This window comes from Nocardioides sp. NPDC127514 (assembly GCF_040302125.1).
In the GTDB taxonomy this organism is placed as follows: Bacteria; Actinomycetota; Actinomycetes; order Propionibacteriales; family Nocardioidaceae; genus Nocardioides.
In genome coordinates this window covers 1-55,347 of the sequence record NZ_JBEORF010000008.1, presented here as the reverse complement: position 1 = coordinate 55,347, position 55,347 = coordinate 1, and the positions used below count along the sequence as shown (strand labels likewise).

The 55,347-nt window shown below is 70.2% G+C and carries 58 protein-coding genes and 1 pseudogene (1 of these 59 only partly in view); 42 read left to right on the top strand and 17 right to left on the bottom strand.

What is annotated here, in order from left to right:
* Both ABTX24_RS08135 and ABTX24_RS08130 read left to right on the top strand, forming a co-directional pair.
* A protein-coding gene (locus tag ABTX24_RS08135) for a DUF2252 domain-containing protein (protein ID WP_350838719.1) crosses the window boundary here: on the top strand, positions 1-857 show its 3' portion. The gene continues 562 nt to the left of window position 1, outside the view; only the last 857 of its 1,419 coding nucleotides appear in the window; the start codon falls outside the window, past its left edge; the stop codon is at positions 855-857.
* Between the two features lie 128 nt (positions 858-985).
* The gene (locus ABTX24_RS08130; RefSeq protein WP_350838717.1) at positions 986-1,384 is read left to right on the top strand and encodes a hypothetical protein; all 399 of its coding nucleotides are present in this window, start codon (positions 986-988) and stop codon (positions 1,382-1,384) included.
* 49 nt (positions 1,385-1,433) lie between these two features.
* Here ABTX24_RS08130 and ABTX24_RS08125 read toward each other — a convergent pair whose 3' ends face one another.
* A complete protein-coding gene (locus ABTX24_RS08125) occupies positions 1,434-1,727 on the bottom strand; it encodes an amphi-Trp domain-containing protein (protein WP_201451189.1) in 294 nt (97 codons plus the stop codon).
* Between the two features lie 59 nt (positions 1,728-1,786).
* Positions 1,787-2,512, bottom strand: coding sequence for a PaaX domain-containing protein, C- domain protein (locus ABTX24_RS08120; protein WP_350838715.1), 726 nt, complete (start codon positions 2,510-2,512; stop codon positions 1,787-1,789).
* Between the two features lie 92 nt (positions 2,513-2,604).
* On the opposite strand from ABTX24_RS08120, the gene ABTX24_RS08115 reads away from it, so the two are divergent.
* Both ABTX24_RS08115 and ABTX24_RS08110 read left to right on the top strand, forming a co-directional pair.
* A complete protein-coding gene (locus ABTX24_RS08115; protein WP_350838713.1) occupies positions 2,605-4,248 on the top strand; it encodes an acyl-CoA dehydrogenase family protein in 1,644 nt (547 codons plus the stop codon).
* A complete protein-coding gene (locus tag ABTX24_RS08110) occupies positions 4,245-5,012 on the top strand; it encodes a crotonase/enoyl-CoA hydratase family protein (RefSeq protein ID WP_350838711.1) in 768 nt (255 codons plus the stop codon). Before ABTX24_RS08115 ends, ABTX24_RS08110 begins: the two co-directional genes overlap by 4 nt.
* 15 nt (positions 5,013-5,027) lie before the next feature.
* Here ABTX24_RS08110 and ABTX24_RS08105 read toward each other — a convergent pair whose 3' ends face one another.
* Complete coding sequence (locus tag ABTX24_RS08105) at positions 5,028-5,492, bottom strand: Lrp/AsnC family transcriptional regulator (RefSeq protein ID WP_350838709.1); 465 nt, start codon at positions 5,490-5,492, stop codon at positions 5,028-5,030.
* 84 nt (positions 5,493-5,576) lie between these two features.
* Between ABTX24_RS08105 and ABTX24_RS08100 the strand changes: the two are divergent.
* Positions 5,577-6,389: pseudogene (locus ABTX24_RS08100) on the top strand (DMT family transporter); the annotation flags it as partial.
* A gap of 90 nt (positions 6,390-6,479) precedes the next feature.
* Here the strand turns inward: ABTX24_RS08100 and ABTX24_RS08095 are convergent.
* The 5 genes from ABTX24_RS08095 to ABTX24_RS08075 are packed head-to-tail and all read right to left on the bottom strand — an operon-like array spanning position 6,480 to position 10,864.
* A complete protein-coding gene (locus ABTX24_RS08095; protein WP_350713589.1) occupies positions 6,480-7,274 on the bottom strand; it encodes an ABC transporter ATP-binding protein in 795 nt (264 codons plus the stop codon).
* Positions 7,271-8,305: a FecCD family ABC transporter permease gene (locus ABTX24_RS08090; protein ID WP_350838707.1), complete on the bottom strand. Its 1,035-nt coding sequence runs from the start codon at positions 8,303-8,305 to the stop codon at positions 7,271-7,273. The genes ABTX24_RS08095 and ABTX24_RS08090 overlap by 4 nt, the downstream gene beginning before the upstream one ends.
* A gap of 5 nt (positions 8,306-8,310) precedes the next feature.
* Entirely contained in the window at positions 8,311-9,357 is a 1,047-nt protein-coding gene (locus ABTX24_RS08085) for a FecCD family ABC transporter permease (protein ID WP_350838705.1), read from the bottom strand.
* A gap of 19 nt (positions 9,358-9,376) precedes the next feature.
* Entirely contained in the window at positions 9,377-10,396 is a 1,020-nt protein-coding gene (locus tag ABTX24_RS08080; RefSeq protein ID WP_350838703.1) for an ABC transporter substrate-binding protein, read from the bottom strand.
* Between the two features lie 48 nt (positions 10,397-10,444).
* Complete coding sequence (locus tag ABTX24_RS08075; protein WP_160026473.1) at positions 10,445-10,864, bottom strand: MarR family winged helix-turn-helix transcriptional regulator; 420 nt, start codon at positions 10,862-10,864, stop codon at positions 10,445-10,447.
* An 84-nt stretch (positions 10,865-10,948) separates the two neighbouring features.
* On the opposite strand from ABTX24_RS08075, the gene ABTX24_RS08070 reads away from it, so the two are divergent.
* The 9 genes from ABTX24_RS08070 to ABTX24_RS08030 all read left to right on the top strand — a co-directional run bounded on the left by ABTX24_RS08070 (position 10,949) and on the right by ABTX24_RS08030 (position 21,313).
* On the top strand, positions 10,949-11,734 hold the full coding sequence (locus ABTX24_RS08070; protein ID WP_350838701.1) for a crotonase/enoyl-CoA hydratase family protein: 786 nt from the start codon (positions 10,949-10,951) through the stop codon (positions 11,732-11,734).
* Entirely contained in the window at positions 11,731-13,725 is a 1,995-nt protein-coding gene (locus ABTX24_RS08065; RefSeq protein WP_350838699.1) for an acetoacetate--CoA ligase, read from the top strand. The genes ABTX24_RS08070 and ABTX24_RS08065 overlap by 4 nt, the downstream gene beginning before the upstream one ends.
* Positions 13,722-14,621: a 3-hydroxyacyl-CoA dehydrogenase NAD-binding domain-containing protein gene (locus tag ABTX24_RS08060; protein ID WP_350838697.1), complete on the top strand. Its 900-nt coding sequence runs from the start codon at positions 13,722-13,724 to the stop codon at positions 14,619-14,621. The genes ABTX24_RS08065 and ABTX24_RS08060 overlap by 4 nt, the downstream gene beginning before the upstream one ends.
* A 25-nt stretch (positions 14,622-14,646) precedes the next feature.
* The gene (locus ABTX24_RS08055; RefSeq protein ID WP_350838695.1) at positions 14,647-16,173 is read left to right on the top strand and encodes an acyl-CoA synthetase; all 1,527 of its coding nucleotides are present in this window, start codon (positions 14,647-14,649) and stop codon (positions 16,171-16,173) included.
* Positions 16,170-17,057, top strand: coding sequence for a 4-hydroxyphenyl-beta-ketoacyl-CoA hydrolase (couO, locus tag ABTX24_RS08050; RefSeq protein WP_350838693.1), 888 nt, complete (start codon positions 16,170-16,172; stop codon positions 17,055-17,057). Before ABTX24_RS08055 ends, couO begins: the two co-directional genes overlap by 4 nt.
* A gap of 120 nt (positions 17,058-17,177) precedes the next feature.
* Positions 17,178-17,321 carry a hypothetical protein gene (locus ABTX24_RS08045; RefSeq protein ID WP_160026478.1) on the top strand — a complete coding sequence of 48 codons (144 nt, stop codon included), beginning with the start codon at positions 17,178-17,180 and terminating at the stop codon, positions 17,319-17,321.
* A gap of 1 nt (position 17,322) precedes the next feature.
* Complete coding sequence (locus ABTX24_RS08040) at positions 17,323-18,816, top strand: aldehyde dehydrogenase family protein (RefSeq protein WP_350838691.1); 1,494 nt, start codon at positions 17,323-17,325, stop codon at positions 18,814-18,816.
* On the top strand, positions 18,813-19,919 hold the full coding sequence (locus tag ABTX24_RS08035) for an NAD(P)-dependent alcohol dehydrogenase (protein WP_350838689.1): 1,107 nt from the start codon (positions 18,813-18,815) through the stop codon (positions 19,917-19,919). Before ABTX24_RS08040 ends, ABTX24_RS08035 begins: the two co-directional genes overlap by 4 nt.
* 92 nt (positions 19,920-20,011) lie before the next feature.
* The gene (locus tag ABTX24_RS08030) at positions 20,012-21,313 is read left to right on the top strand and encodes an MFS transporter (protein ID WP_160026481.1); all 1,302 of its coding nucleotides are present in this window, start codon (positions 20,012-20,014) and stop codon (positions 21,311-21,313) included.
* Positions 21,314-21,374: 61 nt separating this feature from the next.
* Here the strand turns inward: ABTX24_RS08030 and ABTX24_RS08025 are convergent, their stop codons facing one another.
* The gene (locus ABTX24_RS08025) at positions 21,375-21,845 is read right to left on the bottom strand and encodes a winged helix-turn-helix transcriptional regulator (protein WP_160026482.1); all 471 of its coding nucleotides are present in this window, start codon (positions 21,843-21,845) and stop codon (positions 21,375-21,377) included.
* Between the two features lie 96 nt (positions 21,846-21,941).
* Between ABTX24_RS08025 and ABTX24_RS08020 the strand changes: the two genes are divergently transcribed.
* The 8 genes from ABTX24_RS08020 (at position 21,942) to ABTX24_RS07985 (ending at position 28,613) form a co-directional block, all read left to right on the top strand.
* Positions 21,942-22,406: an SRPBCC family protein gene (locus ABTX24_RS08020; protein WP_160026483.1), complete on the top strand. Its 465-nt coding sequence runs from the start codon at positions 21,942-21,944 to the stop codon at positions 22,404-22,406.
* Between the two features lie 128 nt (positions 22,407-22,534).
* The gene (locus ABTX24_RS08015; RefSeq protein ID WP_350838687.1) at positions 22,535-23,725 is read left to right on the top strand and encodes a sensor histidine kinase; all 1,191 of its coding nucleotides are present in this window, start codon (positions 22,535-22,537) and stop codon (positions 23,723-23,725) included.
* A complete protein-coding gene (locus ABTX24_RS08010) occupies positions 23,722-24,384 on the top strand; it encodes a response regulator (RefSeq protein ID WP_350838685.1) in 663 nt (220 codons plus the stop codon). Before ABTX24_RS08015 ends, ABTX24_RS08010 begins: the two co-directional genes overlap by 4 nt.
* A 103-nt stretch (positions 24,385-24,487) precedes the next feature.
* Positions 24,488-25,303 (top strand): alpha/beta hydrolase, encoded by an 816-nt coding sequence (locus tag ABTX24_RS08005; RefSeq protein ID WP_160026486.1) that lies wholly within the window; start codon positions 24,488-24,490, stop codon positions 25,301-25,303.
* Positions 25,300-26,040, top strand: a complete 741-nt coding sequence (locus tag ABTX24_RS08000) for an ABC transporter ATP-binding protein (protein ID WP_160026487.1) — start codon at positions 25,300-25,302, stop codon at positions 26,038-26,040. Before ABTX24_RS08005 ends, ABTX24_RS08000 begins: the two co-directional genes overlap by 4 nt.
* A gap of 1 nt (position 26,041) precedes the next feature.
* Complete coding sequence (locus ABTX24_RS07995) at positions 26,042-26,869, top strand: ABC transporter permease (protein ID WP_350838682.1); 828 nt, start codon at positions 26,042-26,044, stop codon at positions 26,867-26,869.
* A gap of 5 nt (positions 26,870-26,874) precedes the next feature.
* The gene (locus ABTX24_RS07990) at positions 26,875-27,936 is read left to right on the top strand and encodes a fatty acid desaturase family protein (protein ID WP_350838680.1); all 1,062 of its coding nucleotides are present in this window, start codon (positions 26,875-26,877) and stop codon (positions 27,934-27,936) included.
* Between the two features lie 110 nt (positions 27,937-28,046).
* Positions 28,047-28,613, top strand: coding sequence for a nuclear transport factor 2 family protein (locus ABTX24_RS07985; RefSeq protein ID WP_350838678.1), 567 nt, complete (start codon positions 28,047-28,049; stop codon positions 28,611-28,613).
* Between the two features lie 7 nt (positions 28,614-28,620).
* On the opposite strand, the gene ABTX24_RS07980 is transcribed toward ABTX24_RS07985, so the two are convergent.
* The 5 genes from ABTX24_RS07980 to ABTX24_RS07960 all read right to left on the bottom strand — a co-directional run bounded on the left by ABTX24_RS07980 (position 28,621) and on the right by ABTX24_RS07960 (position 33,096).
* Positions 28,621-29,274 (bottom strand): response regulator transcription factor, encoded by a 654-nt coding sequence (locus ABTX24_RS07980; RefSeq protein WP_350838676.1) that lies wholly within the window; start codon positions 29,272-29,274, stop codon positions 28,621-28,623.
* Between the two features lie 117 nt (positions 29,275-29,391).
* Entirely contained in the window at positions 29,392-30,660 is a 1,269-nt protein-coding gene (locus ABTX24_RS07975) for an amidase (RefSeq protein WP_350838674.1), read from the bottom strand.
* Positions 30,657-30,929 carry a hypothetical protein gene (locus ABTX24_RS07970; protein ID WP_350838672.1) on the bottom strand — a complete coding sequence of 91 codons (273 nt, stop codon included), beginning with the start codon at positions 30,927-30,929 and terminating at the stop codon, positions 30,657-30,659. Before ABTX24_RS07970 ends, ABTX24_RS07975 begins: the two co-directional genes overlap by 4 nt.
* A 14-nt stretch (positions 30,930-30,943) precedes the next feature.
* Positions 30,944-31,471, bottom strand: coding sequence for a flavin reductase (locus ABTX24_RS07965; protein ID WP_201451193.1), 528 nt, complete (start codon positions 31,469-31,471; stop codon positions 30,944-30,946).
* A gap of 107 nt (positions 31,472-31,578) precedes the next feature.
* On the bottom strand, positions 31,579-33,096 hold the full coding sequence (locus ABTX24_RS07960; RefSeq protein ID WP_350838669.1) for a PAS domain-containing sensor histidine kinase: 1,518 nt from the start codon (positions 33,094-33,096) through the stop codon (positions 31,579-31,581).
* A gap of 184 nt (positions 33,097-33,280) precedes the next feature.
* Here ABTX24_RS07960 and ABTX24_RS07955 point away from each other — a divergent pair, with 184 nt between their 5' ends.
* From ABTX24_RS07955 to ABTX24_RS07925, 7 genes are all read left to right on the top strand, one after another.
* Entirely contained in the window at positions 33,281-34,435 is a 1,155-nt protein-coding gene (locus tag ABTX24_RS07955) for an acyl-CoA dehydrogenase family protein (RefSeq protein ID WP_350838667.1), read from the top strand.
* Positions 34,436-34,478: 43 nt separating this feature from the next.
* Positions 34,479-34,865 carry a hypothetical protein gene (locus ABTX24_RS07950; protein ID WP_350838665.1) on the top strand — a complete coding sequence of 129 codons (387 nt, stop codon included), beginning with the start codon at positions 34,479-34,481 and terminating at the stop codon, positions 34,863-34,865.
* Position 34,866: 1 nt separating this feature from the next.
* Complete coding sequence (locus ABTX24_RS07945; protein WP_160026496.1) at positions 34,867-36,165, top strand: aromatic ring-hydroxylating oxygenase subunit alpha; 1,299 nt, start codon at positions 34,867-34,869, stop codon at positions 36,163-36,165.
* Positions 36,158-36,688 carry an aromatic-ring-hydroxylating dioxygenase subunit beta gene (locus tag ABTX24_RS07940; RefSeq protein ID WP_350838663.1) on the top strand — a complete coding sequence of 177 codons (531 nt, stop codon included), beginning with the start codon at positions 36,158-36,160 and terminating at the stop codon, positions 36,686-36,688. Before ABTX24_RS07945 ends, ABTX24_RS07940 begins: the two co-directional genes overlap by 8 nt.
* Complete coding sequence (locus ABTX24_RS07935; RefSeq protein ID WP_350838662.1) at positions 36,685-37,443, top strand: SDR family NAD(P)-dependent oxidoreductase; 759 nt, start codon at positions 36,685-36,687, stop codon at positions 37,441-37,443. Before ABTX24_RS07940 ends, ABTX24_RS07935 begins: the two co-directional genes overlap by 4 nt.
* A gap of 23 nt (positions 37,444-37,466) precedes the next feature.
* Entirely contained in the window at positions 37,467-38,420 is a 954-nt protein-coding gene (locus ABTX24_RS07930; protein ID WP_350838660.1) for a PDR/VanB family oxidoreductase, read from the top strand.
* 176 nt (positions 38,421-38,596) lie between these two features.
* Complete coding sequence (locus tag ABTX24_RS07925) at positions 38,597-39,958, top strand: MFS transporter (protein WP_350838658.1); 1,362 nt, start codon at positions 38,597-38,599, stop codon at positions 39,956-39,958.
* 7 nt (positions 39,959-39,965) lie between these two features.
* On the opposite strand, the gene ABTX24_RS07920 is transcribed toward ABTX24_RS07925, so the two are convergent.
* From ABTX24_RS07920 to ABTX24_RS07910, 3 genes are all read right to left on the bottom strand, one after another.
* The gene (locus ABTX24_RS07920; RefSeq protein ID WP_350838656.1) at positions 39,966-40,523 is read right to left on the bottom strand and encodes a cytochrome c oxidase subunit II; all 558 of its coding nucleotides are present in this window, start codon (positions 40,521-40,523) and stop codon (positions 39,966-39,968) included.
* 45 nt (positions 40,524-40,568) lie between these two features.
* The gene (locus ABTX24_RS07915; RefSeq protein ID WP_350838654.1) at positions 40,569-40,979 is read right to left on the bottom strand and encodes a hypothetical protein; all 411 of its coding nucleotides are present in this window, start codon (positions 40,977-40,979) and stop codon (positions 40,569-40,571) included.
* Between the two features lie 79 nt (positions 40,980-41,058).
* The gene (locus tag ABTX24_RS07910) at positions 41,059-42,222 is read right to left on the bottom strand and encodes a beta-1,3-glucanase family protein (RefSeq protein WP_350838652.1); all 1,164 of its coding nucleotides are present in this window, start codon (positions 42,220-42,222) and stop codon (positions 41,059-41,061) included.
* A gap of 184 nt (positions 42,223-42,406) precedes the next feature.
* On the opposite strand from ABTX24_RS07910, the gene ABTX24_RS07905 reads away from it, so the two are divergent.
* The 13 genes from ABTX24_RS07905 (at position 42,407) to ABTX24_RS07845 (ending at position 55,221) form a co-directional block, all read left to right on the top strand.
* The gene (locus ABTX24_RS07905; RefSeq protein ID WP_350838651.1) at positions 42,407-43,102 is read left to right on the top strand and encodes an NAD-dependent deacylase; all 696 of its coding nucleotides are present in this window, start codon (positions 42,407-42,409) and stop codon (positions 43,100-43,102) included.
* Positions 43,103-43,133: 31 nt separating this feature from the next.
* Positions 43,134-43,850: a hypothetical protein gene (locus ABTX24_RS07900; RefSeq protein WP_350838650.1), complete on the top strand. Its 717-nt coding sequence runs from the start codon at positions 43,134-43,136 to the stop codon at positions 43,848-43,850.
* A gap of 63 nt (positions 43,851-43,913) precedes the next feature.
* Positions 43,914-45,110 (top strand): Fic family protein, encoded by a 1,197-nt coding sequence (locus ABTX24_RS07895; RefSeq protein ID WP_350838648.1) that lies wholly within the window; start codon positions 43,914-43,916, stop codon positions 45,108-45,110.
* Positions 45,111-45,217: 107 nt separating this feature from the next.
* Positions 45,218-46,585 (top strand): MDR family MFS transporter, encoded by a 1,368-nt coding sequence (locus tag ABTX24_RS07890; protein WP_350838879.1) that lies wholly within the window; start codon positions 45,218-45,220, stop codon positions 46,583-46,585.
* Between the two features lie 45 nt (positions 46,586-46,630).
* A complete protein-coding gene (locus tag ABTX24_RS07885; RefSeq protein ID WP_502890797.1) occupies positions 46,631-47,779 on the top strand; it encodes an acyl-CoA dehydrogenase family protein in 1,149 nt (382 codons plus the stop codon).
* A 171-nt stretch (positions 47,780-47,950) separates the two neighbouring features.
* A complete protein-coding gene (locus ABTX24_RS07880) occupies positions 47,951-49,132 on the top strand; it encodes a M24 family metallopeptidase (protein ID WP_350838646.1) in 1,182 nt (393 codons plus the stop codon).
* A gap of 22 nt (positions 49,133-49,154) precedes the next feature.
* Entirely contained in the window at positions 49,155-50,363 is a 1,209-nt protein-coding gene (locus ABTX24_RS07875; RefSeq protein ID WP_350838644.1) for an aminotransferase-like domain-containing protein, read from the top strand.
* A complete protein-coding gene (locus ABTX24_RS07870) occupies positions 50,360-51,520 on the top strand; it encodes a M20 family metallopeptidase (RefSeq protein ID WP_350838642.1) in 1,161 nt (386 codons plus the stop codon). The genes ABTX24_RS07875 and ABTX24_RS07870 overlap by 4 nt, the downstream gene beginning before the upstream one ends.
* A gap of 8 nt (positions 51,521-51,528) precedes the next feature.
* Positions 51,529-52,767 carry an amidohydrolase gene (locus ABTX24_RS07865; protein ID WP_350838640.1) on the top strand — a complete coding sequence of 413 codons (1,239 nt, stop codon included), beginning with the start codon at positions 51,529-51,531 and terminating at the stop codon, positions 52,765-52,767.
* 41 nt (positions 52,768-52,808) lie between these two features.
* Positions 52,809-53,261: a DUF8738 domain-containing protein gene (locus ABTX24_RS07860; RefSeq protein WP_350838638.1), complete on the top strand. Its 453-nt coding sequence runs from the start codon at positions 52,809-52,811 to the stop codon at positions 53,259-53,261.
* On the top strand, positions 53,258-53,992 hold the full coding sequence (locus ABTX24_RS07855) for a VIT1/CCC1 transporter family protein (protein WP_201451195.1): 735 nt from the start codon (positions 53,258-53,260) through the stop codon (positions 53,990-53,992). The genes ABTX24_RS07860 and ABTX24_RS07855 overlap by 4 nt, the downstream gene beginning before the upstream one ends.
* A gap of 33 nt (positions 53,993-54,025) precedes the next feature.
* A complete protein-coding gene (gene thpR / locus ABTX24_RS07850; protein ID WP_350838636.1) occupies positions 54,026-54,586 on the top strand; it encodes an RNA 2',3'-cyclic phosphodiesterase in 561 nt (186 codons plus the stop codon).
* Positions 54,587-54,687: 101 nt separating this feature from the next.
* Entirely contained in the window at positions 54,688-55,221 is a 534-nt protein-coding gene (locus tag ABTX24_RS07845) for a DoxX family protein (RefSeq protein WP_350838634.1), read from the top strand.
* Positions 55,222-55,347 lie beyond the last annotated feature (126 nt).

Here is a 55,347-nt window from a genome sequence, read left to right as displayed (position 1 = left end):
ACGCCCGCTTGGATGTCGACGAGCTGGAGGCCCTGCTGAGCTCGCAGTTCACGGCCAAGCAGCTCAAGCGCTTCCGCAAGAACATGGCCAAGGCCCGGTCGACGAACAGCTTGAAGGCCTTCTCCAAGCTCGTGGAGATCGTGGATGGGCGTCCGCGCCTGATCCACGATCCTCCGATGATCGCCAGGATCCAGGAGCTGATGCCCGACAAGGAGTTTCACGAGGTCGAAGACACGCTCCATGCCATCCTGCACATCTACCGCCGGACCCTGCAGGGGGACCACCGACACCTGCTCGAGGGGTTTCGCTTCACCGACGCCGCACGCAAAGTCGTCGGGGTGGGCAGCGTGGGCACCCGCTCCTGGATCGTGCTGCTGGTCGGCAACGACGACCAGGATCCGCTCTTCCTCCAGGCCAAGGAGGCCCAGGCATCCGTCTTGGAGCCCTTCCTCGGCAAGAGCGCGTACACCAGCCATGGTCAGCGGGTCGTCGAGGGGCAGCGACTGATGCAGTCCGCGAGCGACGTGATGCTCGGCTGGGTGACGGCGAGCGGCTTCGACGGCATCGAGCGAGACTTCTTCGTCCGGCAGCTGTGGGACGGCAAGGGTTCGGCGATCGTGGAGGCGATGAATCCCGCTGCCATGACCGGGTACGCCCGGATGTGCGGGTGGACGCTGGCGAGGGCTCACGCACGCTCCGGCGACCCGGTCGCCATCGCGAGCTACCTCGGCTCTGGTGACCGGTTCGACCGGGCCATCTCGACGTTCGCCGAGGCCTACGCCGACCAGAACGAGCGGGACTACGCAGCACTGCGTCGTGCGGTCGACGACGGGAGGATCGTCGCCCAGAGTGGCTGAAGGTCGGTGGGCGATGTTCACGTCTTCTGGGTGACGACCGTGGACCCTTCCGTGCGAATGATGGGCCTCACGTCGTTCGGGGGCCGCGCCAGATCCCCATCAGCCGGCAACCCATCGAAGGAGTCTCCATGAAGCTCATCCCCGTCGCTGTCATGACATTGGCGTTGGCCACACCGCTGACCGGCTGCGGTGAGGACCAACCTGCTGTGTGCAGCTCCGTCGACGACCTCGAGGCGTCGGTCGAGGACGTGCGGGACATCGACGTGACCTCCTCGGGTGCGTTGGGCGAGCTGGAGAGCGGACTCGAGGCTGTCGGGTCGGACCTGTCCGAGGTCAAGTCCGACGCGAAGGCCGAGTTCTCCAGCCAGCTCGACACCGTCCAGGCCAGCTACGACGCGCTGTCGGCGAGCGTCGACGCGGCCAAGGCGAGCGTTTCCGCCGCCACGCTGAGCGCCGCCGCGACCGCACTTTCCACGTTCGGTAGCGACGTACGGACTCTCATCACGGACGTCCAGGAAACCTGCTGAGCACCCAGGTCTCGCCGATCGAGCGCGCCGTTTCAGCTGGGTGAGCCTGTCACCACTTCAGCTCGACCTCGAGCTCGCGCTCGTCGTCCCCGATCTCGACCTCCAGCTTGAAGTCGACCTCGTCGGGTACGCGCACCTTGAAGCGCAGCCCTTCTCTTTCGAACTCGATCTCGTTGTTGCGGGCGAGCGCGTCGGCCAGGGCATGCAGGCGAGCCGCGGCGTCCTCACGACGCAGCTTCGCTCGTTCCGTGACTTCCAGCAGGTCCATCTCGATCTCCTTGATGTGGCGTTGAGGCCGCTGATCTCGGCCGAGCGCGATTCGTGCCAGCTCGACAGATGGCACGATCGCAACCTATCCAATCGACGGGGAGACCAGCGTCATGCGGAACGCGTGAATCCCGCTCAACGCGGCAGCGCGGCGAGCTCGCTCAGCTCGCGCTGGTAGGCGCGGTAGGTCTCGCGCAGGTCCGCCGCCGGCCAGTCCGAGGGACGGAGCTCCACGGGGAGGAGCGGGTCGTCGCTGAGGTGGCGCACGATCGCGGCGGCTGTGGCGAGACGGAGCGCGGGCTGGGGCGTGGATGAGAGGAGCTCGAGCAGACGCTCGCCTTCGCGTGCCCAGCCGTCGAGATCCCACAAGGACTCGGCTAGCTCGGCCGGATCCTGCTCCGGTGTCGCGGTGAAGGTCTGGAGGACCGGATCCGAGAAGCGCGGACGCCGAAGGTTGGCCGGCCGGGCCCAGACCCCTTCGCGAAGCTCGGCGAGCCGGTGCGCCTTGAGCGCATCGCGCAGCACGGCGCGCTCGGGGCCGGGGCGGCCGGCAGTGACGACGATGGCCATCTCCCAGGAGCCGTCCCACGGCCTGTCCGCCGTGTGTACCGCCTCGTCCTGATGAGCCTGCCGCTGGACGAGCCGCTCGCCGAGCCGGTAGCCGGCCTCCGTCCTGCGCAGGTCGCCGTCGCTGACGGCGCGGGTGGCCGCGACCCGCACGGTCGCCGGGGCGATGCCGAAGAACTGGCCGGCGCGGGCGAGGTCGGCGGGGGTCAGCGGGTTCGGGTGGGCGCCGAGCATCAGGCTCAGGATGGTGGAGCGGGCCGAGAGCGGAGCCAGTTCATCGCGCACGGAAGCCACGCGGACATCCTCTCATGCAACACATCTCGACACGGCTGTGTCCGAATATGTAACATCGTGATGGATCACCCTCCATCAGCAAGGGGTAACGCATGACCAGCACGCACGAGGCCCACTCCACCCATGTGGTCACCAACCAGGTCCCGCCGTTGGTGGGCCACAACACGGCCGGTGACCCGGTCCTGCGGGAGGGTCTCGAGCGCGAGGGCGCCGCGTGGGCGCTCCCGGAGATCGACGAGCTGGGCCGCCTCGCCGGCACTGCCGAGGCGCAGGACTGGGGCCGCCTCGCCGAGCGGGTGCCCCCCCGTCTGCACACCCATGATCGCTACGGCCACCGCGTCGACGAGGTCGAGTACGTCCCGGCGTACCACCAGCTCATGCAGACCGCGGTCGAGCACGGTCTGCACGCCGCGCCCTGGGCAGATGACCGACCCGGCGCCCACGTCGCGAGGGCCGCCAAGTTCTACACCTGGAACGTCGACGCCGGTCACGGCTGTCCGATCTCGATGACCTACGCGGTGGTCCCGGCGCTGCGAGCCAACCCAGACCTGGCGACGAGGTTCGAGCCGCTGCTGACCAATCGGGAGTACGACTTCGGGCTGCGCGACCCCGAGACCAAGCGCGGTCTGATCGCCGGGATGTCGATGACGGAGAAGCAGGGCGGCTCCGACGTACGCGCCAACACGACGACCGCGACCTTGCAGACCGACGGCACCTATGTCCTGCGCGGGCACAAGTGGTTCACCAGCGCGCCGATGAGCGACCTCTTCCTCACGCTGGCCCAGACGGAGGCCGGCCTCTCCTGCTTCCTCGTGCCGCGCGTCCTGCCGGGCGGCGAGCGCAACGCGATGCGCTTCGTGCGCCTGAAGGACAAGCTCGGCAACAGGTCCAACGCCTCCTCCGAGATCGAGTACGACGCGGCGACCGGCTGGCTCGTCGGCGAGGAGGGCCGCGGGGTGCGCACGATCGTCGAGATGGTCAACATGACCCGCCTCGACTGCGTGATCGGCTCCTCGGCCGGCATGCGCACCGCGCTGACCATGGCTGCGCACCACGCCCGGCACCGCTCCGCGTTCGGCAAGCTGCTGATCGACCAGCCGGCGATGCGCAACGTCCTGGCCGACCTGCAGGTCGAGTCCGAGGCGGCGACGACCGCGATGCTGCGGCTGGCGGGCGCCAACGACCGGGCGGTCCGCGGCGACGAGGGCGAGGCCGCTCTGCGCAGGATCGCGTTGGCGGTCACCAAGTACTACGTCTGCAAGCGGGCGCCATTCATGGTCAACGAGGCCCTGGAGTGCCTGGGTGGGAACGGCTACATCGAGGACTTCGACGTCGCGCGCATCTATCGCGAGATGCCGCTCCTCTCGATCTGGGAGGGGTCGGGCAACGTGGCGGCGCTCGATGCCCTGCGAGCGCTGGCGAAGGAGCCGCACACCTTGGATGCGTTCCTGGCGGAGGCGGAGCTCGCTACCGGCGCCGACGCCCGCTACGACGCCGCGCTGGAACGGCTCAAGAAGGAGTTCACCTCCTTCGACGACCTCGAGATCCGGGCTCGGCGGATCGTCGAGCAGCTGGCCCTCGTCTTCCAGGGCTCGCAGCTCGTCCGGCGCGCACCGGCCCCTGTCGCCGACGCGTTCTGCTCCTCGCGCCTCGGCCGCGACTGGGGCGGCGCGTTCGGGACCCTGTCGCCGCGCGGCGACCTGACCGCGATCCTCGAGCGGGCGCTTCCGGCATGACGGTCGATGTCACCAAGGACGGTCCGGTCACGACGATCGGGATCAACCGTCCCGAGGTACGCAACGCCGTCGACCGAGCGACCGCGGAAGCCCTGGCGGCCGCGTTCGCGGAGTTCGACGCCGATCCCGATGCCGCCGTCGCCGTGCTGCACGGCGAAGGCGGCAACTTCTGCGCCGGCGCCGACCTGAAGGCGGTCGCCGGTGGTGACCCCAACCGGTTCGAGCCCGACGGGGACGGCCCGATGGGTCCTACCCGGATGCGGCTGAGCAAGCCCGTCATCGCCGCGGTCGCCGGCCACGCCGTCGCCGGAGGTCTCGAGCTGGCGATCTGGGCCGACCTGCGGGTCACGGAGGAGGACGCGGTCTTCGGTGTCTTCTGCCGACGATGGGGCGTACCGCTGATCGACGGCGGAACGGTCCGGCTGCCGCGTCTGATCGGTACGAGCAACGCCATGGACCTGATCCTCACCGGCCGCCCTGTCGGGGCGGAGGAGGCCCTGCGGATGGGGTTGGCCAACCGTGTCGTCCCACCCGGCCAGGCCCTCGCGGCCGCGCAGGACCTGGCCCGCCAGCTCGCCGCCTTCCCGCAGACCTGCATGCGCCACGACCGGCTCTCGGTGCTGGAGCAGGAGGGTCTCAGCGAGAAGGACGCCTTGGACGTGGAGTACGCCCATGGTGTCGTCTCGGTGACCGCGGACACCGTCGCGGGCGCGACCCGGTTCGCCGATGGAGCCGGGCGTCACGGCTCCACCGAGGCCGACTGACGGTCTCGGATCGGGTCAGCCGAGGGGGAGCGGGGAACTCTCCTTGGTGTTGCCGAAGGCGAAGGTCGTCTCGATCGAGGCGAGCGCCGGCATGGTGCGGAGGTTGTCGCGCAGGAACCTCTCGTAGGTCTCGAAGGACGGCGTGACGACCTTCAGCAGGTAGTCGTGGTCGCCGGCCAGAACGTACGCCTCGGTGATCTCGGGGATGGCGCGGAGGTGCTCCTCGACGGTCTCGACCGCGTCGGTCGTGTGGGTGGCCATCTTGATGCGTACGAACGCGGTGATGTCCATGCCGACGGTGTGCGGGTCGACGACGGCGCGGTAGCCGCTGATCACTCCGGCGTCCTCCAAGGCGCGTACGCGGCGCAGGCACGGCGAGGGGGAGAGGCCGACACGGTCGGCGAGCTCCTGGTTGGTCAGGCGGCCGTTCTGCTGCAGCTCCCAGAGGATGTGCTTGTCGGTCTCGTCGATCGTGCGCATGTTGGCAGATTCTGCCACCGAGGCGTATGAACGTGGCAGATCAGGCAATCATGTGCGCCTCGATTTTTCCTATCGTGGCGCGCTATGGGGATGCAACCGGGTGGTGGGAATCGGGCGCTGGCGGGATGGTCGGCGCTGGGGATGACGGTGGTGCTGTGGTCGTCGTTCGCGCTGAGCACGCGCGGCATCGGTGGGTCGAGCCTGACCGTCGCCGACGCGGCGTTCCTCCGGTTCGCGACGCCGGTGGTCCTGCTGGCTCCGCTGCTGCCGGGCACGTTCAGGGCTGTCCGCCGCGAGCGGCCGTACGTCCTCGCGCTGCTGCTCGTGGGCGGGCTCCCGCACTTCCTCGTGTTCGCGTTCGGCGCCCAGCTGACCAGTGCCGCGCTCACCGGGATGCTGGTCCCGGGCACCGTGCCGCTCTTCGTCACGCTGCTCGCGCTGGCGCGTGGCCGGGCCTCGATGTCGCCGCAGCGGGTGGTCGCGCTGGGACTCATCACCGCGGGGGTCGCGGTGAGCGGGTTCCTGGTCGGCGGCGGCGCGTCCCTGGGCGGGGTCGGGCTGCTGCTCGTCGGCGGGTTCGCCTGGGCGGTGTTCACGACCGGCCTGCAGCGTACGAGCCTGACGCTCCTGCAGATGGTGCTGACCGTCTGCACCGTCTCGAGCCTGACGGCGCTCGTCCTGACGTCGTTCGGCGCGATGCCGTCGCACCTGCTCGCGGGCACCGCTGAGCTCGACGACGTGCTGCTCCTCACCGTTCTCCAGGGCATCGGGACCGGTCTGATGTCGACGCTCTGCTACGCCTTCTCCGTCAAGGCGCTCGGCAGCGGACGGGCGTCGGTCGGTGGCGCGGTGAGCCCGGTGCTGACCGCCGTCGTCGCCGTACCGATCTTCGGGGAGCGCATCGGTGTCGGCCTCGCCGTCGCACTGGCCCTCATCGTGGCCGGCGTAGCCACCTTCAACCGGGTCTCCTCCGGCCGGGACGGCGGTTCAGTCGCCCGCCGGAACCACCATCGGCGTACCGGCGACCGGATCGGGCACGACGACGCACGGCAGCCCGAACGCCTTGTCGACGACCTCCGCGGTGACCACCTCGGCCGGTGGCCCCTCGGCGAGGATCCGGCCGTCGGCCATGACCACGAGGTGATCGCTGTAGCGGCAGGCCAGGTTGAGGTCGTGCAGCACTGTGACGATGGTGCGCCCGGTCTCCCGGTTGAGCGTACGCAGCAGCCGGAGCAGGTCGACCTGATGACTGATGTCGAGGTAGGTCGTCGGCTCGTCGAGCAGCAATAGATCGGTCTGCTGGGCGAGCGCCATCGCGATCCACACCCGCTGGCGCTGGCCCCCGGAGAGAGCGCGCAGCGGGCGGTCGACGAGCTCGCCGGTGTCCGTCGCCGCGAGGGCCTCGGCGACCGCCTCCTCGTCGCGCGCGCTCCAGTGGCGGAACCAGCCCTGGTGCGGGTGGCGGCCGCGCGAGACCAGATCGCCGACGGTGATCCCGTCCGGGGCGACCGGGCTCTGCGGGAGCAGGCCGAGGATCCGGGCGACCTCGCGGGAGCCGCGGTCGAGGATCGGGGTCCCGTCGAGCAGCACCTCGCCGGCGGACGGACGCAGCAGCCGGGCGAGGCCCCGCATCAGCGTCGACTTGCCGCAGGCGTTGGCGCCGACGATCGCGGTCACCCGCCCGTCGAGGACGTCGAGGTCGAGCCGGTCGACGACCACCCGGTCGTCGTAGCCCAGCGTGAGCTCGCGCGCCGCGAGCCGCGGCCTGATGGTGTCGGTCATCCGCCCATCCCTCTCCGGTTGGTGGTGGCGATGAGCCACAGCAGGTACGGCGCGCCGACGGCGCCGGTGACGACGCCGGTCGGGACCTCGACCGGCAGCAGGTTCATCGCGACGTAGTCAGCGACCAGGCACACGATCGCCCCAACCGCACCGGCGGCGACGATGCCGCCGCGGGCGCTGCCGAGCAGCCGGTCGGCGATCGGCCCGGCCACGAGGGCGACGAACGCGATCGGGCCGGCGACCGCGGTGGCCAAGGAGGTCAGCAGGACGCCGGTCGCGATCAGAGCGAGCCGGGTCGCCTCGATGCGTACGCCCAGACCGCGGGCGGTGTCGTCGCCCAGCTCGACGGCTCGGAGCAGCCGCTGGAGCAGCGGCACCAGCGGAACGAGGACGACGATGGCGACCAGCAGCGCGTTGTTCTCGGCGTCGCCGGCCTGCCCGATCGATCCGGTCAGCCAGTGCAGCGCGGCCCGGGCCTCGGTGAGCGAGGTGCGGGTGAGGAGATAGCCGGTGACGCCGGTGCAGAACGCCGCGGTGCCGATCCCGATCAGCACGAAGCGATAGCCGGTGATGCCGTCGCGCCAGGCCAGGACGTACATCACGGCGGCCGTGACCAGGCCGCCGCCGAAGGCCAGCAGCGGAATGCTCACCCCGCCGAGGGCAGGCACCGCGATGCCGGCGACGGCCGCGACGCTCGCGCCCGCGGAGATGCCGACGAAGTCGGGCGAGGCCAGCGGGTTGCGCAGCAGCTGCTGGAAGATCGTGCCGGCGGCGCCGAGGGCCAGCCCGACGCATACGGCAGCCTTGACCTGTGGACCGGTCAGGTCGCGCACGATGAAGTCGACCGCGGCGTGGTCGCGCAGGTGCAGCAGCGAGGCCAGCACCTGGTCGAGGCTGAGCTGGACCGAGCCGAAGCAGAGCGTGAGCAGGGCCAGGACGGTGGCGACGACGAGCAGGACAACAGGTACGACGCCCGCGCGGACCCGACGGCTGCGCCGCGTACGCCGCAGGGCCGTGACGGTCTGGGGCATGACGCTCATAGGTCCGCCAGCCGGGCATAGCGGACGAGGAGCACGAAGAACGGGGCGCCGATGATGCCGAGGACCACGCCGACCTGGAGCTCTCCGGTGCCGCCCAGGACGCGGCCGAGGACGTCCGCGCCGAGCAGCAGCAGGGCACCCAGCACCATCGAGTAGGGCAGGACCCAGCGATGGTCCGGACCGCAGAGGAACCGCGCCACGTGCGGCACCACCAGACCGACGAAGACGATGGGGCCGCACGCGGCGGTCGCGGCGCCGCAGAGCAGCCCGACCACCAGGAACGACAGGATGCGCGTACGTGTCAGGGAGACGCCCAGCCCGCGCGCGGCGTCGTCGCCCAGGGCCAGCGCGTTGAGCCAGCGTCCGCACAGCAGCGCCAGGACGATGCCGACCAGCAGGAACGGAGCCACGCCCGTCACGATCGGGGCATAGCGGCCGGCCAGCGAGCCGACCTGCCAGAAGCGGTACTGCTGCTGGGCGTCGAGGTCGGTGAGCAGCAGCCCAGTCGTCACCGCGGTCAGCCCGGCCGTGATCGCGGCCCCGGCGAGGGCCATCTTCACCGGCGTCGCGCCGTCGCGTCCGAGCGAGCCCACCGAGTAGACGAGCACGGTCGCCGCGATCGCCCCGGCGAACGCCGCGACGACGTGGAACCCGAGCGAGCCGATGCCGAGCAGGGTGATCGAGCCGACCACGGCGAAGGCCGCCCCGGCGTTGACGCCCATGATCCCCGGGTCGGCGATGGCGTTGCGGGTCAGGCCCTGCAGCAGGGTGCCGGCGAGCCCGAGAGCCGCGCCCGCGAGGAGTCCGAGCACGGTCCGGGGCACCCGCAGGCGTACGGTCACGGTGTCCTCGACCGACGAGGCGCTGGTGAAGTGGCGGAAGGCGTCGAGGACCTGACTCAGTGCGATGTCGCGCGACCCGAGGGTCACGCTGAGGAAGGCGAGGACGGGCACGAGCGCGACGAGCAGCAGCAGGCCGACGGCGAGCCCGGAGGCTCGCCGTCGTACCGGTGCGGGTGTCGCGGTGGCGACAGAACTGGTCACCGGATGGTCTCCGCCGGAGTCAGTCGCCGATGGTGTCGTCGACGTCGGCCAGGTCGGCGGTCAGCTTGGTCAGGGCCTCGGCGTAGTCGCCGTAGGTGTGCAGCCAGAACGCGGGCCACTCGATGACCTGGCCGGCCTGGGCCGCGCGGATCGACGTCCAGGTCGGCTGGCCCTCGGCGGTCTTCTTGGCGTCGACGAAGGTGCGGCTGTCGATCAGCAGGACGTCGGGCTGGTACTTGTCGGCGTTCTCCCAGCTCAGGTTCTCCCAGTAGGGGAAGTCCGGGTCCGGCGAGTCCGGCGTGACCACCTGCAGGCCCCACTCGGTGAAGTCCAGCAGCTCCGGGGCGTACTCCGGGTTGGCGGCGTAGAGCAGGTCGTCGGCGGGGGAGACCGCGAGCGCGGTCAGGTCCTTGTCCTTCATCTCGGTGATGAAGCCGTCGCGGGCTTTCTCGAAGGCCGCCTTGTCCTTGGCGCCCTGGGAGTCCTCGACGTCGGCGCCGAGGCTCTCGGCGAGATCCTCGTAGCCCTCGGCGAGGTTGAGGATCGAGCCACCCTGGGACGGGCCGACCACCGGAGCCAGCTCGGCGAGCTTCTTGCTCTTCGCCTTGGTGCCGTTCTCCAGCCCCGAGTGGGCCTTCTCCGCCGGCCACCAGTCGGCGACGATCAGGTCCGGGCTCAGCGTGGACGCCTTGGCGACGTCGATCGAGCCCCACTCCTCGCCGAGCACCTCGATGTCGGTCAGGTCCACGCCGTCCAGGTTCGGGTCGGTCTCGACCGGCTCGTCGGCGTAGATGCCGACCGGGCGGATGCCGTAGGAGATCAGCGCGGCGGCCGCCGGTGCGTGCGCGATGATCCGGGTCGGTGCCTCGTCGAGCTTCACGACCTCACCCGAGCCGTCGGTGAAGCTCCACGGACCGTCGGGAACCGAGGACGCACCCGAGGCCGGTTTCGCGCCGTCGTCGTCGGCGATGTCGGAGGAGCAGGCGGACAGAGCCAGGACCAGGGCAGCGGCCGTGGCGGTGACGAGGTGGGGTCTCATGAGGTGAGGCTAACCTAATTTCACCTCGGGTGGGATGGAGATCGTCGACTAGGAAAGTGCCCGGCGTGCGGTGTCGAGGAACGTACGGAACGACTCACGGTCCTCGGGTCCGAGCTCGGCCAGCATCTGCTCCTCGAGCTCTTCGACGCGCGGGTCGTACGCGTCGAGGAAGGCGCGGCCCTCGGTGGTGAGGCTGATCAGCATCCGGCGCCGGTTGTCGGGGTCGATGCGACGCTCGATGAGGCCACGGCGCTCGAGGGCGCCGATGAGATCGGCGGCCGACTGGGCGCGTACGAACGAGGCGCGAGCCAGGTCGGCGGCGCTCATCGTGGGGCGGCGCTCGAGCACCGAGAGGGCGGTGTACTGCAGGGCCGTGACCCCTGATTCCTTCAGGACGGCGTCGAGGCGGGCTCGGGTCGCGAGCTCGAGCTGCTTGACGACGTAGAGCAGCAGGGGTGCGTCGGTCATGCGGTCATTCAAGCATCGCTTCGCTTGCGGGCGGCGCCTACTTCTGCGATTATCAGGATTCCTGTCAATCATGAGGAGTTCATCATGCTCGGAGCCCCCCTGCCCGATGCCCTGCGGGCAGAGCGCGTCGACGACATCGCGGTGCTGACGCTCGCCCGGCCCGCGAAGCGGAACGCGCTCAGCGACGAGGCGGTGCTCGGGATCGAGCGGTTCTTCGACAGCCTCGAGCCGGACGTACGCGCCGTCGTCATCGACGCGGACGGCGACCACTTCTGCGCCGGGCTCGACCTGTCCGAGATGACCGAGCGGGACACCCTCGCCGGGGTCAGCCACTCGCGGATGTGGCACCGGGTCTTCGAGAAGATCGAGTTCGGGCCGGTCCCGGTCGTGGCGGCGCTGAAGGGCGCCGTGGTCGGGGGCGGGCTCGAGCTCGCCGCCGCCGCGCACATCCGGGTCGCGGAGGAGTCCACCTTCTACGCCCTGCCCGAGGGACAGCGCGGGCTCTTCGTCGGCGGCGGCGCCTCGGTGCGCGTCCCGCGGCTCATCGGGGTCTCCCGGATGGCCGACATGATGCTGACCGGCCGGCGCTACGACGCGCAGGAGGGGCTGGGGCTGGGCCTGAGCCAGTACGTGGTCGCCGACGGCACCGGCCGCAAGACCGCCCTCGAGCTGGCCGGCCGGATCGCCCAGAACGCGCCGCAGACCAACTTCGCCGTCGTGCAGGCGCTGCCGCGCATCGCCGAGGCCAACCCGCGCGACGGCTTCCTGATGGAGTCGCTGATGGCCGCGATCGCCCAGGGGACCAACGATGCGAAGGGGCGGATGCAGGACTTCCTCGACGGCCGGGCCAGGAAGGTGACGGACCAGTGAGCACGACCCAGCAGCAGATCGAGCAGGGCGACATCGTCTGGACGCCTCCGGAGGACGTGCTCTCCACCTCCCGCGTCGGTGAGTTCCTCGCCTGGCTCGCCCGCGAGCGCGACCTGGAGATGACCACCCACGAGGAGCTGTGGCGCTGGTCGGTGACCGACCTCGACGGCTTCTGGTCGGCGGTGTGGGAGTTCTTCGAGGTGCGGTCGCATGCTCCGTACGACACCGTTCTCGCCTCGCGCGAGATGCCCGGAGCGCGCTGGTTCCCGGGAGCGCTGCTCAACTATGCCGAGCATGCGCTCGGCACCGACGAGGATCTCGACCGGGTCGCGGTGCTCGGTCGGTCGCAGACGCGTGACGACGTCGAGCTGACCTTCGGCGACCTGCGCGACCAGGTGGCCCGGACGCGCGCCGCCTTGGAGCGCCTGGGCGTACGCCGCGGCGACCGGGTCGCCGGCTACCTGCCCAACATCCCCGAGGCCCTGGTCGCCTATCTCGCCACCGCCAGCCTGGGCGCGACCTGGGCGAGCTGCGCCAGCGAGTTCGGGCCGCGCAGCGTGATCGACCGCTTCGCCCAGATCGAGCCGGTCGTGCTGCTGGTCGCCGGCGGCTACCGCTACGGGGCCAAGGACATCGACCGGCGTGCCCAGGTGGCTGAGATCCGGGCCGAGCTGCCGTCAGTGCGCCATGTGGTCGACGTCGAGTACGGCCCGCATCGCGTCGAGGGCGCGCTCTCCTGGACCTCCCTGCTCGACTCCGAGCCCGGGGCGGAGCTCGTCTTCGAGCCGGTGCCGTTCGACCACCCGCTGGTGGTGCTCTTCTCCTCCGGCACGACCGGCCGGCCGAAGGCGATCGTCCACGGCCACGGCGGCATCCTGCTCGAGCACCTCAAGAACCATGCGCTCTCCTGGGACATGGGGCCTGAGGACCGGATGCTCTGGTTCTCCACCACCGCCTGGATGATGTGGAACGCGCTGGTCTCCTCGCTCCTGGTCCGCTCCTCGATCGTCATGGTCGACGGCAACCCGATGCACCCCGACCTGACCTGGCAGTGGCGGCTCGCGGCGTCGACGGGGGCGACGGTGATGGGTGCCAGCCCGGGCTTCGTGATGGCCTGCCGCAAGGCCGACGTCGACCTGAAGGACCTTGGTAACCTGCGGGTTCGCGTCCTCGGCTCGGCCGGGGCGCCGCTCCCGCCCGAGGGCTACGCCTGGCTGCGGGACCAGCTTCCGGGGGCGCAGATCAACGTCGGCAGCGGCGGCACCGACGTCTGCTCCGGCATCGTGCAGAACAACCTGCTGCTCCCGGTCTACGCCGGCGAGATCTCGGGCCGCTGCCTCGGCGTCGACGCCCACGCCTACGACGAGTCCGGCCGCCCGGTCACAGGCGTGCTCGGCGAGCTCGTCATCACCTCGCCGATGCCCTCGATGCCGGTCGGCTTCTGGGGCGACGAGGACGGCAGCCGCTATCGGAGCGCCTACTTCGACCACTATCCCGGCGTCTGGCGTCACGGCGACTGGATCCTCTTCCACGACAACGGCAGCTGCCACGTGGCCGGTCGCTCCGACGCGACCCTCAACCGTGGCGGCGTACGCCTCGGCACCGCCGAGTTCTACCGCGTCGCCGAGGAAGTGGACGGTGTCGCCGACTCGCTGGTCGTCCACCTCGAGGACCCCGACGGGGGCAACGGCGAGCTGCTGCTCTTCGTGGTCACCGACGCGGGCACCCGCCTCGACGACGCGCTCCGGGCCCGACTGATCCGCGCGCTGCGGTCGGCGCTCTCCCCGCGGCACATCCCCGACCAGGTGATCGAGGTGCCTGCGGTGCCACGCAACCTCACCGGCAAGAAGCTCGAGCTGCCGGCCAAGCGCATCCTGCAGGGCGTACGTCCTGAGGACGTCGCCAGCCGGGACGCGCTCGCCGACCCGGCGTCCCTGGACCCATTCGTCGCGCTGGCGACCTCGGGCGCGCTGAGCAGGAGGACCGTATGAGGAGCGGAGAGGACGTTCGTACGCTCGGGGTCGTCGGCACGGGCGCGATCGGGGTCAGCTGGGTGGTGCTCGGGCTCGAGCACGGGCTCGACGTGGTCGCCTGGGATCCGGCCGAAGGCGCCGAGGAGCGGCTGCGGGCGCAGATCCCCGAGGGATCGCTGCGGTTCGCGAACAGCCTCGCGGAGGTCGGCGCGGCCGCCGACCTGGTGCTCGAGAGCGGACCCGAGCGGCTGGACGTCAAGCGCGAGATCTTCGCCGCGCTCGACGCGGCGGCCGCTCCCGACGTACTGCTGACCAGCAGCTCCTCGGGGCTGATGCCGAGCACGTTCCAGGACGCCTGCACCCATCATCCGGAGCGGGTGCTCGTCGCGCACCCGTTCAACCCGCCGCACCTGGTGCCGCTGGTCGAGGTCGTGGGCGGATCGGCGACGTCGACGAAGGCCGTCGAGGCGGCCCTGGACACCCTGCGCCACCTGGGCAAACGTCCCATCCACATCCGCCGCGAGGTGCCCGGGCACGTGGCCAACCGGCTCCAGGCGGCGCTGTGGCGCGAGGCGTACCACCTCGTCGACCAGGGCATCGTCTCGGTCGCCGACATCGACACCGCGATCGCCGACGGCCCCGGGCTGCGCTGGTCCCTGCTCGGTCCCTTCGCCACCCAGCACCTCTCCGGCGGCCCGGGCGGGCTGGGGCACGTGCTCGAGCATCTCGGCCCGCCGATGGTCGAATGGTGGGACGACCTCGGTCATCCGGAGCTCACCGCAGGGCTGGTCGAGAAGCTGGTCGACGGGGTCGACGAGGAGCTCGACGGCACCTCTGCCGAGGACCTCGTCGGGCGCCGGGACCAGGCGCTGCGGCGACTGCTGGAGATCAAGACCGACCTCGGGCTCGGCTGAGCCCACGAGACGAACGAGGATCGACATGTTGGACAGCGGCATCGGATCATGGCCCGCCCGGCGGGCCCGGATGACCCCTGGCGCGCGGGCGTTCGTGCAGGACGACGCGGTGGTGACGTACGCCGAGGTCGACCGCCTCGTGGATGCGGTCGCCCACGGACTCCGTGCCCGCGGCGTGGCTCCGGGGGACCGGGTCGCCTTCCTCGGCCTGAACTCGATCGAGCTCGCGGTCACGCTCTTCGCCACCGCCCGGCTGGGGGCGGTCTTCCTGCCGCTCAACACCCGGCTCGCGCCGCCCGAGCTGGCCTGGATCCTCTCCGACGCCGAGCCGGCGCTGCTGGTCCACGCCGACGACTTCGACGAGGCGGTCGCATCCGAGGCGGTCGCGGCCCTCGGGCTGCCGAGCCACCGGTTCAAGGCCGCGGGCGGTCACGGGCTGGACGCGCTCGCGGTGCCGTGGAAGGAGCGGATCGACGTCGAGGTCGGGCTGGACGACGTCTTCATGATCCAGTACACCTCGGGCACCAGCGGCCGCCCCAAGGGCGTGATGTTGACGCACGGAAACATCGCCTGGAACGCCTTCAACCTGCTCGTCGACGTCGACGTCCGCTCCGATGAGATCGCCCTGGTCACCGCCCCGCTGTTCCACACCGCCGCGCTCAACCAGGTGCTGCTCCCGACCTTCCTCAAGGGCGGTACGTCGCTCATCGCGGCCCGCTTCGACCCGGCCGCCGCGATCGCCACCATCGAGCGGGAGCGGGTCACCCTGCTCTTCGGTGTCACCTCGATGTACCAGGCGCTCGCCCAGGAGCCGACCTGGGCGACCGCCGACCTCGACAGCCTCCGCTCGGCCCTGAGCGGCGGTGCGCCGATCCCGCGCACGCTCCTCGACACCTGGCAGAGCCGTGGCCTGCACATCATCCAGGGCTACGGCCTGACCGAAGCCTCCCCGGGCACGACCATGCTGCGCGCCGGCGACGGCCTCGACAAGCTCGGCTCGGCCGGCACCCCCTGCTTCTTCACCGACGTACGCGTCGTGGCGCCCGGCAACGAGGAGGCGACGCCCGGCCAGGCGGGTGAGGTGCACGTCAGCGGCCCCAACGTGACTCCCGGCTACTGGCACAACGGAGCAGCGACGGAGGCTGCCTTCGACGGGCCCTGGCTGCGTACGGGCGATGTCGCGATGGTCGACGACGACGGCTTCCTCTATGTGGTCGACCGGGTGAAGGACATGTTCATCAGTGGCGGCGAGAACGTCTACCCGGCAGAGGTCGAGCAGGCGATCTACACCCATCCCGGCGTCGCCGAGGCCGCCGTCATCGGCGTCCCCGACGAGCGCTGGGGCGAGGTCGGCCGTGCCGTCGTCGTAGGCCGCCCCGACTCCGCCCTCACCGAGTCCGACCTGCTCGAACACCTCGACGGACGGCTCGCCCGCTACAAGATCCCCAAGGCCGTCGTCTTCGTCGACGAGATCCCGCACAACGCCTCCGGGAAGCTGCTGAAGTCCCGGGTCCGCGAGCTGTACGGCACCCCGGAAGGAACCACCCGATGACCCGTTACGAGCCCCGCGTCGACACCGCCTCGATCCGAGCCCTCGACATGCACACCCACGTCGAGGCCGACCATCACGGTCACCTCTCGCTCGACCAGGAGCTGATGGACGCCTCGGCGGCGTACTTCCGCGGCGACCACCCACGCACACCGACCGTCGACGACCTCGCCGCCTATTACCGCGAGCGCGACATGGCGGCGGTGATCTTCACCGTCGACGCCTCGACCGGCCTCGACCATCCGCCGCTGTCGAGCGAGGAGATCGCCGAGCGCGCGACCGAGCACGCCGACGTACTGATCCCGTTCGGCTCCGTCGACCCCCGCAAGGGCGAGGCCGCGGTGAAGCAGGCCCGTCGTCTCGCCGAGGACTACGGCGTACGCGGCTTCAAGTTCCATCCCGGCCTGCAGGCCTTCTCCCCGGCCGACCCTGAGCACCGCCCGCTGTGGGCGACCCTGGAGGAGCTCGGCGTGGTCGCGCTCTTCCACACCGGCCAGACCGGGATCGGCGCCGGCCTGCCGGGCGGTCGCGGGATCAGGCTCCGCTACTCCGACCCGCTGCTCCTCGACGACGTTGCCGCCGACTTCCCGGAGCTGCAGATCGTGATGGCGCACCCTGCCGTCCCCTGGGTCGACGTGCAGATCTCGATCGCGACCCACAAGGCCAACGTCCACATCGACCTGTCCGGCTGGTCGCCGAAGTACTTCCCGCCACAGCTGGTCAAGCAGCTCAACGGACCGCTTCGGAGCAAGGTGCTGTTCGGCTCCGACTTTCCGGTGATCACCCCCGACCGCTGGTTCAGCGACCTCGAGAAGCTCGAGATCAAGGACGAGGTCCGTCCGCTGCTCTTGAAGGAGAACGCGATCCGCCTGCTCGGACTGGCCTGAGCCCGGGGTCAAGTCCGGGCCCACCAGGGTTTTGACCGTCGCATCTATTGACGGGGTGGCGGGCATCACGCAGCATTGACAGGAATCCTGATAAACAGGAATCCTGAACGGAGCCCCGCAATGACCCTCATTCCCGACGGCAGATGCCCGACCGGCCCACGGACGCACATGGGCCGGATCCTCGCCAGCGCCCCCACCGGCCGCCCCAGGCCCGTCTACGACCCTCGGCCGGCGGTCGGGACGCATCGCGGCAAGGGGCTCTGACATGCCCGCCACGTACGATGCCCAGCAGCTCTTCATCGGCGGCCGGCCGGCCGACTCGGTGAGCGGCCGCCGGATGGACGTGACCGATCCCAGCACGGGCAAGGTGCTGACGAGCGTTCCCGCGGGCGACGCCGCTGACGTCGCCGCCGCGGTGGCCGCCGCCCGGGAGGCCTTCGACACCGGGCCCTGGCCCCGGATGAGCGGGCGCGACCGCGGCCGCATCCTGCACCGTGTCGCGGACCTGATCCGCGAGCGGGCCGACGAGCTGGTCGAGGTCGAGAGCCGAGACGTCGGGAAGCCCGTGACGCTGGCCCGACACGTCGACGTCGAGACAGTGGCCCAGCAGTACGAGTACTGCTCCGCGCTGGCGCAGACCCTCGACGGGTCCGTGCGGGATACGCCCATCCCGGCCCTCGCCTACACGCGGCGCGAGCCCCTGGGCGTGGTCGGAGCCATCACGCCGTTCAACTTCCCGCTGATCCTGTCGAGCACCAAGATCGCGGCCGCGCTGGCGGCGGGCAACACCGTCGTGCACAAGCCGGCCGACGACACTCCGCTCAGTGCGCTGTTCATGGCTCGACTCCTTGTCGATGCCGGGGTGCCTGACGGCGTACTCAACGTCGTGACCGGAACCGGCCCGGAGGCCGGCGACGCCTTGTTGCGTCATCCCGGAGTCGACAAGGTCGCGTTCACCGGGTCGACGGCCGTGGGCCGCCGGGCTGCGAGCGTCGCGGGCGAGCACCTGAAGCCGGTCACCATGGAGCTCGGCGGCAACGGCGCGCACCTGGTCTTCGCCGACGCCGACATCGAGATCGCCGTGGGCGCCGTGATCAAGGCCTTCGTCTTCAACACCGGTCAGTTCTGCATGGCCGGACCGCGGCTGCTCGTCGCCGCGGAGATCCACGACACGGTGGTCGACATCCTCCGGCACGCCGTCCCCGGAGTACCGCTCGGCGATCCGCGCGACCCGGCGACGGTCATCGGTCCGATGGCCGGCGACCAGCACCGCAAGAAGGTCGAGGAGTACGTCGCCCTGGCCCGCCAGGAGGGCGGCCAGGTCGTCACCGGCGGCCAGCGTCCGGAGCTCGGAGGCGACCTCGCCGACGGGTTCTACTACGCGCCGACGGTGATCACCGGCCTGCCCGCGGACTCACGCGTGGTCAACGAGGAGGTCTTCGGGCCGGTCCTCACGGTGCAGTCGTTCGCGGACGAGGACGAGGCCGTCGCGCTCGCCAACTCCACGGCGTACGGGCTGGCGGCCGGGCTGCACACCCGGGATCTCACGCGGGCGCACCGGGTCGCGGGCAGGCTCGACGCCGGGATCGTCTGGGTCAACGACTGGGCGATGCTCGATCCGGCGGTGCCGTTCGGCGGCGTCAAGCAGTCCGGCTTCGGCCGCGAGTACGGCCCGGAGGCGCTCGAGGCGTACACGAAGGTCCGATCCGTCGTCATCTCGCTGCCGCCCACGAGCCCCGCGACCGGGGAGCAGTCATGAGCACCACGACCCAGGCGGCGGTGGTCGAGTCCGCCGGCGCCCCGTTCACCATCGGAGACGTCGAGCTCGACGCGCTCCGCCCCGACGAGATCCTGGTCCGGATGGTCGCCGCCGGGCTGTGTCACACCGACCTCGGCGTAGCGAGTGGTGGACTGCCGTTCCCGCTCCCGGGCGTTCTCGGGCACGAGGGCGCCGGCGTCGTCGAGCAGGTCGGATCCGGCGTACGCAGCCTTGCGCCCGGCGACCAGGTGCTGCTGTCGTTCAGCTCCTGCGGGACGTGCGCCCAGTGCCGTGACGGCCACCCGGCGTACTGCGACGTCTGGCTTCCCACCAACCTCATCGGAGGCGCGCGCCTGGACGGCGCCTCCCCGGTGAGCAGGGGCGGGAAGGCGATCGGCGGCCACTTCTTCGGGCAGTCCTCCTTCTCCCGGCTCGCGGTCGTCGACGAGCGCAGCGCCGTACGCGTCGATCCCGAGGCGGACCTGTCCCTGCTCGCCCCGCTCGGGTGCGGCGTGCAGACCGGTGTCGGTGCGGTCTGGAACGTGCTCGCCCCGCGCCCGGGGTCCTCGGTGGTGGTCCTCGGCGCGGGTGCGGTCGGGCTGTCTGCGGTGATGGCCGCGCGCCTGACCCCGGCCACCCGGATCATCGCGGTGGACCGGGTGGCCGAGCGGCTCGGGCTGGCGCGCGAGCTGGGGGCGACCGACGTCATCGACGCCGGCCAGGTCGACGACCTGACCGCCGCGCTGACGGAGCTGACCGGAGGTGGTGCGGACGGTGTCGTGGAGACGACCGGCAACACCGGCGTGCTCCGCCAGGGCGTCGACGCCCTGCGTGCCCGGGGCACCGCGGTCATCGTCGGCGCGCCGCCGTTCGGCACCGAGGTGGGGCTCGACGTGAACGCGATGCTGCCCGGCAAGCGGGTGACTGGCCTGACCCTCGGCGACGCCGAGACCCGCACGCTCATCCCCGCACTCGCGCGACTGGTCGCCGACGGACGGATGCCACTGGACCGGTTGGTCCGGCGCTACCCGTTCGAGGAGATCCAGACGGCCGTCGCCGACATGGTCTCGGGCGCCACGGTGAAACCTGTGCTCACCTTCTAGCCGGGTCGTGGGGGCTCCTTGACAGGCGTGACGTACATCACCCAGAATCGACAGGAATCCTGATAAACAGGAATCCTGAATGGAGCCCCCACATGACCCTCACCTCCGGTGGCAGCACGACCGGTCCACGTACGCAGATGGGCCGGATCGTCGCCAGCAGCTTCACGGGCAGCTTGATCGAGTACTACGACTTCCTGCTCTACTCCACCGCCTCGGCCGTGGTCTTCAACGAGGTCTTCTTCTCCAACCTCGACCCCGTGACCGGCACGATCGCATCCTTCGGCACCTTTGCCGCCGGCTATCTGGCGCGCCCGCTGGGCGGCGTGGTCTTCGGCCACTTCGGCGACCGGCTCGGCCGGAAGAAGATGCTGGTCCTGACGATGCTGATCATGGGTGTGGTCAGCTTCCTGATCGGCTGCCTGCCGACGTACGGGCAGATCGGTGCGGCCGCGCCGGTTCTCCTCGTCCTGCTTCGGGTCATCCAGGGTGTCGCGATCGGTGGCGAGTGGGGTGGCGCGGTGCTGATCACCGCCGAGCACGCCACCTCCCGCCGCGGGCTGTGGGCCTCGTTCACCAACGCCGGCGCCCCGGCCGGCATGGTCCTCTCGACCGCGGTGATGGCGCTGATGGCCACGGTCACCACGCCCGAGCAGTTCACCGCGTGGGGCTGGCGGGTGCCGTTCCTGCTGAGCATCGTGCTGCTCGCGGTCGGCCTGTGGATCCGCCTCAGTGTGACCGAGTCGCCCGCCTTCGAGGCGATGAAGGAGAAGAAGGCGGAGGCGCGTACGCCGCTGCTCGACGTCCTCCGCAACCACCCGCGTACGCTCCTGCTGGCCGTCGGCATCGGACTCGGTGCCTTCGTCGTGCAGGGGACGCTGACTACCTTCCTGATCAGCTACGCCCTCGGGGCGGGCTTCGAGCGCCCGACCGTGCTCAACGCGCTCACGGTCTCCTCGGCCGGCGCGGTCATCGGCATCATCGGCTGGTCCGCGCTCACCGACCGGGTCGGCCGCCGGCCGGTGGTCCTCACCGCCGCCGTCGCGACCGCGGTCTTCGCCTACCTGCTCTTCCCGATGCTCGACAGCGGGTCGGTCGCGCTGCTCGTCCTGGCGGTCGTGCTCGGCCAGTCGGTCATCCATGCGGCCTTCTACGGCCCGCTCGCGGCGCTGATGAGCGAGGTCTTCAAGACCTCGTCGCGCTACACCGGTGCCTCGCTCGGCTATCAGCTCGCCGGCATGGGCGCGGGCCTCTCGCCGCTCCTCTTCGCCTCGCTGCAGAAGGCCGGCGCCAGCACCGTCATGCTCTCCACCGTCATCGCGGCGTTCTGCCTGCTGAGCGTGTTCTCCCTGGTCCGCCTCGGCGAGACCAGCGACCGAGAGCTCGTCGACGCCTGAGACCCCATGCAGCAGAGCCCGCCGTACGATTCGCGGCGGGCTCTGCTGTGCCATGGGGTGGTCATCGTTCTCGGATCGGTCGCCGGGCTGCCAGGTACTCGGCGGGCATGCCCGGCCCGGGCCGCACCACGACCTGGTCGGGCGGGACGTCTCCGTGCTGCTCGCACCGGGCCTCGACGTGGACGGGCTCCCCGCAGTCGGCGTGCAGGTAGTCGATGGGCCGTCCGTCGGGTGCGAACCACGTGTCGCCCCACTCGGTGAGCGCGATCAGCGCCGGCCGGAGCCCCTGGGCCATCGCCGTCGGCCGGTAGTCGCCGGCGTCGTCGCGCGTCATCAGGCCGGCCTCGACGAGGGTCGCGAGGCGTGTCTTCAGGATGTTCGTGGAGATGCCGAGGTTGTGCTGGAAGTCGCCGTACCGCGTGACGCCGGCGAAGATCGCGTCCCGCAGGATCAGCAGGGTCCAGCGCTCGCCCACGATCTCGAGGGATCGGGCGATGGAGCAGATCTGGCCGTCGTACGTCTTTCCGAGCACGAGGACGACCCTAGCAAATCACTTGCATGATGAAAGTGCCCGTGTCTACGGTGGAACTTGCATGATGCAAGTCACATCGATTCCAAGGGGACAGCCATGAGCGACCTGACCGCAACCTTCACCGTCGACGCCACTCCTCAGGAGGCGTACGAGGCCATCAACGACGTACGTTCCTGGTGGGGGCACCACATCGCCGGACCCACCGACCAGGTCGGCGCCGAGTGGTTCTACCTGGTGCCGGACATCCACTTCTCCAAGCAGCGCGTGGCGGAGCTCGTCCCGGGGGAGCGCGTGGTGTGGGAGTTCACCGACGGCTACCTCGACTTCATCGCGGACAAGAAGGAGTGGATCGGCACGACCGGACGGTTCGACATCGCCCGTGACGGAGAGCAGACCCGCGTGACCTTCACCCACGAGGGACTCGCGCGCGGCGACGAGTGCTTCGACGTCTGCTACGACGCCTGGACCCACTACATCACCGTCAGCCTGAAGGGCCGGATCGAGTCCGGTGAGGGCACGATACGGACGCAGGACGAGGACAAGGCCGCCGTTGGCCGATGACGCCTCATCCGCAGACGAAGAGTGGTCGATTTGGGCTCTCTGGAGGCCATCGAGAGGGCCCATGGTGACCACTTCTCGAGCGGTCGATGCGCCGCCGGGCGTGCTCTCGTGCCTGGTATTACTTGAACATGTTGAAGACCTGGCCCGGTCGCGGTCGTCTGGCGTTGTACGTCGCCGCGACCGTGCTCGGGATCGTGGAGGCCGCGGTCCTGACCACCGACCCCTACGAGGTCGCGGGCGGGGTCGCTCTGCTCATCGGGGTCACGCATGCCGCCTCGATCCCGCTGGCGCTCCGGCGTCCGGTGGAGGCGGCGGGGCTCTCCCTGGTCGCGGTGACCGTGGCCGCGCTGGCGGTCGCGAGGTTGGGCGAGGAGGGGTGGCCGTGGATGATCCCGCCGCCGACGCTGACCCAGCTGTTGGTGCTGGTGGTGCTGACCCTGGTCGCCGGCTGGCGGCTGGCGGCGACCACCCTCGGCATCCAGGTCGCCATCGGGGTGGTCCTGGCGGTGGTCGGGATGGCCTGGAACGACCTCGTCCCCTCACTCATCGAGGTGGCCAACTACGCCTCGCTCGCGCTGCTGCTGGGTGCCCTCGCAACCGTCGCTCGACGGCTCTCCGAGTCGCGCAGCGCGTTGCGCGAGGAGCACGAGCGCCGCTCGGTGGTCGAGGAGAAGGCGCGCATCGCCCGTGAGCTGCACGACGTGATCGCCCACAACATGTCGCTGATCACCGTCCAGGCCAGATCGGCGCCACACCGGGTCGACGACGTCAGCCCGGCGGCCGAGGCCGAGTTCGCCGAGATCGCCGACCTGGCGGCCTCGGCGCTGCGGCAGATGCGCGGGGTGCTCGACGTGCTGCGTACCGAGGAAGGGCAGTCGGGCCGGGTCCCGGTGCCGGGCATCGACGGGCTGAGTGAGCTCTTCGAGTCGGCTCGCGGGACCGGGCAACGGGTCGAGGTGCGCGGTGCCCTTCCGGAGCTCACCGACGTCGCCCCGGAGGTCGGCACCGCGGCGTACCGGATCGTGCAGGAGGCGCTCAGCAACGCCCGCCGTCACGCTCCCCGCGAGCCGGTCGGTGTCGATCTGACGTTGGGGGAGGAGGACCTCGGGATCCGGGTCGTCAACCCGCTCGAAGGTGCCGCCCCCGCCACCGAGGCCACCGGAGGTGGTCACGGGCTGATCGGGATGCGCGAGCGCGCGAGCGCGGTGGGCGGCAGCCTCACCGCGGGAGCAGCCGACGGCGAGTTCGTCGTCGAGGCCTGGCTCCCGGCCCAAACCGCCGTGCGCACGCCCACCAAACGCGGTAGGAAGACCCCGTGACGGTGAAGATCGTGGTCGTCGACGACCAGGAGATGGTGCGCTCGGGGTTCGTGGCGCTGCTCAGCACCCAACCGGATATCGAGGTGGTCGGCACCGCGGCCGACGGAGCCGAGGCGCTGCAGGTGGTGCGGCGTACGCATCCCGACGTGGTGCTGATGGACGTCCGGATGCCGGTGATGGACGGCATCGAGGCGCTCCGGCAGCTCTCCGAGAACCCGGCCACCGCACAGACCAAGGTGGTCATGCTGACCACGTTCGACGCCGACGAGTACGTCCACGAGTCGCTGCGCCTCGGCGCCAGCGGCTTCCTCCTCAAGGACGCCTCGCCCGACGAGCTCGCCTCCGCGATCCGCGTCGTCCATGCCGGCGAGGCCCTGCTCTCGCCATCGGTGACCCGACAGGTGATCGCCCAGTTCGCCCGCGCCCCGCGCCGCCGGAAGGCCGACCCGCGGCTCAAACAGCTCACCGAGCGCGAGCGCGAGGTGCTCGAGAACATCGCCCGCGGCAGCTCCAACAGCGAGATCGCCGCCGAGCTCTTCCTGGCCGAGCAGACCGTGAAGACCCACGTCAGCCGCATCCTCGGCAAGCTCGGCCTGCGCGACCGCGCCCAGGCCGTCGTGTTCGCCTACGAGAGCGGCCTGGTCGCGCCGCACGTCTAGTCCTGTTTGAGCCCTCAGGGTCATCCCGGACTACCCCGGTAGGGGGTCGAATGGCTCCCGGGAGTGACGCGCGGCGGCACACCTGATTCCTACCGTCACGGCCATGACAGTTGTGACGCCGCTCAGATACGGCCTCAACGAGGCCGACGGATCCATCGGACCCCGCCTGCTCGCCTGCGACCCGCCCGGAGGGGCACGGGTCGTGGAGGTCTTCGGGGACGCCGCGACCGCCGACCACATCGCGGTCATCGTGCCCGGAAACGGCCACCACCTCGGCAACTACTTCACCAGCACCGAGGCCCACAGTCCGCGCTCCCGTGGGCAGCTGCTGCTGCGTACGATGCAGGAGATCGCGCCGGAGAGCCGGTCGGCCGTCGTGGTCTGGCTGGGCTACCACTCGCCGCCGGAGTGGTACAACGCGATCACCAACACCCCGGCCTACGCCGGTGCGCAGGACCTGGCGAACCTGACCCACTACCTGCCGCGTGCCGCCCACCTCACCCTGGTCGGCCACAGCTACGGCTCGACCGTCGCCGGCCTCGCCCTGGCCTCCGCCCGCGCGGAGGACTGTGTGGCGCTGGGCAGCGCGGGGATCGGTGCGGTGCGGCGCTCAGAGCTGGGCACCGGCACCCGGCTCTGGGCCGCGTACGGCGAGACGGACCGGATCCGGCTGGTCCCGCGGGTGCGGGTCGGCCGCCTCGGTCTCGGGCGCGGGCCGCTCGAGCTCGGCGCGACCCGCTTCGGCACCGGCGACATCCCCGGCCACTGCGGCTACTACGCCGAGGGCAGCGAGTCGCTGCTCAACATCGCCCGGATCTCGCTGGGCCGCTACGACGAGGTGACGCCGGCCGGCATCACCACGACCTCGCGCACACCCCGACCCGCACGATCCACCGCCGACATGGAGGCAGCAGCATGATCACCGACGAACCCGCCATCTGGACCCAGGGACTCCGCAAGAGCTACCCCGGCCGCGGCGCCGCGCTGGACGGCATCGACCTCGCCGTCCCCGCCGGCACTGTCCACGGCCTGCTCGGCCCCAACGGCGCCGGCAAGACCACGACCGTACGCATCCTGGCCACCCTCGCGAGCTTCGACTCGGGCCAGGCCTGGGTCGCCGGTCGCAACGTCGCCCGTGACCGGGCAGGCGTGCGAGCGCGCATCGGCATCGCCGGACAGTACGCCGCTGTCGACGGGATCCTGAGCGGCCGTCAGAACCTGGACATGTTCGCCCGCCTGTACCGGATGCGGGCCCGGGAGGCGCGAGCCCGAGCCGATGAGCTGCTCGAGCGCTTCGACCTCGTCGAGGCCGCTGGCCGCCCTGTGCGCGGCTACTCCGGTGGCATGAGAAGGCGGCTCGACCTGGCCGTCAGCCTCATCCGCAGTCCTCGGGTGCTCTTCCTCGACGAGCCCACCACCGGCCTCGACCCGCGCAGCCGGCTCGAGGTCTGGGACGCGGTCCGCGAGCTGGCCGACTCCGGCACGACCGTGCTGCTGACCACCCAGTACCTGGAGGAGGCCGACCGGTTGTGTTCACGCATCACGATGGTCGACCGCGGCCGGGTCGTCGCCGAGGGGACGCCCGCCGAGCTGAAGTCCAGCGTCGGCGGCCGCGACCTCGACGAGGCGTTCCTGCTGATCACCGAGGGGGCCTGAGATGAGCACGATGACCGAAACCGTCCACGGATCACGCATCACGTGGGCGATGGTCGACACCTGGGTGGTGGCCAAGCGCCACCTCCTCCATCTCGTACGCCGCCCCGACGAGCTCCTCGGCACGCTGATGATTCCGGTGATGGCCGTGGCCATGTTCGGCTTCGTCTTCGGCGAGGCCTTCGGGGTCGCGATGGACGTGCCGGGCGCGGAGTACCGCGAGTTCCTGCTCCCGGGCCTCTTCGCGCTCACCATGGCGTTCGGCATCGGCAACACCACGATCTCCGTCGCCGAGGACGTACGCGGCGGGGTGCTGGACCGGATGCGGTCCCTGCCGATGTCGCCGGTGGCGGTGCTGGCCGGGCGCGCCTTGGCCGACGTGATCCTGGCCGTGGTCGAGCTGAGCATCCTGCTGGCGCTCGGCACCCTGTTCGGCTGGCAGGCCCATATAAGGATCGGTGGGGTGATCGCCGCGCTCGGGCTCCTGATCCTCCTCAGGATGGCCTTCTCCTGGGTCGGCATCCTGCTCGGCCTGCTGGTCAGCGGTCCCGAGGCGGCGATGAAGTACTTCGCCCTCGTCTTCCCGCTCGCCATGGTCGCCGACACGATCGTGCCGACCGACCTGATGCCGGGCTGGCTCGCGCTTCCCGCCGAGTGGAACCCGCTCTCCTCCACGGTCATCGCCACCCGCGAGCTGTTCGGCAACACGGCCGGCGCCGCCACGACCTGGGTCGGCGAGCACGCCCTGACCATGGCCGTCCTCTGGCCGGTCGCCATCATCGCGGTCTGCCTGCCGCTGGCCATGGCGCGGCTGCGCCGCCTGGGGCGGTGATCGCGATGACCACGCTCCCAAGCCAGGCGCACCGTCAGGTCAACGCCTACACCGAGCTGATGAGTCGCGTCCGGCAGGAGGGTCTCCTGGAGCGCAGGCCGAGGACGTACGCCCGGCGGGTCGTCCTCCTCGGCACCGGCTTCGCGCTCGCGCTGATCGCCCTGCTCACCCTCGGACAGACCTGGTGGCAGCTGCTGGTCGCGGCGGCCTTCGGGGTCCTGTTCACCCAGACGGCGTTCCTCTCCCACGACGGCGCCCACCGTCAGATCTTCGCCTCGGGCCCGAAGAACGAATGGGCCTCGCGCATCCTCGGCAACCTGGTCGTCGGGCTGACCTACGGCTGGTGGATGCGCAAGCACACCCGCCACCACGCCAACCCGAACAAGGTCGACGCGGACGAGGACATCCGCCCCTCGGTCCTGCTGTTCACACCTGAGGACGTCGAGCGACGTACAGGTCTCAAGCGGTGGCTCACCGCCCGCCAGGGATGGCTGTTCTTCCCGCTGCTGACCCTCGAGGGCATCAACCTCCATGTCGGCGCCGTCCGCACCGTGATCGGCGACCGAGACCTCAAGCATCGGCGTACGGAGGCAGCGCTCCTGGCGCTGCGGCTCATCGGCTGGCCGGTGCTGGTCTGCTCGGTACTGGGCCTCGGCCTCGGCGCGGCGTTCCTGGGTGTGCAGCTGGCCGTCTTCGGCGTCTACATGGGCGCCAGCTTCGCCCCCAACCACAAGGGCATGCCGCTGGTCCCGCGCGACACCAGGATCGACTTCCTCTCCCGCCAGGTCCTGACCTCCCGCAACATCCGCGGCGGTCGCTGGGTCGACTGGCTCATGGGCGGCCTCAACCTGCAGATCGAGCACCACCTCTTCCCCAGCATGCCGAGCAGCAGCCTCCGCCGCGCCCAGCCGCTGGTCCGTGCCTACTGCGCCGAGCAGGGCGTCCCCTACACCGAGGCCGGTCTCCTGGAGTCGTACGCCATCGTCGTACGCCATCTCAACCGCGTCGGCCTCGGCGACCGCGACCCCTTCGCCTGCCCGTTCGTCGTGGTCAACAGGACGGGCTGACCGGGCGGCGAGGTGAGCCCCTGCTCCGTGGCGACGGGGTAGGGGATTCCCTCATCGAGCTGCGGCCATTGCCACTGGAGCCGGGTGGTCGGGCTTCCTACCGTGAAAGCATGACGAGCACCCCCGAGACAGACACGATCGCCGCACTCCTCCGACGGGTGGAGGCCCTCGAGTCGGAGGCGGAGATCCGCCGGCTGCAGGCGCGCTACATGTTCCTCTGCGACACGCCCTGCCCGGAGTTCGGTGTCAGCGATGATGCTCAGCGGGTCGACCTGATCATGGAGCTCTACACCGAGGACGCGGTCTGGGAAGGTGTCGGGGAGTACTACGACGGACAGTTCGGCAGGGCCGAGGGCAAGGCCGCGGTGCGCGCTCACTTCGAGAGGTTCTGGGGCGAGAAGCAGGATCCGGCCCTGCTGCTCAACGCGCACTACCTGACCTCCGAGCAGATCCACGTCGACGGTGACGAGGCCGAGGGTCAGTGGATCCACGTCCAGCCGTGGCTCTTCTCCGACGGCAAGGCGCTGCTGCGCTCCAGCCGCCTGAACAACGCCTTCCGCCGGGTCGAAGGGACGTGGCGGATCAGCCGGACCCGCACCGAGAACGTCTTCATCGCGCCGCTCTCGCCGACCTGGGCGGAGTCCTACCCGTCGGCGTCTGTGCTGATGGCGACCTGAGCAGAGCTCAGACGGTCACCTGGTAGAGGAGCACATCGCGTACGAGCGTGCCGAGGCTGTCGGAGCAGGTCTTCGCCTTGATCCGAGCCCGATGGACGTCGACCGTCTTGACGCTGGTGCCGAGCTCCCGGGCGATGTGCTGGCTCGGGAGGCCGTCGATGACCAGGCGCAGGACCTCGAGCTCGCGCGGGGTGAGCTGGTCGACCCGGCTCTGCACCTCGCGTCGTACGGCATCGGCGGCGAACCGCCTGCCCGCCTCGAGAAGCTGCTCCTGGACGACCTCCAGCATCTGCTGGGAGTCGTAGGGCTTCTCCAGGAAGTCGACGGCGCCGTGCTGCATCGCCCGCACCGACATGGGCACGTCCCCGTGTGCTGAGCAGAAGATGACCGGTGCCGGGTAGTCCTGCTGGCGCAGTGTCTCCTGCAGCTGGAAGCCGCTGACCCCGGGCATCCGGACGTCGACGATGAGGACCGCCGGCTCGGTCGCGTCGTACTCGTCGAGGAACGTGGTCGCGTCGGGATAGGTCAGTGCCTCGATGCCGACGGTCTCCAGCAGGAAGACCAGCGACTGCCGCAGGTCGTGGTCGTCGTCGACGATGTGGACGACCGGAGTACGCGTGGCGGCGGCGGTGTCCGTCCGGGGGAGTTCAGTGATGCTCATCGGAGTCGCCTTGTTCGTGGGGATGGTCGTCGACGGTACGTCGTCGCTGTTACCCGGCCGTTTCGTCATCGTGTTTCACTCATCGCTCGTGGTGTGACCCGGGCCATATGCCCAGGATCAGGACACCAGGCTTTGCTCGACGGCGCACGCTGCGGCCACGAGGTGGTCCTCACCGAGGCGGTGGCCGACCACCTGGATACCGAGCGGCATGCCCGCGGCATCCCGTAGCCCGGGGACGGTCACGACGGGTAGGCCGAGCGCCTGCCACGGCCGGCTCAGCACCGGGTCACCGGTCGCGCCGAGCCCTCGGGGAGCGGGTCCAGGGGCCGCGGCACCGACCACGACGTCGTACGCCCCGAGGAGCTCGGTGACCCGCTCACCACCCCGCGCGATCAGGTCGAGAGCAGCCTCGTAGTCGCTCCGGCTCGTCTCGGCACCCGTACGCAGCAGCCCGGCCAACGGCTCGGACAGCTGGTCGGCCGCGGCCAGCTCCGCGGAGCGCTCGCGGGCGGCTTCGTACGCCATGACCACGGGGTGCGCGGCGGCTAGGTCGGCGACCAGCTGCTCCTCCGGGAAGTCGCGAACGACGGCGCCACTCGCCTCGAGCGCCGCCCGGGTCGCCTCCAGGGCATCTCGCATCGCCGGGTCCAGGACACCGATCGGTGCGGCCGACCAGAGCAGCGCGCGCAGCGGCTCGCCTCGCCCGGGCGCGCCAGGTAGAGCGACGTCGGGGCCGCCGCTCAGCGCGGACCAGGCCAGCGCGAGATCACCGGCCGTCGCGGCGTACACGCCGTGGCTGTCCAGGCTCGGGCTCAGCCCGGTGACGCCGTCGACCGGGAAACGACCGTTGGTCATCACCAGAGCCGCGACCCCGCAGTACGCCGCCGGGCGGGTCACCGAACCGGCGGTCTGCGACCCCAGGGCCAGCGGCACCTGGCCGGCACCGACGGCAGCGGCAGAGCCGCTGGAGGAGCCGCCGGGGGTGTGGTCGGTCGCGGCGGGGTTGGCCGTGGGGCCGGGGGAGAAGAAGGCGAACTCGGTGGTGACCGTCTTGCCCAGTGGCACCGCACCGGTCCGGCGCCACTCCGCGACGATCGCCGCGTCCTTGTCGGCCGGCGGGACGTCACTGCGGAGGCCGGAGCCGCACCGGGTCGGCAGGCCGGCGACGTCGATGATGTCCTTGACGCCCAGGGGCACGCCTGCGAGGGGCCCGGGACCGGTGGCCGGATCCGGGTCCTGACGGACGACCCAGGCCTCGAGCTCGGGTTCGGTCGCCGCGATCCGCTCCGTGGAGCGGGCCATCGCCTCGGCCGGTGTGGTGGCGCCTCGGGCGAGGTCGGTGACGAGGTCACGCAGCGACCACGGCTGCCACAGCGACCTGCTCATGCGTCCTCCCAGCTGGCGTCGGCGGTCCAGTAGTCCATCCCGCTCGCGGAGACGGCATGGCGCCATGCGGAGGTCCGCCGCAGGCTCGGCTCGACCTGGGAGGTGACCTCGTCGGCGATCTCGGGGCCGTCGCCGGGGACCTCCCAGTGCACCCAGTTGAGCTCGTGACCGGCGGCGTCGTGGACGAAGAGGTCCACGTGCTGCCAGCCGTACCCGTGGGTGTCGGTGTAGCACATCAGCGTCATCCGGGCCCCCGCCTCCATCGTCATCACGCTCCTTCGGCTCATGCGGAGAGCTCGGTGGGGTGCAAGGTGTGGAAGCGGCGCTGGAAGTAGACGAGGCCGCCGGTGTCGTCGCGGCTGTCGACGGCATCGACCTCGACGAAGAGCACCGTGTGCGAGCCGTGCGAACGGTGGTCCGCGACTCGCCCGATGACCGTCGCGACGGCATCGCGCAGGACGGGGACGCCGTGGCTGTCGTGCTCCCACTCCGGCTCGGAGAGCCTGTCGCCCATCGAGACGTCGCTCGCACCGGCGAAGCGCATCGCGATCGGCTCGTGCTCGGCGCCGAGCACGTTGATGCCGACCCGCTTGTTCTCGACGAAGAAGTCGTGGGTGTAGCTGGACCGATTCACGCAGACGAGCATCGTCGGGGGACTGTCGGTGACCGAGCACGCCGCGCTCACGGTGATGCCCGCCGGCCCGCGCGGGCCGTCGGTGGTGACGATGTTGACCGCTGCCGACAGATTCGACATCGCGGCTCGGAAGGCGCGCTGGGTCGGGGTCAGCTCGGGATGGGTCGTGGTGGACAACCTGGGCCTCCTACCGGGTCGGATACCTCGACCGTAGGCAGTGTCGCCCCGACGCGGAATCGAGAGTTCCTCGACGGAGGATGAGGATTTCCCCTACGCCGGCGCGGCTATGCGCGGGGCAGCGTGAACGCGAATCGGGTGCCACCGCCCTCGCGTGACTCGGCCCAGATCATGCCGTGCTGACGGGTGATGATCCGATAGCTCAGAGCCAGCCCGATCCCGCTCCCGCCCTCCTTGGACGTGAACGACTCGGCGAACGGGTCCTGCGTCAGGCCACGTCCTCGGTCCTCGACGGTCACCATGCCCGAGGTCTTCCCGTCGTACGTCGCGGTGCCTGTGCTGATCCGGAGCACCCGGCTGTCCGGTCCGCACTGGCTCAGCTCGTCGACGGCGTTGAAGCAGAGGTTGAGCACCACCTGTCCGGTCAGCACGCGTTCGCAGCGTACGTGGACCGGGTCCGAGGAGAGGTCCAGCTCGACCTCGATCCCCGCGGGATCCGCCCGGAGCCCGACGAAGTAGAGGCACTCCTCGACGACGTCGTTGAGGTCCACCCGGCCGGAGACCTGCTCCAGATGCCCGACATAGGAGCGTACGGAGCTGACGATCGTCGCCGCCCGCTCGATCTGGCGTTCGGCGCCGTCCAGCCCGAAGGCGAGCATCTCGGTGGCGCCCGCCGTCTCGGCACAGGCCTGGAGCGTCCGTGCGCGGGCGCGGACGCCGGCCAGGAAGTTGTTCGCCGCGGCCAGGGGCTGACCCAGCTCGTGGGCGATCGCCATCGCCATGTCACCCATCGCGTTGTAGCGGGCCAGGTAGTTCTCCTGGTCGTACGCCTGCTCGGCCCGCACCCGCTCGGAGATGTCGTAGACGGTCAGCACGAACTCCGCGACCCCGGGCTGGTGCATCCGCTCGAGCGTCCCGCCCAGCCAGGCGGACCGGGACGGGCCGGCTCCGGCGCGGCGGCGCAGCCGCAGCCGGACGGTGGCGATCGGGTCGGCCGCGCCGACCGCCGCCGACCAGCCGGTGCGTTCGCGGTCGCCTCGACGGTCGATCTGGACCGAGGCGACGTCGTCCAGCCTGTGCCCCGCCATGTCGGTGCGGGACACCCCGAACTGGGCGAGCGCCTGGTCGGTCACGTGCTGGACCACACCGTCCGGGCTGAGGACGACGACGCCTGCCGCGGTGTGCCGGCTCAGCGTCTCGACGTACGCCGTGGTCTGCCGCAGCTCGCGCTCGACCGCCTGCTCGCGCTCGATGTCGCGGAACTGCACCATCACCGCTGGGCCCTGGGCGAGCTCGACGCGGGTGGCGACCGCCTCGGTCGGGACCACCCGGCCGGTGCTGGAGCGGTAGTGCCACTCGATCCTGCTGCGGCCCTTCTCCACCGCCTCCTGCAGCCACGCCCGGCCGATCACCCGGTCGTACTCCTGGGCCGAGCTGCTCATCTGGTCAGCCTTGAGCGGCCGCAGCTCGGTGACGCTCCACTCAAGCAGCTCGCAGGCCGCGGGGTTGGCCCAGATGATGGTGTGCGTCTCGGCATCGTGGATCAGCACGCACAGCGAGGTCGCGTTCATCATCGCGAGGAAGTCGGTATGGACCAGCTCGGGCGCCTGTGGGTCGACCTGCATCTGGTCAGGATAGGTCGCCGGATGAGGCGCGGGCGCTGAAGAAATCCCCTACGCGGGGCAGTGACGCCCCCTCATCCGGGCCGGGCATTCCCAATTCCCGCCGCGCGGACGGGCTCATAGCGTCGAACCCGGCGGTCGGCACCCGGCCGGTCCGACACATCCGACCCGATTCAGAGGAGCCGACATGGCCCAGACCCAGGAGATCCAGCCGGAGACAGCCGCTGCGCCGCTCACCCTGGACGACGTCCTGTCGGAGCTGGCTGCCCGGCGGGGTGAGTTCCACGAGCAGAGCTACGTACCCCGTGACTTCGTCGACCGGCTCAAGCAGGTCGGGGTCTACCGGAGCTCGGCCCCGAAGATGTTCGGAGGCGAGCCGATGGCCCCCGCCGACTTTCTCGAGGTCGTCGAGCGGATCTCGGCCGTCGACGGCTCGACCGGATGGGTTGCGGCGTTCGGGTCCGCACTCACCTATCTGGCGGCACTCCCGCTCGAGACCCAGGCCGAGCTGTACGAAGACGGCCCTGATGTCGTCTTCGCCGGCGGACTGTTCCCGGTCCAGCCGGTGACCCCCACCGAGCGCGGATTCATCGTCGACGGTCGCTGGAAGTTCGCCAGCGGTTGCATGGGCGCCGACGTGCTGGGTGTCGGCATACCCAGCGACGACGCGTCCGGAGGCAAGCCGCGAAGCGCTCTGCTGCGACCCGAGCAGGTCGAGATCGTGCAGGACTGGGACGTCGCCGGGATGCGTGCGTCGGGTTCGTTCGACCTGGTCGTCAAGGAGGTCGAGGTCGCCCGCGAGTGGACATTCGTCCGGGGTGGGGAGCCGACCGTCGACGAGCCGCTCTTCCGCTATCCCACGATCGGCTACCAGGCGCAGGTGCATGCCGCGGTCGGCCTGGGTGTGGCGCAAGCCGCGCTCGACTTCGCCCAGCAGGCGGGTTCGCGCACGGGCGTGACCGGCGCACCGCCCCTGGCGGCCCGTGCCTACTACCGCACGTCCTACGCCGAGAGCTATGCCGCGCTGCGCTCGGCGCGCGCGTTCTACTACGAGGTCGCCGAAGAGGTCTGGAGCAGCGTCGTCGCCGGCGACGAGGTCCGCCCCGAGCAGCATGCCCGGATCCGGCTCTCCGCGACACACCTGGCGTCCACCGCGGCCCGCGTCGTCGCCGACCTCTGCACCATCTCGGGCACCGGGACCATCGCGAACCAGCATCCGCTTCAGCGGTTGCGCCGGGACGCCGAGGTGCCCCAGGTGCACGCCTTCCTCGGCCCCTCGATGTACGACGCCGCCGGTGCCGTGCTGCTCGGCCAGGAGCCGACCGTCCCCGGATTCATGTGAGCGGACCCACCCGCCGCCCGTCCCACGACCCCAAGGAGACCCGATGAGTGAGCCAACACCACTCCGCGTCCTGTTCTGCATCGGTATCAACCAGAACTTCTTCGACCTGCCCAGCGCCGGTGTCACCGTCGACGACGTGTGGAGGGCCTTCGTCGAGATGATGGACGGCATCAAGGCCCTGCCGGGGGTCGACTTCATCGGGGACATCGACGACGACGCGCACCTGGTCGGTCCATCCGACTCCTGGCCGTGGACCTGCTACCTGCTGGCCGACGTCGACACCCAGGAGACCGTGAGGGCCGCCTGCAACCTGTTCCGCACGATCGCGGTGGGGGAGGGCGACTTCAAGCTCTGGAGATACGCCAAGGTCGAGGCGCGGATGGGCAGAGCCCTCACGCCGCGCTCCTACGAGCCCGCGGAGGCGAACTGAGATGACCACCGAGATCACCGCAGCCAACGTGTACGACCTCGCCCCTGCCGACCTGGTCCAGGGCGACCGGGTCGCGGGCCGGATGTACACCGACCCCGAGATCTTCGAGCAGGAGATGACCCGGATCTTCGAGCACACCTGGATCTGGGTCGCGCACGAGAGCGAGCTGCCCAAGCCCGGCAGCTTCAAGTCGACGTACGTCGGTCGGCAGCCGGTCATCGTCTCGCGCGACCGCAAGGGCGCTGTCCACACCCTCGTCAACCGCTGCCGCCACCGTGGGGCGAGCCTGTGCGAGAAGCGGACCGGCGAGGCCAACGGCTTCACCTGTCCCTATCACGCCTGGTCCTACAGCCTCGACGGCAAGCTGCGCGGCATCCCCTACCCGGAGGGCTACGAGGGTGTCCTGGACAAGAGCGAGCTCTCGCTCAAGCGGCTGCGCACCGAGTCGTACGGCGGCATGGTCTTCGCCACCCTCGACGAGGACATCGAGCCGCTCGAGGAGTTCCTCGGCGACGTGAAGGTGTGGATCGACCGGTTCATGAAGCAGGGTGGCGGCTACCCGGTCAAGGTGCTCGGCACCCACCAGTTCACCTTCGGAGGCAACTGGAAGATCCAGCTGGAGAACACCACCGACGGCTACCACTTCCCGATCGTGCACCGCTCCTGGATGGCGTCGGTCGACGCCGAGACCGCCGACATGATGTCGTTCATGACCGACCCCGAGGCGATCACGCACGACCTCGGCAACGGTCACAGCGTCATGCAGATGGTGCCCGAGCACTCCGACCTCGACGCCGACGACGGCACCGAGAAGCTCCAGGACCGGTTCGACGGGCTGATCGCCGACCTGCGGAAGGCCGGCCTGTCCGACTCGGCGATCCGCAAGGTGGTCCTGGCCATGCACGGCACCGGGTTCAACCTCAACCTCTTCCCGAACGTCTCCATGTCCGCGGCGTTCTTCCGGGTCCTGCGGCCGATCTCCGTCGACAAGACGGTCATCGAGCACGTCGCGATCGGCCCCGACGGCCCCGACGAGGTCGTCGGCCCGGTGAACCGCGCCCGGCTGCGGGTGCACGAGCACTTCCAGGGGCCGTTCGGTTTCGGCACCCCCGACGACGCGGAGGGATGGGACCGGGTCCAGCGGGGCGCGCAGGGTGCGCCCGAGATGCCGATCCTGGTCAACCGCGGCGTGGCTCGGGAGAAGCCGAGCCCCGAGGGCTGGCCGACCTCACATGTCACCGACGAGACCGGGATGCGCGCTGCGTACGCCCAGTGGAAGCAGATGATGAGCGATGACTGAGACCCTCCCCGACACCCGCACCGACACGGCTGCCACGTCGCTGGCGGACCCGCGCGTGCTGCGCGGCATCGAGCTCGCCTGGCGAGAGGCCGACCTGCTCGACCGCAAGGAGTACGACGCGTGGAATGCGCTCTATGCCGATGACGGGCACTACGTCATCCCGATCGACCCGACCACGACGGACTTCGACAACACGTTGAACATGGTCTACGACGACGCTCGGATGCGCGCGATGCGCGTCACCCGGATGACCGAGGGGTACGCCCTTGCCGCCGTCGACTCGGCGACGACCACCCGCACCGTCTCCCGGTTCCTGCCCGTCCAGGTCTCCGACGCCGAGGTCGTGCTGCGCGCCTCCCAGGTGCTGGTCGCGTTCAAGCGTGGCCGGCATGATCTGTGGGCCGGCGACGTGGAGTACCGGATCCGGCTGGGCTCCGCCCCGGCCGAGGATCTGATCGTGCTCAAGGTCATCCGCCTGGTCGACAGCGAGGCCGCCGTCCCGGCGGCCGGGTTCCTGCTGTGACGTCGCGGTCCGAGAGCCGGCCGGTCGCTGTCGTCACCGGTGCCGGTAACGGCCTCGGGGCGGTGATCGCCGCTCACCTGCACCGCACCGGTCACCGTGTGGCCGTCGTCGACATCGACGAAGCCGCCGCGGCGACGGTGGCCGGCGACCTGGACGGCACGGGCGAGAACGCCCGTGCGTACGGTCTCGACGTCACCGACCGGGAGGCGATCGAGGGTCTGCTGACCACGCTGCTGGAGAGCTGGGGCGACGTACACGTCCTGGTGAACAACGCCGCCCGGACCCAGTCGACGCCGCTGCTGAAGATCTCGCCCGAGGAGCTCGCCTCGGTGCTGGCGGTCAACATCGGCGGCACCTTCGCCGCGTGCCAGGTCTTCGGACGGCACATGGCCGCCGCCGGCTACGGCCGGATCGTGAACCTCGGATCCCTCGCCGGCCAGAACGGCGGCACCGCCACCGGCGGTCACTACGCGTCCTCCAAGGGCGCGGTGCTGGCGGCCACGAAGGTGTTCGCCCGTGAGCTCGCGAGCTCCGGAGTGACCGTCAACGCCGTCTCGCCCGGACCGCTCGACCTCCCCGTCGTACGCCGCATCGTCGGCGAGGACAACCTCGACCGGTTCGCCGAGACCATCCCCGTGGGCAGGCTCGGCAGCCCCGAGTTCATCGCCGAGATGGTCGCGCTGCTGGCCTCGCCCGGCGCGGCCTCGGTGACCGGAGCGTGCTGGGACGCCAACGGTGGCCTCTACGTGCGCTGATCACCACCGAGAGGAGCAGATCGATGACCGACATCAAGGTGCGTGTCACTCATATCGGGGTCGAGACCCCGCACATCCGTACGCTGCGGCTCGTCCGTGAGGACGGCCGGAGATTCGAGCCGTACCGGGCCGGTGCCCACATCGACGTGGTCGGCCCGACCGGCGTGCTGCGCCAGTACTCGCTGTGCAGCCCGCCGTCCGAGAGCGATTCGCAGCTGATCGCGGTCAAGCTCGAGCCGGACTCGCGCGGCGGCAGCACGGCGTTGCATCAGGTGGGAGTCGGCGACGTCCTCGCCATCGGGGAGCCGCGCAACCTCGTCGCCGTCGTCGAGGGCGCCGACCAGCACCTGCTGGTCGCCGGAGGCGTCGGGATCACGCCGATGCTGAGCCTCGCCTACGAGCTGTACGAGCGTGGCGAGGAGTTCCGGCTGGTCTACTTCGCCCGGTCTCGTGAGCATGCCGCCTTTCTGGACCTGCTCGAGGACGCCGACTTCGCTGCTCACGTCGAGATCCACCTCGGCGTACCTCGTGGCGACCAGAGCACGGTGTTGCGCGACGCGCTCGAGACGATGACCGCGAGCAGCCACGTCTACACCTGCGGCCCGACCGGATTCATGGAGCAGGTGACCGCGGTGGCCACGCCCGTGGTGGGCGAGCGCAACGTACACGTCGAGCATTTCGAGGCTGCCGAGATCGACACCTCCGAGGACGACTCGTTCACGGTCGAGCTCGATACCGGGGAGTCCTTCGAGATCCCCGCCGACCGCTCGATCCTGTCGGTGCTGACCGACAACGGGATCGACGTGTTCAAGTCCTGCGAGGAGGGGATCTGCGGCTCGTGCGTCTCCGGCGTCCTCGACGGCGTCCCCGACCATCGGGACAACTGCCTCTCCGCGGCCGACAAGGAAGCCGGCGACCAGATGGCGCTGTGCGTCTCCCGGGCGAAGAGCTCGAAGCTCGTCATCGAGCTGTACTGACGCCATCGCCGGTAGGGGAAACCCTCAACGGGCTGCGGTCAATGCCAATGGAGCCCGGGCGCCAACGTTCCTAGCGTGGAACCACCCCCTCGCGAGGGTCGGAGCACATCCGCAGTCGCACGATGCCGTGCGGTTGGGGGATGATCTGGCCCTCGCGCCTTACCGACAGGACAGTCATGACCACGACATCCCGCGTCGACACCGACGGATCGGATCTGACCTCCACCAAGGGCGGCGTCGCCCGCCTCGCCTTCGCCAGCGGCGTCGGAACCTCTCTGGAGTTCTACGACTTCGCCATCTACGGGACGGCGACCGCACTCGTCTTCACCGACACCTTCTTCCGGACCGACAACCCTTGGTTCAGCACCTTCATGGGCCTGGCCACCTTCGCCATCGGCTTCCTGATGGCACCGGTCGGTGCGGTGCTCTTCGGCTGGGTCGGCGACCGGTACGGCCGTAAGTCCGCGCTGCTGATGACGTTCATCGGTATGGGCGTCGCCACGATGGTCATGGGCATGCTGCCCACCTACGCCCAGATCGGCGTCGCCGCGCCGATCATGCTGGTGCTGCTCCGCATGGTGCACGGCCTGTGCCGGGGCGGGGAGACCGGCGGCGCGGCGGTGCTCGCGATCGAGCACGCCCCCGACGACAAGCGGGCCAGGTACGGCGTCTTCGTGGCGCTCGGGTCGCCGATCGGGTCGATCCTGGCCAACCTCGCCTTCGCGGCGGTGCTGCTCCTCCCCGCTGCCAGCGTGGAGAGCTGGGGATGGCGGATCCCGTTCCTCATCGGTGGTGTGGTGCTGTTCCTCGGCATCTGGATCCGCCGCGGCGTCTCGGAGAGCCCGGTCTTCCAGCGAATGATGCGCGAGGAGGGCGAGACGCTGAAGAACCAGCTCCCGGTCTTGGCCGTCCTCAAGACCAACTGGCGTCGCGTCGTGCTCGCCGCCGGCGTCAACATCGGCCTGAACTCGAGCACCTTCGCTCTCGCCATCTTCATGCTCTCGTACGCCACCGCGGCCGCCCCCGAGGGCCTCGGCCTGCCGCGTCAGCCCATCGTCAACGCCAGCATCGCCGCCCTGGTGATGCACGCGGTCGCGAACGTACTCTCCGCCTGGGCTGCCGACCGGCTCGGTCGCCGGCCGGTGATGATGGTCGGTGCGGCCGGCTCGATCGCGTCGGCGCTGGTGATCTTCCACCTCGCCGAGGCGGGCAGCGTGGCCGGCGTGGCCGCCGCGATGATCATCGGGTTCACCACCACCGGGATCCTCTTCGGACCGATGTACACCTTCTTCACCGAGCTCTTCCCGCGCGACCAGCGCCAGTCGGGGATGGGCGTCTCCTTCCACGTCGGCGCGGTGCTCGGCGGCGGCATCTCGCCGCTGATCGCGAACCGGATCATGGCGGGCACCGGCGAGGCGACGTACGTCGGCTACTACCTGGCCGCCACGTGCGCACTCTCGTTGGTCTGCCTCTGCCTGCTCCCCGAGACCGCACCTCGGGCCCTGGCCCGGGCCAAGCTCCGGACCCAGTTCAGCTGAGCTGTGCCTACAGGGCGGGTTCGGTGAGCACTTCGCCCCGGACCCGCCCGTGGTCGGAGTAGTCCGGCTCGAGCTGGACGGTGCCGGAGCCGTCCAGCTCGGCCTCCCAGGTGGCGCCTAGGGTCTCGGCCTCGCCCTCCTCGCGGGCTCGCCGGTCGAAGGTGACCCGGGTGACGTACCCGTCGTCGGACCAGACCAGCACCCCGTCGACCTCGGCCTCGAAGCGGTCGCCGTCGGGCAGCACGAGGTCGATCCGGTCGCTGTCGTAGTCGCGCATCCCCGGGAACTCCTCGTTGTCCTCGGGCAGGCTGGAGAGCTGGATCGGCTCGCGCAGGTCGAGCTCGATGGTGTCGGGGTCGCGGGTGACCTGGGCCCACACGACGAGCGTGGCGATGAAGAGCACCGGCACCGCGAGCACGCCGACGCCGGACCAGGCCAGCGGCTTCGGGTTGTTGCCCGACAGCCGTACCGCCCCGGCGGCCACGAGCAGGATCACCCCGATCGCCACGATGAACAGCAGAACAGCCCCGACGACGATGATCAGAACCGCCCCACCCGCACCCATGGGATCAGTATCCCGGCCGCACGGTGCTCCGCACGCCCGAACGGCCTAGGAGACGGTCGCGACGACGCAGACGGCCAGGGTGGAGAAGTAGACGACCCCGGCGAACATCGCATGGAAGCTGACCCGGAGCGGGAGCCGGCCCTTGAACATCGAGCGGAGGGCGACCTTGTAGGCGTTGACCGTGGAGAGGTGGCTGCCGCCCATCCGCCGGGTACGCCACAGCAGCATGTTGTCGCCGAAGCCGTTGCCGATGGTGATGAGCAGGAGCGCGGCCCACGCCCAGAGGACCTGGTCGACCAGGACGTACGTCGTCCAGCAGGCGACGCCCAGGACGGAGAGCCCGACGTGGGTGAGCACCACCGGCGACCGGACGCGGCCATGCCGGAACCAGCCCGTCAGCAGCAGGACTCCGACCGCTGCCTGGACGAGCCACGCCACGAGGACGACGTACGACATGGTGCGACCGTACGGGCCCTCGTGGCGCGGTGGGCGAGTCGAGCCGGCGCTCCCCGATAGAGGGGATCTGCGCCCGGCCTCAGAACGGAGTCAGCGTCACCGTCATCTCGGAGGCGTTGTCCTCGACGTACGACGCGAAGCCGCCGACGTCGTCGAAGGCGAACCCGTAGGCCTTCCCGTCGACCGTGTTGTCGTGCATCGCCTTGCAGTACGCATGGACCGGATCGCCCTGGTAGAAGCCGCCGGGGTCGCCGGTGGGCTGGTCGGCGGAGGCGAGCAGGGTGGTCCGGTTGAAGCCCGCGCCGAGCACGGCCGCGACGGGACCGGTGATCCCGTCGTTGGGAGCGGCCAGCGCGCCGTCGCAGAAGAGCACGTCCCGGGTCGTGGGCCGGCTGAACGCCTTGACGCCGCCGTCGAAGACGAACTGGTCGCCGCTGACCCGGCCGGTGAAGGTGGTGTTGTTGGCCTTCACGACGAGCGACTCGGAGGCGTACTTCGACCAGACCTGGTCTATGTAGGAGTCGAAGAACGTCGCGGAGAACTTCCCCGCGTCCAGCCCGTGCCCCGGCGCGATGATCCGGCGGTCGTCGACGACGAGGGACGCGAAGTCGGGGGAGGCTGAGACCGCGGAGAAGATCTTCGCGCGACCGCCCTCGACGAGGGTGCCGGTGGTGGGGGACTCCTCGCCGGTCAGCGCGATCGAGAGCGGGACGCTGAACATGTCGACCATGGTCGTGTTGCAGTAGATCCGGCCGCTCTTGTACGTGAACTCGACGCAGTCGTGGAGCACGCCGTAGCTCGGGTCGGACTCGACCCACGCCGCCGGGTAGGCGAGCGCGTTGCCCTCGTTGACCTTGAACTTCAGCTTGTCGCCGAGCGAGAAGTAGATCCGTCCCGACATGTCGGCGGGGATCTGGGAGAGGGTGTCCCCGCTCCCGGAGAACGGGATCGCGTAGTCGGCGTACCCGTCGGCGCCGTTGTCGGCGAGCGAGACGGGCACGAGTGTGCCCTCCGGCGTGACCCGGGACTGCTCGCCCGTCGCCAGGTTGGTGCCGACGATGTAGAAGTGGATGGAGGCGTTGTCGTACGCGCCGGTGCGGTTGACGAAGCGGAGCTGGATCGTGGCCTGGGCTCCGATCCGTTGCGGGCGCATGGCCTGCGCGGCCTGCCAGCTCGTTCCGCCGAGAAGGGGGACGGCGAAGGCGGCAGAGGTGGCGGCGAGTACAGATCGTCTGGTCAGCATGGGACCTCCCGAGTGGGGAACTGTAGGAACCCGAATTACAGTAAGGGGCCTTTACAGTAAAAGTCCATACCCTCCTCGGCCGGCGTCGGCACGGCCTCGGTTCGATCACAAATACCGATCGGGTGACCAAAACCGCGGTCAGGGGGCAGCGGATGTTTCGTCAACGTCGCTAGCCTGAATCCTTGTGAAAGTTGTCGTGCTCACCGGAGCCGGGATCTCCGCCGAGAGCGGTCTCGCGACCTTCCGGGATGCCGATGGGCTCTGGCAGGGTCACCACGTCGACAACGTGGCGACGCCCGAGGCGTTCCATCGTGATCCCGCGACGGTCCATCGGTTCTACGACGACCGCCGCCGGGAGCTGCGTGCGGTGGTGCCCAACCCGGCCCATATCGCGCTGGCCAGGCTCGAGCAGGTCCTCGGCGACGACCTGCTGGTGGTCACCCAGAACGTCGATGACCTGCACGAACGCGCCGGCTCCCGCAGGGTGGTGCACATGCACGGCGAGCTGCTCTCGGCCCTCTGCGACTCCTGTCAGGGCCGGTTCGCCTGGGACGACGACCTCGCCGACGCCCCTGCCTGCCCGGGCTGCGGCAACGACACCCTGAGGCCCGACGTGGTGTGGTTCGGCGAGATGCCCTACGACCTCGACCTGGTCGAGCGCGCACTCGCCCAGGCCGATCTCTTCGTCGCGATCGGCACCAGCGGCGCGGTCTATCCGGCCGCCGGTTTCGTACGCATGGCGGCCCGCTCCGGGGCCAAGACCCTCGAGCTCAACCTGGACCCGTCCGAGACCTCGCACCTCTTCGACGACGCCCGTCACGGGCCCGCCGGCAAGCTGGTGCCCGAGTGGGTTGCCGACGTACAGGCCCTTGCGCGTTGACCCGTTCGTAAACTCTGTCACGATAGGCCGCGTGTTTCGCCATGCCGTGCCCACGACCGCCCTCATCGTCGCGCTGACCAGCGCTCTCGCCGGCTGTGGGGACGAGGAGGGATCGCTGTCCCAGGCGCGTGACTACGCGAAGGAGCCCGGCAACCAGATCGCCGAGGACGCCCGCACCGCGATGCACGACATCAAGACCGTGCACGTCGAGGGTGACGTCCTCGACTCGGAGGGCACCAAGATCACCGTCGACCTCGATGTCTCCGCCGACGACGCCTGCGTCGGCAAGGTCAGCATCGGCGACGGCCAGATCTCGCTGCGCTCCATCGACGGCTCGGCCTGGTACCAGGGCGACAAGGAGTTCTGGAAGGCCATCGCGCCGGCCAAGGGCGAGGGCGAGCGCATCGCCAAGCGCGTCGGAAAGAAGTGGGTCGAGCTCGAGGGCGAGCTGGCCAGCCTGCGTGCCTTCTGCAGCATCGACAGCCTCACCGCCCAGATGGTCCCGCCCGAGGCCGAGGCCCAGGCGATCGGCCCGGCGATGGCCGCCGACGGCCCCGCGGTCCGTCTCGACGTCACCCACGGCGAGACCGAGAGCCGGACGTACGTCCTGGCTTCCGAGCCCCATCGGATCGTGAAGTGGACCCAGGGCAGCTCCGGCGAGCTCATCTTCTCCGACTTCGACAAGGAGTTCCAGGTCGAGGAGCCCGCCGCCGGCGAAGTCTTCGACCTCGCCGAGCTGGAAAAGTGAGAACATCTCTGCCGTTATTCTCACTTTTCAGGGAAAAGTGAGAATAACGCGTACGCTCTTCTCATGATCGAGCGCGGCGCGACGTTGATTCCAGCGGCGGAGCGTGTCGTCATGCCGTGGCGCCAGAGCGTCAAAGGCGGCACTATCGAGGACCGTCGGCTGGCAGAGGTGACGGTCAGTATCCCCGCGCGCATCTCCGGTGTCGGCCTGAGTGTCCCGCCCGGCGTGGCTGCCGAGTGCGACGACGCAATTCGAGCGATCGCGTCGCTGGACGCCACCCATGGCCCTCAGCTTCGCCCGTTGGCGACGATGCTCCTGCGTGCCGAGTCGATCGCGTCGTCGAAGATCGAGCACGAGATCGCCTCGGTCGAGGACTATGTCCGTGCTCTGCATGGCGCGAAGTCGAACTCGTCTGCGCTCTCGATGGTCCGTGCCACCGGCGCTCTGGACCGGCTCGTCTCCGGTCCGCTCGATCTCGAGACGCTCCTGGACGCGCATCGGCGACTGATGCGTGACGACCCCATCGATGGGCCGTACGCCGGGCGCTGGCGTGACATGCAGAACTGGATCGGGGGCAGTGACCACTCGCCTCGGGGCGCGATCTACGTGCCTCCGCCACCGGACCGTGTCCCCGGCCTGATGAAGGACCTGATCGACTTCGCGACCCGCGACGACATCGCGGTGATTCCGCAGGCCGCGATCGCGCACGCGCAGTTGGAGGCCATCCATCCGTTCACCGACGGCAACGGCCGCATCGGTCGAGCGCTTGCCGCGGCAGTCGTACGTCGTCGCGGCATCGCTCGCTCCGTGACCATCCCGGTCGCCTCCGCTCTGGCAGCTCGTCGCAGTGCCTACTTCCAGGCGTTGAACGACTTCCACGCGGGCGACACCGAGCCGATCATCAGCATCATCGCGACCGCGTCGACGGTCGCCGCTGAGGAGTCGAAGGTGACGGCGTCCCGACTGGCTGAGCTGCCGAGCGACTGGCGTGAGCGGGTGAGGCCGAGCAGGGCCAGTGCGGCCGAGTCGCTGTTGGACAAGCTGGCGGAGGAGCCCGTGGTCACCACCGAGGACGTCGAGGACGATCTGGGCCTCTCCGTTGCGACCACACATCGGGTCATCGACCGCCTCCGTGGTGCAGGAATCATCCGCCCGCTCACCAACCGCACCCGCAACCAGGTGTGGGGCGCGGGCGACATCCTCGATGAGCTCGCCGACCTGGACGTACGCATCGCGGCTCGCGTTCGGGCAAAGGAATGAACGGGCGGTCGTGAGGATTGCTAAGTAATGTGCCCACCTCGACGACCAGACCAACGCGCAGCTCGGTAGGACTTCGTAGCGAGCGCGGACCGATCCTGCTCGCCGTGATGGTGTCGCTCAGCCTGGTCGCGATCGACATGACGATCCTGGCGACGGCGGTGCCGAGCGTGGTCAAGGACCTCGGCGGCTTCGAGCAGTTCCCGTGGCTCTTCTCGATCTACGTGCTGGCCACCGCGGTGACGACGCCGCTCTATGCCAAGGTCGCCGACCGGCTCGGGCGTAAGCCGGTGATGATCGCCGGGATCGTGGCCTTCCTGGTCGGGTCGCTGCTCTGCGGTCTGGCATGGTCGCTGACCGCGCTGATCGTCTTCCGGGCGATCCAGGGCATCGGTGCCGGGGCGATCCAGCCGATGGCGATGACGATCGTCTCCGACATCTACACGCTGGAGGAGCGCGCGGTCGCGACGTCGTACGTCGCCTCGGTCTGGGCCACCGCCGCCATCGTCGGGCCGACGCTCGGCGGCCTCTTCGCCGACTACCTCGACTGGCGGCTGATCTTCCTGATCAACCTGCCGGTCGGGGCGGTCGCGATGTGGCTGCTGCGGCACTTCCGCGAGGACCGTCCGGCGGCCGTCGACGGTCAGGCCATCGACTGGGCAGGCGCGGGACTGCTGACGGTCGGCGGGATCGCGCTGCTGCTCGGTCTGCTCGAGGGCGGGCACGCCTGGGCGTGGGCCTCCTGGCCGTCGTACCTGATCTTCGCGGTCGGCGCCGCGGCCCTCGTGGCCTTCGGGTTCGTCGAGCGCCGTGCCGCCGACCCGGTCCTGCCGCCGTGGGTCCTCAGCCATCGCGTCCTCGCGCCGGCCAACGCCGCCAGCCTGATCGTCGGCGTGGTGATGCTCGGGCTGACGACGTACGTCCCGCTCTATGCCCAGAGCGTGCTCGGTCACTCGGCGCTGGTGGCCGGGTTCGCGCTCGCCGGGATGAGCATCGGCTGGCCGATCGCCGCCGCCACGGCCGGCCGGATCTACCTGTCTCGGGGTTTTCGGACCGCCGTCGGGCTCGGTGCGCTGCTGGTCATCGTCGGCGGACTGGTGCTGGTCACGGTCGGCGAGAACTCGTCGATCTGGCACCTGGCGATCCCGTGCTTCGTACTCGGCCTCGGCTTCGGCTGGTCGGTCAACCCGGGCGTCGTCGCGGCCGGGTCGGCGGTCGACTGGGAGGTGCGCGGGGTGGCGACCGGGTCCAACATGTTCGCCCGCTCGGTCGGTTCGGCGCTGGGCGTCGCGCTCTTCGGGGCGGTCGCCAACGGCCTGGTCAGGCGTGAGTACGCCGGGGGAGAGGTGCCCCCGCTCGAGGCACTGCCTGCTGATGTCCTCGCGCCGGCGCTGCATGTCGTCTTCGTCGTCGGCCTGGTCGTCTCGGTTCCGCTGCTGGTGGTGGCCTGGCGTACGCCGGTCCGGATCACCAGATGAACAGTGGTTACCACCGAGTAACCACTGCGTCGTAGACTCCGACGCATGCTGAAGCGCGACCACTATGAGGAAGACCACGAGGACTTCCGAGCCTCCGTCCAGCAGTGGCTGGAGCGTTCGGTCAAGCCCCACACCGACAAGCACATCGCCGACAAGGCGCTGCCCCGCGAGTTCTGGCTGGAGGCTGGCGAGAACGGCTTCCTCGGTCTCGCGATCCCGGAGGAGTACGGCGGCGCCGGCGCCGACGACTTCCGCTTCAACGCGGTCCTCGCCGAGGAGCTCGCCAAGATCGGCGCGGCCTACCCGACCTGCGTCGGCATCCACTCCGACATCACGGCGCCCTACCTGGTCCGCCTCGGCACCGAGGAGCAGAAGCAGCGCTGGCTCCCGGGCGTGGCCTCCGGTGAGATCCTGCTCGCCATCGGCATGACCGAGCCGTCCGGCGGCTCCGACCTGGCCGCGTTGAAGACCACCGCGGTCCGCGACGGCGACGAGTGGGTCATCAACGGCTCCAAGACCTTCATCACCAACGGCTACTCCTGCGACCTGGTCATCACCGCGGTCCGCACCGACCCGGAGAAGGGCGCCAAGGGCATCACCCTCTTCGCGATCGAGGCGACCAAGGAGGGCTTCTCGCGCGGCCGCAAGCTCGACAAGGTCGGCATGGAGGAGTCCGACACCGCCGAGCTCTTCTTCGAGAACGTACGCGTCACCGACGCCGAGATCATCGGCGAGCTCAACCGCGGCTTCATCCACATGATGGAGGAGCTTCCACAGGAGCGCGTCTCGTGCGCCGTCGCCAACGTGGCGCAGGCCAAGCAGATCCTGCTCGAGACCGTGCAGTACGCCAAGGACCGCAAGGCCTTCGGCCAGTCCATCGGTGCCTTCCAGCACAACAAGTTCCTCCTCGCCGAGCTGGTCACCCAGATCGAGGTCGCCGAGGCGTACGTCGACAAGTGCGTCGCGGCGCACGCCCGCGGTGAGCTCACCCCGGTCGAGGCGTCCAAGGCCAAGTGGTGGTCCTCGCAGGCGCAGTCCGAGGTTCTCGACCACTGCGTCCAGATCCACGGCGGCTACGGCTTCATGAACGAGTACCGCGTCGCCCGCGCCTGGCGCGACGCCCGCGTCACGAAGATCTGGGCCGGTTCCAACGAGATCATGAAGGAGCTCATCGGCCGCGAGCTCGGCTTCTGAGTTCTCTCTGCTCGTACGTCGCTGACGGGCGTCCACCTTCGGGTGGGCGCCCGTCGGCGTATTTCCCGGTGTTTCGGCGACGCTACGACCGCTCGAAATCTCGGGTTGTCTATTGTCAACAATCAGCGGGCTCCGTCACGATGATCGGATGGCGGGAACGGTGTTGGTGTGGTGAGCGTCTTCGGCCCCGAGGAGTTCGCGGAGCGGCTGGGGAGGGTCCAGCAGCGGATGGCGGAGCGGGGCTGGGCGGCGCTGGTGGTCGCGGACCCGGCGAACCTCTACTACCTGACCGGCTACAACGCCTGGTCCTTCTACGTGCCGCAGTGTGCGGTGGTGCCGGCTCGTGGTGAGCCACATCTGTTCCTGCGGGCGATGGACGCGCACGGTGCCCGGCACACGGCGGTGCTGCCGGAGGAGCGGATCCACGCCTATCCGGAGGAGCTGGTCCACCGGCCCGACGTCCATCCCTACGACCACATCGCCGCGCGGGCGCGGGAGCTAAATCTATTTGTCGACAGTCCTGACACGGTCGTCGCCATGGAGCTCGACGCCCACTATCTGCCGGTACGCGGCTTCCTGGCCGTGCAGCGAGCCCTGCCGCACGCGCGGATCGTCGACAGCGAGGAGCTGGTCAACTGGGTGCGCCTGGTGAAGTCGCCGGCCGAGCAGGACGAGATGCGAGCCGCGGGCGTGGTCGCCGAGCGGGCGATGACGGCGGCCCTCGCGGGGGTGCGGTCGGGGCGGCGCGAGTGCGACGTCGTGGCCGACATCCAGTCGGCGCAGACGGTCAGCGTCGGCGGGGTCGGTGGTGACTACCCGGCGCTGGTGCCGCTGCTGCCGACCGGCGTCAGCGCCGACACGCCCCATCTGACCTGGACCGACAGGGTCCTGCGGCGAGGTGAGGCGACCACGATCGAGCTCGCCGGCGTACGCAACCGCTACCACGCCCCGCTCGCCCGGACCGTCTGCCTCGGGCCACCGTCGGCCAAGCTCCTCGACTGCGCCACCGCGACGGCCGAGGGCATGGAGGCCGCGCTCGGCTCGATGAAACCGGGGGCGGCCGGTGCCGACGTACATGCCGCCTTCATCCGGGTGATCGCCGCCCACGGGCTCAGCAAGGATTCCCGGATCGGGTACTCGATCGGCATCGGCTTCCCGCCCGACTGGGGCGAGCGGACGGTCAGCCTCCGGGCCGGCGAGGAGACGGTTCTCGAGCCCGGGATGGCCTTCCATGTGATCCTCGGGATGTGGATGGATGGCTGGGCCTATGAGCTCTCCGAGTCGGTCCTGGTCACCGAGCACCTGCCCGAGCCGCTGACCTCGATGCCGCGTCAGCTGATCGTCAACGAGTAGTCCACCTAGGAGGGAATGTCGAATGTCGACAATCCGCACGGACATCCGGCTGCCTCTGGCAGCGCGCAGCGAGCACCTCGTGGGCTCGGTGATCGACTCCAGCACGTCGCTGCTGGCCGAGCAGACCCATGACATCGTCCGCCTCGCCATGGGCAGCCCGGCCCAGGACGCCATCCCGGCCGCCGCGCTGGCCGCGGTGCCGCTGGAGTCGCACGCCTTCGACTACGCCGCCACCGAGGGGGATCCGGCGCTGCGTGAGGCGCTGCTTGCCCAGCTGGCCGGCACCAGCGACGAGACCACCTGCGCCCGGCTCACCATCACCTCCGGCGGGATGCAGGGTCTCGATCTCGTCCACAAGCTCTTCACCGACCCCGGCGACCTGGTCGTCGTCGAGGCACCGACCTACACCAACGGCAGCGCGACCGCGCTCTCGTACTCGGCCGACCTCCTCGAGATCCCGGTCGACGAGGAGGGCCTCGACGTCGAGCGGCTGGAGGCAGAGGTACGCCGCACCGGCCGCCGCCCGAAGTCGATCTACGCCATCCCGACCTTCCAGAACCCGTCGGGGGCGACCCTGTCGCTGGAGCGCCGGATCCGGCTCATCGAGCTCGCCCGCGCGTGGGGCTCGATGCTCATCGACGACGACCCCTACGGGCTGCTGCGGTTCGCCGGTGACCCGCTGCCGACGCTGCACGAGCTGGCCGAGGGTGACCCGCTGGTCTTCTCGGTGCGCACCTTCTCCAAGACCGTCGCGCCGGGGCTGCGGGTGGGCTGGGTCGACGCCGACCCGTCGCTGGGGCAGCTGCTGATCAACGCCAAGCAGGCGATGGACACGTGCACCAACCTGCCGGCGCAGCGTCAGCTCGCCTGGTTCCTCGACTCCGGCGGGTTCGACGCCCATGTGGCCGATCAGCGGATTGTCTACAAGGAGCGGAAGGAGGCGATGCGCGCAGCGTTGACCGAACACTTCGACGGCCAGGCGACGTGGACCGACCCCGACGGTGGCTTCTTCCTCTGGGTCGCCTTCGACCCGCCGGTCGACACCACCGCACTGTTCGAGGTCGCCCTCGCCGAGGGCGTCGCGCTGATCCCGGGCAACGCGTTCTCGCCAGGCGGGCTCTTCCCGCACGCGATGCGCCTCTGCTTCGCCTCCACCCCACCCGAGCGCATCGCCGAGGGCATCGCCCGGCTCCGGCGAGCGGTCGATCGTCTCGGCCGGGAGGGCCGGTGACCTCGGTCGATGCCGACGAGGTCGTCGCGCTCGCCCAGCGGCTGGTGCGCGCCCGCGGTCAGAACCCGCCGGGGGAGGAGGCCGCGACGGTCGCGGTGCACGCCGAGGAGTGCCGTCGGCGCGGCTTCGAGGTGACCCTCGAGGAGGTCGCGCCCGGGCGCGCGAACCTGATCGCGCGGGTCGGCAGCGGTCCCGGGCCGGGGCTGCTGATCGTGAGCCACTCCGACGTGGTGCCGCCGGGCGACGGCTGGAGCGGCGACCCGTTCTCCGGTGACGTACGCGACGGGCGGCTGCACGGGCGAGGCAGCGCGGACACCAAGGGCGGCCTGGCAGCGGCGATCGTCGCATTGTCCACAGTCGACAACACCGCCGACCGGCCACCGATCACCCTCGCCGTGCTCGTCGACGAGGAAGAGCTCGGCCTCGGCATCCGCCACTTCGTCCGCGGATTGTCGACAAATCATCACATCGCCTGCCTGGTCGTCGAGCCGACCAGCCTGCAGCCGGTGATCGCGGCCCGCGGCGACGCCTACCTCGAGATCGACCTCACCGGCAGAGCCGCCCACTCCGGCAACCCGTCCGACGGTCGCAACGCGATCCACGGCATGGCCCAGGTGATCGCCGAGATCGAGCGCTGGCACGACGAGCTGGCTGCGAGCCCACACCCGCTGTGCGGCCCGGCGACCTGGAGCGTCGGCACCATCGAGGGCGGCCAGGCGACCTCGACCGTCGCCGCGCACTGCCGGATCACCGCGGACCGCCGCCTGCTCCCGGGCGAGTCCGCGAGCGACGTACGGAACGACGTCGAGAGCCGCCTGGCCGCGCTCGACCTCGCCGGACGCGGCCTCGCCGTCGACGTCCGGATGACCATGGACATGCCCGGTTTCGAGACCCCGGTCGACGATCCGATTGTCGACGACGTCGCCGCCGCACTGGCCGCAGCCGGAGCACCCGCAGCTGCCCCGACCGGCTGGACCGCCGCCTGCGACGGCGGCTTCGTCGCGAGCGCGGGCATCCCGGTCGTCGTGCTCGGCCCCGGCTCCGTCGCCGAGCAGGCCCACCGACCCGACGAGAGCGTCGCGGTCACCGAGCTGGTGACCGCCGCGAAGGCCTATGCCTCCCTCTTCCAGCCCGTCGCCCGTCCGAGCCGGGCATGATGACGGCCATGACTCAGCGTTCCTCTGTCGCCATCACCCATGCGTACGTGGTCCCGGTCTCGGCGGAGCCGATCGAGAACGGCACCGTCGTGATCGAGGACGGCGTGGTCACCGCCGTCGGCGCGGACGTCGCCATCCCCGAGGGCATCGAGATCATCGACGCGGAAGGGAAGTGGCTGCTCCCGGGGTTCGTCGAGGGCCACGGCCACATCGGCACCCATGAGCAGGGCGAGGGCTGGGCCGGGGACGACACCAACGAGATGACCGACCCCGACGGCGCGGGCCTGCGGGCGATCGACGCCATCAACATCGAGGACGAGGGCTTCCGCGACGCCCTCGCCGGCGGGGTGACCACGGCGGTGATCAAGCCCGGGTCCGGCAACCCGATCGGCGGCCAGACCGTCGCGATCAAGACCTGGGGCGGGCGGACCATCGACGAGCAGGTGGTCTCCGACTCGGTCTCGGTCAAGAGCGCCCTCGGCGAGAACCCGAAGCGCGTCTACGGCGATCAGAACAAGACTCCCTCGACCCGCCTCGGTGTCGCCAACATCATCCGGAAGGCCTTCGTCGAGGCCCAGAACTACGCCGCCAAGAGGGCAGCCGCCGAGGAGAAGGGTGAGCCCTTCGATCGCGACCTCGGCAAGGAGACCCTCGCCCGCGTCCTCGCCGGCGAGCTCGCCTGGGACCAGCACACCCACCGCGCCGACGACATCGCCACCGCGATCAGGCTCAGCGAGGAGTTCGGTTACCGCCTCGTCGTCAACCACGGCACCGAGGGCCACCTGCTCGCCGACGTGCTCGCCGAGAAGGACATCCCGGTCATCTACGGCCCGATGTTCGTGAGCCGCTCGAAGGTGGAGGTACGCAACCGGGCCAACCGCAACATCGCCGCGATGGCCGCCGCGGGCGTGCGGGTCGCGATCACCACGGACCACCCGGTGATCCCGATCAACTTCCTGGTCCACCAGGCCTCCTTCGCCGTACGTGACGGCCTGCCGCGCGACACGGCCCTGGCCGCGATCACCACGAACCCGGCGAGCTTCCTCGGTCTCGACGACCGCGTCGGCGCGATCGCCCCCGGCCTCGACGGCGACGTGGTCATCTGGTCCGGAGACCCCCTCGACACCGACCACCGCGCCGAGCGCGTCTTCATCACCGGGACCGAGGTCTACACCTGGGACGGCGAGGCCGACGCGGGGCGCGGAGCCGGGCGTACGCGAGAGCGCGTGACGCGGTTCGGGGTCTGATCGTGCGCAACGAACCTCGAACCGCTGACGTACCCATGGGTATGACCCCCACCGAGACCAGCACCGACAAGAGCAAGCGCAAGATCCGCCCCGCGGCGTACCTGCTGCCCGTTCTGGCGCTGACGCTGGCGCCGGCGATGGCCGGATGTGGCTCCGAGGCGACCGACCCAGGCGCTAACGTGTCTGACGTGCCCACATCGTCCAGCCCGACGCCCGCCGAGGACCCGAAGGTCGCAGCCGCGATCGCCGACCTGGCCAAGCGTCAGGGGGTGAAGAGCGAGGAGATCACCGTCGTCTCCCACGACAAGGTGACCTGGCGCGACGGCAGCCTCGGCTGCCCCGAGCCCGGGAAGATGTACACGATGGTGCTGACCGACGGCGTACGCGTGGTGCTCGAGGCCGCAGGCAAGACCTACGAGTACCACGGCGGCGAGAGCGGCCCGGTCCGTTTCTGCGAGAACCCACAGGAGCCCGTCCCCGGCGGCGAGCAGTGACGCTCCCCAGTGAGGGTGCCCACGCGGGCCACGGGGACGCCGAGGAGCGGGCCGAGGGCCTGAAGAATCGTCTCAACTGGCTGCGCGCGGGCGTCCTCGGCGCCAATGACGGCATCGTCTCCACCGCCGGTGTCGTGATGGGTGTCGCCGGGGCGACCACCGACGACGCCTCGATCCTCATCGCCGGTGTGGCCGCTCTGGTGGCAGGCGCGATCAGCATGGCGGCGGGGGAGTACGTCTCCGTCTCGACCCAGCGCGACACCGAGAAGTCGCTGATCGCCAAGGAGCGTCGCGAGCTGCGGGACATGCCCGAGGAGGAGCTGCGCGAGCTGGAGGGGTTCCTGCGCGAGCGGGGGCTGGAGCCCGAGACCGCGGCCGAGGTCGCCGAGCAGCTCACGGATCGCGACGCATTGCGCGCCCACGCCGTCCTCGAGCTCGGTATCGACGTGGACGACCTCACCTCGCCGTGGTCCGCAGCCTGGGCGTCGATGCTGTCGTTCACCCTCGGCGCGTTGCTGCCTCTGCTGTCGATCATGCTCCTCCCGGACAGCGCCCGCATCTGGGGCACCGTCCTCACGGTCACCGGCGCGCTAGCCGTCACCGGCTGGACCAGCGCGCGCCTCGGCTACGCGCCACCTTTCCGGGCAGCCCTGCGCAACGTCGCCGGCGGCCTGCTCGCGATGCTGGTCACCTATCTCGTCGGTGATCTCCTCGGCACACAACTCAGGTGACCCGGCCCCTGCAGCCGGGCACAATGGACATCGATGAATCGAATGTTCGTGGCGGTGATCCCGCCGGAGTCGGTGATCGAGGATCTCGACGAGTTCTTGTCCGTACGCCGCGACGCGGCCGCCTTCCGCTGGTCGGCGCCCGACCAGCTCCATCTGACGCTCGCCTTCGCCGAGCACGTCCCCGACAGGTCCCTCGATGACGCGATCGAGCGGCTGGAGACGGCCGCGGGGCGGCGTACGCCCTTCGAGCTGACCGTCACCGGAGGCGGCGCCTTCCCCAACGTGGCCGAGGGCAAGGTCCTCTACGCGGGCGTCGAGACCGATGCCGCCGAGGAGCTCGACCGGACCGCGGCAGGCGCGAAGAACGCCCTGGTCAAGGCCGGGGTCGAGGTCGACGGCGGCCGCTTCCGACCCCATCTGACGGTCGCTCGGACCGGGACGCCGATGGAGCTCAGCAACTGGGTGCGGCTGCTCGATGCGTACCGTGGCCCGACCTGGACCGTCTCGTCGTTCGCGCTGGTGCACTCACGACTCGGCGAGGGGCCGAGGAAGCGTCCGGTCTACGAGGTCGTAGCAGCCTTTCCGTTTGGGTAGAGCCCCTTCGGCTGAGAGGAAGCCCCGGGCGGTACCGGTCCGGGCCCCACATCGCTACCGTGTGCGGCCTGTTTCTGACCTGACCCAGAGGAGAACCGGACATGAGTCGTCGAGTGGGGCGCAACGCCTACACCGGACTTTTCAACGACGTCGTGCTGCTTGCCGCCCGTGTGGTGGTCGGTGGGATCTTCGTCGCGCACGGCTGGCAGAAGTACGACCAGGGCTTCGCCGGCACCGAGCAGTTCCTGGGCGGCCTGGGGGTCCCGGAGCCCGCGATCGCCGCTCAGGTGGCGACCTACGTCGAGCTCGTCGGCGGCGCCCTGCTCGCGGTCGGCCTGTTCGCCCCGATCGCGGGCGTGCTGCTGGCGGGTCAGATGGCCGGAGCGATCTGGTACGCCCACCGCACCACCGAGGTCTTCGTCGACCAGGGCGGCTGGGAGCTCCCCGCCGCGCTCGGTGCCGCCGCCCTCGTGCTCGGCCTCGTCGCCCCCGGCCGGATCACCCTCGACCAGCTCCTCACCTGGCCCTTCAAGGCCGTCGCCGCCAAGCGCAGGGCCCGTGCCGCCGAGGCGGCCGAAGCCGAGGCCGCCGAGGCACCGCCGTACGTCGAGGAGAAGGTGACCATCAAGGCCTGACCCCCGTCGGTCGAGCCGCCGGAGCCGCTAGGCGGAGGCGTGTCGAGACCAACACGGTCCGATCGAGCGCAGAGGGGACCGTGTTGGTCTCGACACGCTCGGCCGCAGGCGGCCTCGCGGCTCGAC

Bases quoted from the DNA above. Each gene is read 5' to 3' on its own strand.
- ABTX24_RS08130 (WP_350838717.1), top strand. From the start codon at position 986: ATGAAGCTCATCCCCGTCGCTGTCATGACATTGGCGTTGGCCACACCG.
- ABTX24_RS08115 (WP_350838713.1), top strand. From the start codon at position 2,605: ATGACCAGCACGCACGAGGCCCACTCCACCCATGTGGTCACCAACCAG.
- ABTX24_RS08110 (WP_350838711.1), top strand. From the start codon at position 4,245: ATGACGGTCGATGTCACCAAGGACGGTCCGGTCACGACGATCGGGATC.
- ABTX24_RS08105 (WP_350838709.1), bottom strand. From the start codon at position 5,492: ATGCGCACGATCGACGAGACCGACAAGCACATCCTCTGGGAGCTGCAG.
- ABTX24_RS08095 (WP_350713589.1), bottom strand. From the start codon at position 7,274: ATGACCGACACCATCAGGCCGCGGCTCGCGGCGCGCGAGCTCACGCTG.
- ABTX24_RS08090 (WP_350838707.1), bottom strand. From the start codon at position 8,305: ATGCCCCAGACCGTCACGGCCCTGCGGCGTACGCGGCGCAGCCGTCGG.
- ABTX24_RS08080 (WP_350838703.1), bottom strand. From the start codon at position 10,396: ATGAGACCCCACCTCGTCACCGCCACGGCCGCTGCCCTGGTCCTGGCT.
- ABTX24_RS08075 (WP_160026473.1), bottom strand. From the start codon at position 10,864: ATGACCGACGCACCCCTGCTGCTCTACGTCGTCAAGCAGCTCGAGCTC.
- ABTX24_RS08070 (WP_350838701.1), top strand. From the start codon at position 10,949: ATGCTCGGAGCCCCCCTGCCCGATGCCCTGCGGGCAGAGCGCGTCGAC.
- ABTX24_RS08060 (WP_350838697.1), top strand. From the start codon at position 13,722: ATGAGGAGCGGAGAGGACGTTCGTACGCTCGGGGTCGTCGGCACGGGC.
- ABTX24_RS08055 (WP_350838695.1), top strand. From the start codon at position 14,647: ATGTTGGACAGCGGCATCGGATCATGGCCCGCCCGGCGGGCCCGGATG.
- couO (WP_350838693.1), top strand. From the start codon at position 16,170: ATGACCCGTTACGAGCCCCGCGTCGACACCGCCTCGATCCGAGCCCTC.
- ABTX24_RS08045 (WP_160026478.1), top strand. From the start codon at position 17,178: ATGACCCTCATTCCCGACGGCAGATGCCCGACCGGCCCACGGACGCAC.
- ABTX24_RS08040 (WP_350838691.1), top strand. From the start codon at position 17,323: ATGCCCGCCACGTACGATGCCCAGCAGCTCTTCATCGGCGGCCGGCCG.
- ABTX24_RS08035 (WP_350838689.1), top strand. From the start codon at position 18,813: ATGAGCACCACGACCCAGGCGGCGGTGGTCGAGTCCGCCGGCGCCCCG.
- ABTX24_RS08030 (WP_160026481.1), top strand. From the start codon at position 20,012: ATGACCCTCACCTCCGGTGGCAGCACGACCGGTCCACGTACGCAGATG.
- ABTX24_RS08020 (WP_160026483.1), top strand. From the start codon at position 21,942: ATGAGCGACCTGACCGCAACCTTCACCGTCGACGCCACTCCTCAGGAG.
- ABTX24_RS08015 (WP_350838687.1), top strand. From the start codon at position 22,535: ATGTTGAAGACCTGGCCCGGTCGCGGTCGTCTGGCGTTGTACGTCGCC.
- ABTX24_RS08005 (WP_160026486.1), top strand. From the start codon at position 24,488: ATGACAGTTGTGACGCCGCTCAGATACGGCCTCAACGAGGCCGACGGA.
- ABTX24_RS08000 (WP_160026487.1), top strand. From the start codon at position 25,300: ATGATCACCGACGAACCCGCCATCTGGACCCAGGGACTCCGCAAGAGC.
- ABTX24_RS07995 (WP_350838682.1), top strand. From the start codon at position 26,042: ATGAGCACGATGACCGAAACCGTCCACGGATCACGCATCACGTGGGCG.
- ABTX24_RS07990 (WP_350838680.1), top strand. From the start codon at position 26,875: ATGACCACGCTCCCAAGCCAGGCGCACCGTCAGGTCAACGCCTACACC.
- ABTX24_RS07985 (WP_350838678.1), top strand. From the start codon at position 28,047: ATGACGAGCACCCCCGAGACAGACACGATCGCCGCACTCCTCCGACGG.
- ABTX24_RS07980 (WP_350838676.1), bottom strand. From the start codon at position 29,274: ATGAGCATCACTGAACTCCCCCGGACGGACACCGCCGCCGCCACGCGT.
- ABTX24_RS07975 (WP_350838674.1), bottom strand. From the start codon at position 30,660: ATGAGCAGGTCGCTGTGGCAGCCGTGGTCGCTGCGTGACCTCGTCACC.
- ABTX24_RS07970 (WP_350838672.1), bottom strand. From the start codon at position 30,929: ATGACGATGGAGGCGGGGGCCCGGATGACGCTGATGTGCTACACCGAC.
- ABTX24_RS07960 (WP_350838669.1), bottom strand. From the start codon at position 33,096: ATGCAGGTCGACCCACAGGCGCCCGAGCTGGTCCATACCGACTTCCTC.
- ABTX24_RS07955 (WP_350838667.1), top strand. From the start codon at position 33,281: ATGGCCCAGACCCAGGAGATCCAGCCGGAGACAGCCGCTGCGCCGCTC.
- ABTX24_RS07950 (WP_350838665.1), top strand. From the start codon at position 34,479: ATGAGTGAGCCAACACCACTCCGCGTCCTGTTCTGCATCGGTATCAAC.
- ABTX24_RS07945 (WP_160026496.1), top strand. From the start codon at position 34,867: ATGACCACCGAGATCACCGCAGCCAACGTGTACGACCTCGCCCCTGCC.
- ABTX24_RS07940 (WP_350838663.1), top strand. From the start codon at position 36,158: ATGACTGAGACCCTCCCCGACACCCGCACCGACACGGCTGCCACGTCG.
- ABTX24_RS07930 (WP_350838660.1), top strand. From the start codon at position 37,467: ATGACCGACATCAAGGTGCGTGTCACTCATATCGGGGTCGAGACCCCG.
- ABTX24_RS07925 (WP_350838658.1), top strand. From the start codon at position 38,597: ATGACCACGACATCCCGCGTCGACACCGACGGATCGGATCTGACCTCC.
- ABTX24_RS07920 (WP_350838656.1), bottom strand. From the start codon at position 40,523: ATGGGTGCGGGTGGGGCGGTTCTGATCATCGTCGTCGGGGCTGTTCTG.
- ABTX24_RS07915 (WP_350838654.1), bottom strand. From the start codon at position 40,979: ATGTCGTACGTCGTCCTCGTGGCGTGGCTCGTCCAGGCAGCGGTCGGA.
- ABTX24_RS07910 (WP_350838652.1), bottom strand. From the start codon at position 42,222: ATGCTGACCAGACGATCTGTACTCGCCGCCACCTCTGCCGCCTTCGCC.
- ABTX24_RS07895 (WP_350838648.1), top strand. From the start codon at position 43,914: ATGATCGAGCGCGGCGCGACGTTGATTCCAGCGGCGGAGCGTGTCGTC.
- ABTX24_RS07890 (WP_350838879.1), top strand. From the start codon at position 45,218: ATGGTGTCGCTCAGCCTGGTCGCGATCGACATGACGATCCTGGCGACG.
- ABTX24_RS07885 (WP_502890797.1), top strand. From the start codon at position 46,631: ATGCTGAAGCGCGACCACTATGAGGAAGACCACGAGGACTTCCGAGCC.
- ABTX24_RS07875 (WP_350838644.1), top strand. From the start codon at position 49,155: ATGTCGACAATCCGCACGGACATCCGGCTGCCTCTGGCAGCGCGCAGC.
- ABTX24_RS07865 (WP_350838640.1), top strand. From the start codon at position 51,529: ATGACTCAGCGTTCCTCTGTCGCCATCACCCATGCGTACGTGGTCCCG.
- ABTX24_RS07860 (WP_350838638.1), top strand. From the start codon at position 52,809: ATGACCCCCACCGAGACCAGCACCGACAAGAGCAAGCGCAAGATCCGC.
- thpR (WP_350838636.1), top strand. From the start codon at position 54,026: ATGAATCGAATGTTCGTGGCGGTGATCCCGCCGGAGTCGGTGATCGAG.
- ABTX24_RS07845 (WP_350838634.1), top strand. From the start codon at position 54,688: ATGAGTCGTCGAGTGGGGCGCAACGCCTACACCGGACTTTTCAACGAC.